Consider the following 42601-nt stretch of genomic DNA (forward strand, 5'->3'; position numbering starts at 1 on the left):
CAGTTTTTGGTACAGTGTCTATCTATAACACCTTTTATGTAAAATAGACAACCTCAAAAATTTGAGGTCGTCTATTTTTTCTTCTATTTTGTCTACTTTTCTAAAAAGATTATTACTGTCGTTTGGATTTTTATTTGCCCATTTTTTGAATTTTTGCATAAAAAGAGTATCATTCTCTGATAAAATGCGATGTTGATTATTTCAATTCATTGTAAAACTCATTTCTAATCTTCGCTTTCGCTTGAAACCCAAACTTAAAAGCAAAAAACAAAGCTGCTAACCCAATTACAGAAAAAACAACCGAATACAATGTAACATTAAACCCTATATAAGAATCATCTAAAGCCTTTCCTTTTTCATCAATACGATTGGTAATAATATGAACATGAGTTGCTTTCTTTTAAAAAGATGCCGACAGTAGTCTCTCAATGATTCAACTAACTAATTTATTTCCATAAAGTTGGCAACTCGATTTGCTCAAACGAAATGGTTGTAAAAATCAATGGTTTTCTATCCATGCAAATGATAAGAAAGTTAGAGTGAGAAGTTATTCATATTAGTGTGGTAACAACGATTAGTATATTATTAATTCTTGAAAACTTCTTACGATCTGGAGATTTAGTTAAAACTTATGACTGTACTCATAAGTATCGTTTCTTTTGAGTAAGTAGTTTTGCAAGCAAATTTTAATTTTTATTATGCTTACAGATCAACATAAAGAAATCATTTTAGCAACTGTCCCTTTATTAAGAGAAAGTGGTGTTGCTCTAACTAAACATTTTTATAATCGAATGTTTACTCACCATCCAGAATTAAAAAACCTGTTTAACATGGGAAATCAAAATTCAGGAAAACAGCAAACAGCTTTGGCTATGGCTGTATTGGCTTATGCTGAAAATATTGCGAATCCAGTTGTATTAATGCCAGTTGTAGATATGATTGGACACAAACATACAAGTTTAAATATTCAACCCGAACAATACGATATTGTAGGAACACATTTATTGGCTTCTATTAAAGAAGTTTTACAAGATGCTGCAACCAATGAAGTGCTTGAAGCATGGAGATTAGCGTATAACCAATTGGCTAATTTGATGATTGGTCATGAACAGAAAATGTATGAAAGTAAAAAAGAAGAAGCTGGTAACTGGCTAGGATGGCGCACATTTATTGTGAAAAGTAAGGTTGAAGAATCTGCCGAAATTACTTCGTTTTACTTAAAACCAAAAGATGGAAAAGCTCTTCCAAAACATTTAGCAGGACAATATTTAAGTATCAAAATATTTTTACCTGAAATGAATCTTGAACAAATACGTCAATATAGTATTTCTTGTGCTCCAAATGATGAATACTTTCGTATTTCTGTGAAACGTGAAAAAGGTACGAATATCGCAGTAAATGGAATGATTAGTAACTATTTACATGATTACATTTTTGAAGGTGACGAATTGGAATTGAGCGCTCCTACAGGAAACTTCGTGTTACAAGAAACGAAAAACAAGAAGATATTTATTAGTGGAGGAATCGGTCAAACTCCTTTATTGTCTATGTTAGAAACTTTTGATTTAAACGAAAAAGTACAACATGATGTCGTTTGGATACACGCATGTCGCAATAAAGAAGTGCATGCATTTGCAGATAAAATAAAACTTATTCAAAACAACCATCCTAATGTAAGTAAATATCAATTTTACGATTATATAGAAGAGTCTATTGCAGATTCAAGTGTTTTGAAAGGCCATATTGACTTTAAAAAGATTGAAGACTGGAAGTTTGATAAAGATTCTGAATATTATGTGTGTGGACCACGCCCTTTTATTAAAAAAATGATTGAAGAACTAGAAATAAATCAAGTCAATAAAGAACAAATTTTCTTTGAAGAATTTGGACCAAAATCGTTATAATCAATAATTAAAATATGGAGAAGCAATGCTTCTCCTTTTACATGTATGAATTTTAAAAATCATGTATCAAAAAAAAACTATCGATGGGTTAAATGGAGTAGAATAGTTCTTTGTTCTATTTTAGTCGGAGTTTCTGTAGGTTTGCTTACCTTAATGTTTAAAAATTTAGTAGAACAATATGAGCATTTACTTTTAGATAAAGCAAAAAAAAATAATTTATTCTTTGTTATTTTTCCATTTATAGGATTAACATTGATTTATTTTTTGCGCCAGTTTGTTTTTAATAAAAAGAAAAATAAAGGTATTACTGAAGTATTGGAAGCTCTACGCTCTCAAAAAAAGATTCCTTCTTATAAAGTTTTTTCACATTTTTTTAATGGATTTCTTACCGTTATTTTTGGAGGAACAACAGGAATCGAAGTTTCCACTGTTGTTGCTACAGCTACTTTGGGTGATATGGCTTCCCGAAAAGATGTCATTTTCAAAAAATATCGTAAAGAATTTATGGGAGCTGCAATTGCGAGCGGGGTCACTATTTTATTTTGTAGTCCGTTGGCAGGAATCTTCTTTTCCTATGAAACGATAGGGAAACAAAAAAGCAACGTTTTTTGGTTTACACACATTCTTAGTGTTACATTTTCAACTATTATTCTATTTTTGATGAATGCTCATCCTTTGATAGATCTTAGTCAGCGTGTAAAAGAATGGCATTATGAAGCAATACCATTTTTCATTATTTTATGTGGTTCAACAAGTATTTATGGTGTATACATGACGCGAATAGTCACCTATTCAAAGCGTATTTTATTATTTGAAAACCAACCCATACTTCAATTACTAATAGGTTCTATATTGTTGGGAATCGTTTTATATTTTTTACCCGAATTATATGGGTCTGGTTATCATACTATTGCTGAGTTAACCAAAGAAACAAATTATGTTGTAGAATTTGCTCTACTTGCATTATTTCTTGTAATTATAAAGCCGTTTACAACTGGATTTACTTTAAAACTGGGAGGTGACGGCGGTGTTTTTGCTCCGAGTATTTTTGCAGGTGCATGCTTGGGTTTGCTTGTAGGTGTTTTAACTAAAGTATATTTTATGCCTGATGTAATTGTTTTGAACTTTATAATATTGGGTGTAGCATTTACAGTAGCTGCGACTTTACATGCTCCATTTACAGCCATATTTTTAACTTTAGGAATTTTTAATTCTTACGTTTTATGGTTCCCGATTGTTGTATTAACTTTTATTAGTTATCTTTTATCAAAAAAAATATATCCTTATACTGTTTATACATTAATATTAAAAAATGACAAATAATTTTGATAAATTAATAGAGGAAGTTCGTGCATGTAAAGTCTGCGAACCTTTTTTGCCATTAGGTGCAAATCCTATTGTACAAGCAAATCCTATGTCTAAAATTGCTATTATTGGGCAAGCTCCAGGTTTAAGAGTTCATGAGACAGGTGTACCTTGGAACGATGCAAGCGGAAATGAATTGCGTAAATGGTTAAATGTAACAGTAGATCAATTTTATAATCCCGAACTTTTTGCATTATTACCCATAGGATTTTGTTATCCGGGAAAAGGGAAATCTGGAGATTTACCTCCAAGAAAAGAATGTGCACCTCTATGGCATACTAGTTTATTAGATGAAATGAAAGAAATACAGCTGATTTTATTAATTGGTCAGTATTCCCAAAAATATTATTTGAAGAATAAAATGAACAAAAATATTACTGAAAACATTTTAAATTTTAACGATTATTTGCCTGATTATTTTCCTTTGCCTCATCCGTCACCACGAAATTTTATTTGGATGAATAAAAACCCATGGTTCAAAGAAAATGTGTTACCTGAATTAAAAAATAGAGTTAAAAATATTTTATAAATAAGTACTTTTGGGTATATTGATTATTTAATTTATGCTATGATTAATCAAGATTTATTAATCCAATTTGGAGGAGAAATTAGAAATCTAAAAAGAGGAGAAATTATTTTTGAAATTGGACATTTTCCTATTTATTATTATCAAATAATAGAAGGTAAAGTTAAAATGAATAATTTTTCTGAAGAAGGTAAAGAATTTATACAGAATTTTTTTATTAAAGGTCAAAGTTTTGGAGAACCTCCTTTATTTATTGATGAGCCATACCCTGCTAATGCGATAGCGGTGACGAATGGAAAAATAATACAAATTTCTAAAGTATCATTCTACAAACTATTGCATTCGCGTCCAGAAGTATCTTTAGAAGTTAACAAGAGTTTAGCACGTCGTTTGTACTATAAGTCAATTATGGCCCCCGAAATATCGTCGCAAAATCCAGAAAGAAGATTGGTAAAACTATTCGATTATTTGCGTAGTCATAACCAAAATAATGAACCAGAATATTTAATTGATTTATCTCGTCAACAGCTGGGGGATTTAACAGGATTGAGAGTGGAAACTGTCATACGAACAATTAAACTCTTAGAAAAAAAAGGAGAACTTGAAATAAGAGGTGGTAAAGTAATTTTAATTGCTAAAGACTAAAATTTTCAATGATATAAAAAGCTGCCCAAGCCATAAATATTATAATAAAAACCCAAACCCAAATTGATATTGTTCGTGGATTTTCGCTTCCTTTTATAATAAAACTTTGGTTTTTTCCTGTATCATAAGCATTAATCATTAATGGCAATACTCCATTCACTTTTTCATTATCAGAAAGCCCTTCTATATGAAGTATTGGCCCATTAGAAACGGTAAAACGAATAATTTTTAACCCTTCTTTTTGGTCAAACTTGCTTACTATTTTTAATAAATGTTCTCCATCCGTCAATTTAGTTGTATCTAACTTGAACGTAACTGGTGGAACCAATTCTGCAATAGGTTTTTCTTCTTTGTCAATGTACAAGTACACAGTTATATTTTTTTCTGACATAATCCCTTTTTTATTAAAATTTTAAAACAATATTTTTGATATGTTTTTTATCTTTTTCGCCAGGTTTAATAAGAAATTTAAACGAATAAAATAATGTATATAATGTAATTATAGTAATCAAGATCACAATGAACCAATCCCAATTTGATTCGGGACCAGTTCCATGTGTAAAATCTTGCGTAATTTTTGGTTGTTGAAGTTTACAGGCATCACATGCTTTTGCATAGCTATATAAACCTAACAATAATATTGTTTTATATTTTGTCTGTTTCATTTTATTTAATTTTGTCCATGATAGCTTTCACTTCTTCTACTGTTACTTTTTTTCCATTATTTCCCCAGCTTGCTTTCTCATAATTTATAATTGCAGTAACATCTTCTGGTGTAAAATGTGCATTTTCTCCTACAGCTGGCATAGAAGCATATTCTGGTCTTGGATCGTAACCTTTCATGATAATCGTAATATAAAGTTCTAAATTTTCTCCTAAAACAATTGGGCTTCCTTTTAATGGTGGAAATGCTCCAGGTAAACCTTCTCCATTTGTTTGATGACAAGTTGCACAGTTTGTTCCAAATAGTGCTTCTCCGTCAGGAAGATTTGAATCGGTTGAATTTCCTTCAGATTTTTTTTCTTTTTTATATAAAAATTTCACAGGCTCAACATCTTCTGTAAGTTTTACTTGTTGTAGACTGAAGAGATAAGCTACTAAATCTTTTGCTTCTCTTGAAGGAACAATTTTTCCTTTAATTCCTATTCTAAATTCATCTGGAACATTTACTTCTATCTCTCCTTCGTCCAAATAATCTTTTACATTAAATAACCATTTATAAGAAGGCATTACAGATTCTGGTACAACAGATCTTGGATTATATAAATGTGAATATTGCCATTCTAAACTTGGTTGCTTACGACCAATATTAGTTAAATCAGGTCCTGTTCTCTCTGTTCCCATTAGTGTTGCTGTATTCTGAAAAAAGCTAATACGTTTATTTCGTGCATAATCTGCAGCAATACTTGGTCTTTCTCCAAAAACCTGATCCATATCTACATTTCTGATCTGTTGTGTATGACAAGCTACACAACCTTCTCTTATATAAATTTGCTTACCACGAACTTCCTCTTCTGTAGAGACATTACTTCCTGGCAAAGGACGATTTATTTTCTGATTATTAAGTGCAGGTAGAATACAAATAATCAATGTTAGAAAAAGAAAAAATGCCAATGCGGAAAGAAAAAGCTTTTTATGATTATTAAAAAAATCCATTATAATGTTGTTTTTTCTATATTAATAATATCTAAAAGTTCAGCTGGTGATTGCGGTATTTTTATTTCCTTTTTTGGTTTTAACATTCTATAAAAGTTATAAGCGAAAATAAAATGAGATATCCACATCATTGTACCTCCTATAGCCCTCCATAACCAATAGGGCATCATTAAAATTATACCTTCAAGAAACGGTTTTTTATCCATCCATAAAATTCCTTTTTCTGTAGATCCTATCATCAACGAAACAGTATAAACAAGTAAACCTATTAATGCAAACCAAAAATGTAAACCAACAGTAATACTTGGTGGTTCATGAGAAGTAAGTCTCGGTACAAGTGTATAAGTAAATGACCATAACATAAATGTGATAATACCATACATAGTTAAATGAGAATGAGCAACAGTGAAGTCGGTAAAATGCCAAACAAGATTAGTTACCCGAAATGCTTCTACAGTTCCTTGCATTGAACCAGTGAAATAGAAAATAATTGAAACGACATAAAATGGTAGTACATAACTTAATTTTAATCTGTGCCAAGAACCTCGAATAGTCATCATAAAATTAATGCTTCCTGCAGCTACAGGTATTATCATACCTACGCTCGCTACAATTGCAATAGTTTGCATCCACCATGGAATAGCACTAAATATAAAGTGATGAGTTCCAATTAGAGTGTAAAATAAGATTTGAGTCCAAAAAGCAAGTATACTTAGACTATATGAGTACACTGGGCTATTAAGTTCTTGTGGAAGGAAAAAATACATTAATCCAAGATTAAAAAACATGAACCACATACCAACACCTTGATGCATAAAATAACCTTGTGTAATGGTTTCACCTAATCCATCTTGCCAAAACGGAAGATAAGCAACAAGTAATATGACAACAACAAACATCATTGCAGATACTATATACCAATTCGAGACATAAATTTCTTCTGTTTTTCTTGATGATATTGTTTGGATATGATTATAAATACTGATAATAATTCCTATTGCAAAAAGAAGCATAACTGGCCAAACATATTCTCTGTATTCTCCACCGCTATTATTTATCCCAACCATTAAACAAATACTTCCTAATAAAACAGCTGAATTCATTAAAATTAGTGAAGTATAAGCTATTTTTAAGCTAAAGATTTTTGTATTACCTACTCTTGGAATAACATAATACGAAAAACCGACCATAGCAACAGATGCCCAACCCCAGAAAACAATATTCGTATGTACGGGTCTTAATCGACCAAAGCTTAACCAACTAACATGATCAGCATCAGGTGCGACAAATTTTATTCCCAAATACTCTCCTACGGTTGTTCCTATAATAAGCCATAAAATACCACATCCTAAGAACCAAAGTATAAGTTTTTTTTCGTTGTTAGGAATAACTATATTTTTTCTTTCTTTTCGTTTGGTTTGTAAAAAACGAATATCATGTATTTCATTTGTTTGATCTACTAATCCACGTGGATCTTCAACAGAATTATTTAATGAAAGTTCGTTTCCTATTAGTTTAAACTCAAGTTCTATCTTTCGTTTTTCAAGAGCAGCCACTTCTCCTGGTTGAAGATTCTTTAAATCTTCATAGATTTTTTTTAATTCTTTTTTTCTTAACACATTTGATATAATGCTATTGATTTTAATTAAAATAAGAATCAAAGCAAAAAATACAGGAATAAAGAAAAACAAGATAGTCAATTGAAGACCAGGTTCATTTAATAAATTATCCATTATAGTTCTGTTTATATAATTTTGATTTTCTAATTTACATAGGATAGCGTAACAAGACTTATGCGTGTGGTCATAGGTGTGTTAAATAATTGTACTTGTGTCTTTTACATAAATTATTTATTTAATATTCATCTTATGAAAAGAAGGAAGCCTTATGGAAGAATTATTATTAAATAGAAAAATAGAAGAGTCTTATCGTAGAAAATATTAACCAATAAATTAAAATTTAATTTCTGAAAATTTAATTCTCAATACTTATATCTACTTTTTACAATACTTTAATTTGCATCAAGATTTCTCGAAGGTCATATGAATTCATTTGAAAAATAATAAGAATAAAAAGAGAAAGGAAGTTTTACATTTTAAATTTAAAATCGTAATATTGCGATGTAATAAAAAGAGAAATGGGAATTACTAAAACAGAGATGTTTACAGAAGAACAAAATAGATTAGCCGTGCTGTTTAAGGTTTTGGGACATCCGGCTCGTATTGCTATTTTACAACATATTATCAATCAAAAAGCGTGTATTTGTAACGATTTGGTAGATGAATTGGGCTTAGCACAAGCAACTATTTCTCAGCATTTAAAAGAATTAAAAAATATAGGAATTATACAAGGTTCTATAGAAGGAAAGTCTGTTTGTTATTGTATTGAAGAAAAAGTATGGAATGAGATACAAAACGAATTAGTCACTTTCTTTAATCAAGAGGTGAAAGTTAAACAATGCTGTTAAAGGCATTTTTTTTTAATCTATATACATCGTAATATTACGATGAATAAAAAAGAAAATAAATTTAAAATTCAATTCATATGACACTTGAACAAATTAAAGAAATATTGCCAAATTTAGACAATGTTGAATTTCAATTAGAAGATGGAACATTTGTACCAGAACATTTCCATGTAACAGAAGTAGGGCAAATTACTAAAAATTTTATTGATTGTGGAGGAACAATACGAAACGAGAAAGCTGTGAATTTCCAACTATGGAATGCCGACGATTATGAACATCGCTTAAAACCAAATAAATTGCTTCATATCATCGAGCTTTCTGAAAAACAGTTGGGAATCGAGAACAGTGAAATAGAGGTAGAGTATCAAGCTGAAACAATTGGGAAATATGATTTAGAATTCAATGGTAAAAACTTTGTCTTAAAAAACAAACAAACAGCTTGTTTAGCAGAGGATGCATGTGGTATTCCAAATCAAAAACCAAAAGTGAAATTATCAGAGATTCAATCGTCTTGTTGCACACCAAATTCAGGATGTTGTTAAAATTCTAACTAAACAATGTATTCAATACTAAAAGAAAACATAATCAAGTTTCAAAATTTTGATCGAATATCTACCGACAGAAAGGCTGTTTTGCAGCCTTTGGTAGATTATATTCAACAGAAAATAAATGATAATCAAGCTGTAAATCTCAACTTTATTTGTACACACAATTCACGTCGAAGTCATTTTTCACAAGTTTGGGCACAGGTTTCTGCTTCGTTTTACAACATACAAAATGTATATTGTTATTCAGGTGGAACAGAAGAAACGGCGCTATTCCCGAAAGTAGTGGAAACATTAAGGAATCAAGGTTTTACTATTTTCAAAATTGAAGAAAGTACAAATCCGATTTATTCCATTAAGTTTGATGAAAATACACTTCCAATTATAGGCTTTTCAAAGAAATATGATCATCCATTCAATCCTAGAACATTCGCAGCTATTATGACTTGTTCGCAAGCAGATGGAGATTGTCCGTTTATTGCAGGAGCTGAAAAAAGAATACCGATAACATTTGAAGATCCTAAAGTTTCAGACCATACAGCAGAGCAATCAAAAGTGTATGCAGAAAGAAGTTTGCAGATAGCAACAGAAATGTTTTACGTTTTTTCTCGAGTTATATCACCCGATAATCGCTTTTTACCTGCTTCTAAAAATTCTTTATTCCACTTATAAAATTGAGATTGACTTATACTATATTTTCTACAAAGTTGGGCTATGGAGTTTCTGCTCGTTAAGCTTCCATTACAATTAAAATTTGTTCTTTGACTTCTTTTGCAAACTCAACACCATTACCATCAGGTAATTTTACATCACATAAAATAACTTCAGGAGTAAGTGTTTTAATTTTTTTTATCCCTGATTTTAAATTTTCTGCTTGATGTATTTCAAAACCTTCTAATTCGAGCTAGGAGTGTTCTGATTTTTGTTTTATCGTCTATGATTAAAATTGAATGCATTCTTATTACTTGTGAACAATGAAGGTATTATTTTATGCATATAGCTTTTATAAACTCATTATTTTTTTCTTCTTCAAACTTTTTCAAGAATTCCAAAAATATATCGAATGTGGGATTGAGTAACTTTTGAATCCATTGAAAGGAATTTGATTATTTACTATGTTTTTTATAAATCAATCGTCCGTTCTATTTTTATTTGTTCCAAAAATGCTTCGTCGTGTGATACAACGATTAGCGTTCCTTGATATTCGTTTATAGCTTTTGTCAAAATTTCAATGTTCTGAATATCCAAATTATTGGTAGGTTCGTCCAAAATAATAATGTCAGGAGCTTTACTGTTTATTGTTAAACAACAAAGTAATAAACGCATTCTTTCACCACCACTCAACATTAAGCAAGGTTTCTCTCAGTCGTCTTTTGAAAATAAAAATCGGTTTAAACGAATCTTGATTTCATGTTCTTGTAATGCTGAGGTATTGAATTGTTGTGCTTGCTCATAAACTTTTAGTTTATTATTAAGTAACGAATAATCTTGGTCAATGTAAATGGATTTATTTTCTGCTCGATAAATTGTTCCTTTTTGCGGTTTTATCTTACCTAAAATAAGCTTTATCAACGTGGTTTTCCCTGAACCGTTTTTTCCTTTTAATGCAATGCGTTCGCGACTTGTAATCTCAAAATTTAAGTTGTTTTTCCAAATCAGTTTATCGTTATAACTAAAGTTAACGTTAGTTGCGGTAAATAAAACTTTTCCTTTATGTAAGTCTGAATGATCAAAACCAAATTTCATTTTATCTAAAGGAGATAAAGAGGAGCGAAGCGTTTGTAAATCTTGAGAAATTCCATTAATTTTTTCTGCATGAACACCTTTTAATTTTGATGTACTATTTTCGGCATTATTTCGCAAAGTGTTCATCATTATTCGAGCAACACCTGATTTTTCTTGTTTACTTTTTCCACGATTATCCAATTTTTGTTGTCGTTCTAAAGTATCTCGTTCTTTCTCTTTGGCTTTCCGCAATGCTTTTTCTTTGCTTTGAATATCTTGATTCAAGGCATTGTTTTCAATCTGTTTTTGAGCTTTATAAAAGTCGTAATTTCCACCATAAACTTTAATCCCGTTTTTACTTAACTCATAAACACTATTTAGAAGGTTTAGAAGTTTTCTGTCGTGGCTTACGATGATTAACGTGCTTTTTGTATCGAGAACTAGATCATATAAAAGTTGACGACTTACATTATCGAGATGATTGCTAGGTTCATCCAATAAAATTAATTCGGGCTGATGAATGGAAATTCCAGCTAAAAAAACTTTTGTTTTTTGTCCACCACTTAGAGTTTCCATTTTTTGATTCAAGTCCAAATCGTTGAGTTGCCAATAACTTAATGCTTCATTGCAACGGTCTTCGATTGTCCAATCATCATCGAGTGAATTGAAATTATCTTCACTTGTGTTTCCGTTTAAGATTTCGTTCAAAGCACTTAATTTATCTTCGATTTTCAGTACTTGAGCGATCGTCAACTGATTGAATTGTCCGAAAATTTGTGGAACATAATAAGGTTCAGTTTCAATGTTTATTAGACCATTTGATGGTTGATATTTTTTAGCGATAATTTTCAATAAAGTAGATTTTCCTACTCCGTTGTTACCAATTAAAGCAATTTTTTCTTGATTTTGTACTGTTAAATTAATGTCGCTAAACAGTATATTCTTGTTTGGATGTAGATATGAAATATTTTGTAAAGTAAGCATAATTCCTTTCTTTAGAAGTGAAACAATACAGCAACCGTTTTGAGGTTGTTGTTCTGATTTGTCTGAAAGAAATTATTTTTTACATTGTGTCTTACTTAAATTTTGATTTTGCGAATATACGAACTTTATTTAATGAATAAGAAATCAGAGGGAAGTTAAAGATTAGCTACATAGAAACATAAAATGCTAAAATATTTATTTTACTACTTTATACTCAACGCACCTGAAGGACATTGATGAACTTGTTTGATAAGTTCGTCACTACTTGCATTTTTTGGCTTTAGCCAAGGTTTTTCTTTCGGATTATATACATTTGGAAGTAGTTTTACGCAAATACCTACATGTTGACATAATTCAGGCTTCCAGATTATAGTGATTTCTCCGTTTGTATATTCGTGTTGACTCATTTTGATATTTTAGATGAATTGAAGTTACTTAAAAATTTTAAATATTCAACGTTAAAATAATCTTAGTTCCAATATTTTGGGTACTCTCAATTCGCATTTTAATGTCAGCTATTTTAGCTAACTGTGTCGCGATATTTAGTCCTAATCCAGAACCAGAAATATGGAATGTTGAATCATTTTTAATACGGAAAAATCGTTCTTGAACAAATTTTAAATCTTCTTGATTCATTCCAATTCCATTGTCTTCAAAAATCAATTCATAAGAATTGTTCTCGATGTTAGAAAGAATTGTTATTTGACCTTTTAAGTTAGAATATTTTATAGCATTTGATAAAACATTATCTATAATAATCTCAAAAAATTCTTGGTAATTATCAATTTCACAAGTTTGAAGTTGTTCTGTATCGACAGAAATTTGTTTTTCTTGTAATAAAACATCAAAACGTTCAATTGATTTTAAAACTTCGGTTTTTAGCTCAAATAAAGAAGTTTTCAACTCTAAACTATTATTTTCTACACGAGAAATCAACAAAAATTGCTCTACCAAACGATCCAAACGATTCACTTGTTTCAATGTGTAATCTATTTTTTCATTGTATTGCTCAGGCGTGCGTTCGTGTCGAATCAAAATTTCCAAGGTTCCTTTTATAATCGCCAAAGGTGTTCGAAGTTCATGTGAAGCATCAGCCGAGAACTGTTTAGCTTTTAAAATTTGAAACTCTAATCGATCTAAAAGTGAATTTATTGTCGCTGAAAGTTGAAATAATTCATCTTTATTTTTAGGTAATTGAATGCGTTCTGAAAGATTATTTTCGGTGATCGATTGCGCTGTATGAATAACATTGAAAACAGGTTTAATCGATTTAGCCGCAATAAAACGAGCTAAAAGAAACGTCAATAAAACCGAAATAGGAAAGATAATAAGTAAGGCGGTTTTTAAATAATCTAATGCTAATTGATTGTGTTTTGTAGAAACGCCTATTACTAAATAACCAACAACTTCGCCATGATGAATCAATTTTGCTTGAGAAATTAATAACTGAATTGAATTATATTCAGCATAAAATGGCTTGTTTTCTGGTTCTTCATTGTTCCAATCCAATTGATTTTGAACCATGTTTGGAGAACTTTCAACTAAGTTGAAATTTTTATCATAAATTGAGATAAAAACAGGATTCAGCGCAATGTCTGTATGTTCTACTTCTTCCCATTCGCGCGGTTGAACGAAGTTTTCTAATGTAGGTTCGTGTAAAACATAATCGACGTGACTGTTAATTTCTTCCTCCAACGTTTCGTACATTGTTTTGTTAATTCCCCTATTTACAACAAAGAAAATTAACCCAAAAATAATGAGTAAAACAGCAGAAAATAAAATGCTGTAAAAGGTTGCAATTCTATTTTTTACAGATAATTTTTTAAACATCGTTTGTTATATAACCCACGCCACGAATAGTATGTAAGCGCGGATCGTCCTTTTTTAGATTTAATTTTTTACGAATCGCGTTAATAAAAACATCAATTACACTTGTATCGTATTCAAAGTGAATGTCCCAAACGTTTTCAATGATTTCTTTGCGTGTACAAATTCGGTTTTTATTTTTGAAAAGGTAAGCTAAAAGTTGAAATTCTTTTAATGTTAATTCAACTAAATTATTGTCTAAAAAAGTCTGATGTGTTTCTGGATTGATTGAAATATTTCCGAAATTAAAAAGATTATTCGATTCATTTTGACGAAGATAAACGTTTATTCGTGCTACCAATTCATTAAAATCAAATGGTTTTTTGATGTAGTCATTTGCACCAGCATTCAAACCTTCAATCGTATCTTGAACTGTATCTTTCGCTGTAATGAAAATAATGGGTGTTTTTTGGTTCATATTTTCAGAATTTCGGATTGCTTTACAAACGTCTAATCCAGAAATATTTAACATCATCCAATCCAATAAAATAACATCAAATTTCTCGTTATTTATTTTCACTAAAGCATCTTCGCCTCTTAAACAGTGCGTTGGCGATAAATTTTCTTCTTCTAAACCTTGAAGCATAAAATTAGCAATTCCCAATTCATCTTCAACAATTAAAACTTTTGGTTTGTTCATTTTCTAATTCGGAATAATAACATTCAAAGCATTCGGAACAATCGAAACTTCAATAGAATTTTGGTTAAAAATAACAGCTTCACCATCAACTTGAGCAATTGTTTTTGGTTGTTTGGAATTGAATTTTACTGAATTGACTTGCAATACTTTTGCTTGCTTCATTTTTTCAATTCGTTTTCCTAAAACATTAGCCGAAAACTGAATTTGTTGTATAAAATTAAGCTTTTTTACTGCAAGAAAGTCTAATTTTCCATCATTTAATTTTGCATTGGGTGAAAATGTGATGCCGTAACCCGCTTCGTTAGAGTTAGAGCAGAACACAAAATAAAAATCATCATCTAATGTATGTTGATCATCTAATTCGATGCTAAATTTTTTCGGTTGAAAGTTAAAAATCGCTTTTGTACTGGCAGTTACATATCCCAAAAAGTTTCTGGTTTTGGTTTGAGCATAATTGTTAATCACATCTGCATCAATTCCCAATCCCATATTGCTAAAAAAGTAATTTTCGTTGATTTTTCCTGCATCAATTTTATTGATTTTTGCATTCAAAATCGTTTCAAAAGCTTTTTCGGTGGTTTTAGGGATATGCAAATTAGCCGCTAATCCATTTCCTGAACCAATCGGAATAATTCCCAAAGCAACATTGCTACCAACCAAGGCTTGTGCGACTTCGTTTATCGTTCCGTCGCCACCACAAGCTACTATTATATCAGGATTTTTTGTCAGAACTTGATTTGTAATTTCAGTTGCGTGACCAATATTTTCAGTTAAAAATGTTTCGAATTCAACATTTTTTTGACTAAAATAGTGTTGAATTTCAGTTTCAATCATTCGTCCTTTTCCCTTTCCAGCAATAGGATTGATGATAAAAATGATTTTATTTTTCATTTAATAAATGATTGCTAAATAAATAATCGGCTGTTTGATAATTAGATATGATAGAACGCTCGAAAATAGGATCAACCTTTGTATCAATTAAATTTTTGTCAATCCATTTGTATTGATTGATTTTCTTTTGATCAGATAAAATCGAAACATCTTCGCCTTTTTTCATTCCCAATTTAATATACGTACCAACAAAAGAACGCGATTTGTATTGCGGATCAAAAATATCTTTTCCATAAAATTGAGATGTATATTTCCAATTGAACAACGAAAATAACGTTGGGAAAATATCAATTTGAGAAACTTCTTTTGTGACATTTTCGTTTGCGTGCGATTTTAAATTATAGATAAATGCCGGAATGTGATGGTTTTTTACATCAATTGCATCTTTGCCCGCGCTACTTGCACAGTGATCGGCAATAAACACAAAAACGGTATTGCTGAACCAAGGTTTTGTTTTCGCTTTTGCAATTAAATCTCCAATTGCATAATCGGCATATTTTACAGCTCCAGGACGACCAGTTCCAGACGGAATATCAATTTTTCCATCTTCGTACGTATAAGGTTTGTGGTTAGAAGTTGACATGACAAAAGCAAAAAATGGTTGTTTTGTTTTGTATTTTTCATCGGCAACTTTGATCACTTTTCTGTAAATATCATCATCGGCAATTCCCCAAGCATTCTCAAAAGTAACTTCATCATCATTAATATTGTATCGATTGGTATTGATTTTATCACTCAAAACGCTACCACGACCGCGATCGTAAATGTCAAAACCATTTCCACCATAAAACGCATTCATATTATCAAAATATCCATCGCCACCATAAAAAAACATATTGTGGTATCCTTTTGCTTTGAAAACATTCGAAATAGTATATAAATTTTGATTATCAACACGCTTCACAATACTATTTCCAGGTGTAGGAGGAATTGATAATGTAACAGCTTCCATTCCACGAACAGTACGCGTTCCGTTGGCAAACATATTCGAAAAATAGATGCTGTTATTCGCTATATCGTTGAGGTTTGGAGTGATTGATTTTCCGTTGAATTGCTCTTGCAAAAATGAAGCGCTCATACTTTCCATTAACACAAAAATCACATTTGGTTTTTGTTCTGCTTGTGACGGATTACTCGCTAAAATTGTTCTTCGTATTGGATTTTTGAATTGTTGATCGAAAACAGTTTTCGAATCTTGCAATTCAGATTTCATCACTGCAAAAGCATCTTCAATCGGAATAGATTTATAATGTTCGTCGTATTTTAAATGATTATTTCGGAAAGCTGAAAAGAATGAAAAGATTCCAGCTTTTGAAATTTCATTGTTGTATCGGTTTTCAGAAGTTGAACTACTATCGTTGTTTAAAAGGAATAATGAGCCAACCGCAAGTAATAAATTGAACACAAAAACACCAACTTTTTGACTTGTTTTTGGTTTGTTATGAAATGTATTGTAAAAGAAATAACCTTTTTTTGTTGCGAAAATTGTCAAGCCGGTAATCAACACAATTCCGCCAATTAAAACAGGTAATGGATATGATTCTTGAATGTTTTTGACAACTTCGTATGTATAAATTAAATAATCGACTGCAATAAAATTGAATCGACTTTTGAATTCGTCCCAAAATGTAACTTCGGCAAAAAATGTAAAATAAATGATTACCAAATACAATGTATAAACGAAATACACGAAAATTCGATCAAATAATGAATTGACGAATTTGTTTGGTAAAATCATAAAATAAAATGATAAGAATAACGTGAAACAGCTTACAACACTAATGTCGTACACTAATCCATAAAAAATAGTGTGTAATAATGAACCAATATTCCAATCGAAATCACTTTTTACCCAAATCGCAAAAATTAGGCGTAGAATAAATGAAATTAGAATAAATAACGAACTGAAAAATAGTAAAATACTGTAACGTCCTTTTAAATTATTTGTAAACATTTTGTTTTTGAATTATTGTTCAAATGTCTTGATATTTAATAGATTATTAACATAGAAAAGTGAATCTTAAGCGAATCTTAAGTTTGCGATTCTTGAATGAAAAATAGAAGCTGAAAACGTTAATAATTCGTGAAAAAATGGTTTTGATTAGAAATAGTTGTAAATTTGTAATTGGTTTATAAAGTAGGTATAATGGAAGAGATATTAATCAATGAAAAAGAAGAAAAGTTTTTAACATATTGGGAGAAAAGATTCTCTACAATTTTTAAAGACAATACAAGTTGGACAACTTTGTTTATGACAGTTAACAAAGCTACTTTTCCAGATTCATTAAATATAGAAACGTTTTGCAAAAAGTTTATGCAAGATTTCAATATGAAATTATCATATAAATATGATGAATCAGACAACGAATACGATTTGACAATTACAAGATAATTACGGAAAACGAAAAATCCTTATCAATTTTGATAAGGATTTTTTTTGTTGTAAAATGGGACATTTGATTGATAATCATGCTTAAATTTTAAGAAAAATATTTAACCAAAAAATTAAATAAAATATTGTTGATTTAGATTTGATTTTACTAATTAAAATGTTTAATTTTGCAGTTCACTTTTAAAGGTGATTTAGTTTTTAAAGTTTACAACATTTGTATAGCTCATAATAAGGTTGAGCGTCTCTACGGCAGACCATAAAAAATTGCCACTACAAATGAATTTTTTTTCTACAAAATGAGTCTTGAACCACTCTTGTTAGAAAATAGTTTGTTTGTTGATGTAGATGATACAAATGGTTTAAACACATTAAACCAAATAGTACAGCAAACAATACAATGAACCACAGACTTTTCATTCAGAAGAAATCGAATTTTGACGTTATCAGTCAGAAGACTACAATAGAACTCAAAAACCTTGTACCTACAATTGTGTGCAAGGTTTTTGTTATTTATGATCTATTTAATATAGAAGAAAGCCAATTACAAGAGGTTCAAAATAAGGTGTTTGTCGATCCTGTGACAGACATTGTTTTCAAATACGTAGAAGACGCAGTTAACGAAAGTATTCCTTATTCTAAAAACTATTTTGCAACCGAATTTTTACCTGGTCAATATAATCAACGCGATGATTCTTCGGAACAATGTTTAGTGTTGATGAATGTTGAAAATGTAACAGTAAAGTCTGGTTTATTATATGTTTTCAATGATGATTTGTCTGCGGAAGATTTAAAGAAAGTAAAAGATTACTTAATCAATCCAATTGAGTCGCGTGAGAAAGATCTTTCTAAAATGGAAATTCCAGCTAATCCAGAAGCTACAGAAGTTCCAATTATTGAAGGTTTTATTTCTGCTGACGAAAATAAACTACAAGACATTTACAACCAATTTGGATTATCGTTAGAAATGGATGATTTAGTTTTTATTCAAGACTATTTCAAATCAATCAATCGTAATCCAACCGAAACGGAGTTAAAAGTTTTAGATACATATTGGTCTGATCACTGTCGTCATACAACTTTTGAGACGGAGATTACAGATGTTCAATTTAATTCTAAATTTAACGAAACACTTCAAAAAACATTCAATTATTACCAACAAGTTCGTCAAGAATTAGGAATTACAAAACCAATTCGTTTGATGGATTTAGCAACTGTGATGGGAAAATATCTTTCTCGTACAGGAATTGTGAAAAATATTGATGTTTCAGAAGAAATCAATGCATGTTCTATTGTCGTTCCAATCGATGTAGATGGAGTTGAGGAAGAATGGTTATTACAATTCAAAAACGAAACACATAATCACCCAACAGAAGTGGAACCATTTGGTGGAGCTTCGACATGTGTTGGTGGAGCAATTCGCGACCCTTTGAGTGGACGATCTTACGTTTTCCAAGCGATGCGTATTACAGGAGCTGCAAATCCTTTAGAAAAAATTGAAGACACGTTACCAGGTAAATTACCACAACGTAAAATCTCGAAAGAAGCTGCAAACGGATACAGTTCTTATGGAAATCAAATTGGTTTAGCGACAACTTTTGTGAAAGAAATTTATGACGAAGGATACAAAGCAAAACGTATGGAAGTTGGTTTTGTGGCTGGAGCTGTAAAAAAAGAATATGTTCGTCGTGAAGAACCAGTTGCAGGTGACCGAATTATTTTATTAGGAGGAGCAACAGGTCGTGATGGAGTAGGAGGAGCTTCTGGTTCATCTAAAACACACGATGGTCTTAAATTAGACGATTTATCAGCAGAAGTTCAAAAAGGAAATGCAATTGTTGAACGTAAAATTCAACGTTTATTCCGTAATCCAGATGTTTTAGCATTAATCAAAAAATGTAATGACTTTGGAGCAGGAGGTGTTTCTGTTGCAATTGGTGAAATTGCACGCGGAATTAATGTTAATTTAGATTTAGTTCCATTGAAATATGCTGGATTAAACGGAACAGAATTAGCGATTTCTGAATCTCAGGAACGTATGGCTGTTGCGGTTGAGGCTAAAGATGTGGAAACATTTATCTCATTAGCAAAAGAAGAAAATCTTGATGCGACTTGTGTTGCTGAGGTAACGGGAGATGATACAATGACTTTGGTTTGGAAAGGAACAAAAATTGTTGAATTAGACCGTAAATTTTTAGATACAAATGGCGTTCGTAAACAAGCTAAAATCGAAGTTACGGACGAAGAATATACAAATCCTTTTGAGAATAAAGCCTTCAATAAAGAAGCGTTTATTGCAATGATGCAAGAGTTAAATCATGCGTCGCAAAAAGGTATGGTAGAAATGTTTGACAATAACGTTGGACGTTCTACTATTTTGAATGCTTTTGGTGGACAAACAATGGATACACCAGAAGATGTTTCGGTACAAAAATTCCCAACAGACGGATTTACAAATGCAGTTTCTATTGCTTCATTTGGTTACAATCCTACAATTTCTCGTTGGTCAAATTATCACGGAGCTTATTTTGCGGTAATTGATTCGATGACAAAAATTGTTGCTGCTGGTGGAAATTACGCTGATATTCGTTTAACTTTTCAAGAATATTTTGAAAAATTACGTGATGAAGCTACGCGTTGGGGAAAACCATTTGCGGCTTTATTAGGAACGATTGAAGCACAAAAACAGTTCGGAATTCCTGCAATTGGAGGTAAAGATTCGATGTCTGGTTCTTACCAAGATATTGATGTTCCGCCAACGTTGATTTCTTTTGCAGTTGCGCCTTCTTTGGCTGAAAAAATTGTACAAGGAACTTTAGTTGAAAAGAATTCTAAACTTTCAGTTTTTATTCCAACATTAACAGAAGATTATTTAATCGACGAAGCAAATACAAAAGCTATTTTTGATTTTATCGGAACAATTAATGCTGATGTAAAATCAATGATGACGGTTAAATTTGGTGGAATTGCAGAAACTGTAGCGAATATGGCTTTTGGTAATGAAATCGGATTTGAAATCAAAACTGATTTAGATGTAGCAAAATATTATCCAGCTTCGATTGTAATTGAACATTCAGATGATTTAAATATTCCTGTTGAAATCGCTCAAAATTATCATGTTTTAGGTCAGACAAATGATTCAACTTCGTTCAACTTTAATGGAGAAGAAATTAATTTGATTGAATTAAAACAACAATGGAAAGAAACATTCAATTCATTGTTTCCATATAAATCAACTACTGAAACTGTTGTTGAGGAAAAAGATTTAAAAGCAGAACAAATTTGTTTTGCCTTCGCCGATCATAAAGTAGAAAACCCAAAAGTTTTCATTCCAATTTTCCCAGGAACAAATTCAGAATATGATTCAGCAAAAGCGTTCCGTAGAGAAGGAGCAATCGTTTCGACTTTGCCTTTCCGTAATTTAACACAACAAGATGTTGAAGAATCAGTTGATGCTTTTGTAAATGAAATCAATCAAGCCAATATTTTCTTTGTACCAGGAGGTTTTTCAGCTGCTGATGAGCCAGATGGATCAGGTAAATTTATTGCAACGGTTTTACGCAATGAGAAAATCAAAAATGCAATTCACAATTTATTAGAGCGCGATGGTTTGGTTTTAGGAATCTGTAATGGTTTTCAAGCATTGATTAAATCAGGATTATTGCCTTATGGACGTATTCAAGATTTAGAAGAAGATACACCAACATTAACGTTCAATGAAATTGGTCGTCACATTACACAATTAGCGAAAGTGAGAGTGAATAAATCGCACTCACCTTGGTTAAAAGGAATGGAAGGTCAAGAATTCTGGATTCCATTTTCGCATGGAGAAGGTCGTTTCGTAGCAAATGAGGTTGAATTAGAAAAGTTAATTGATAAAGGACAAATCGCAACTCAGTTTGTAGATTTGGATGGAAAATTAGCTGGAAAAATGCCTTATAATCCAAATGGATCTACGTTTGCGGTAGAAGGAATTGTATCGCCTTGTGGAAAAGTTTACGGACGAATGGGACATCCAGAGCGTTACGAAGAAGGATTATTCAAGAACATTCCAGGAAATGGATATATGAATATCTTCAAAAATGCGGTGGAGTATTTTAGAGGGTAGTTTATAGATATGAGATATTAGATGTTAGATTTGAGAAAATTTAACTTCTAAAAATTAAATAAAAACTTGTCATTCCGAGCTTATCGAGGAATCTAAAAAAGATTCTTCATTACGCTAAAGCTTCATTCAGAATGACAATTGGAAATAAAATAACGAATTTCGAATCTCGCATTTCGAATTTCTAAAAAAGAAACAAACAACAAACTAATACCAATTTCGATCCTGAACCAATCGAAATTAATCTCGAAAGTTAACCTTGAACAAGTTAATTTTCAAAACAAACAACAAACACGAAGTGGACTTTTTCATTTCAAACAAAACAAAAAAAACGATGTAATGAAGTTAGAAACTAGAAACTAGAAGTTAGATGAATTTTAACTTCGAATTTCGAAAATCGAGCTTCGAAAAAAACAAACAACGATGAGCTTAACAAAAAAAGACTTCATTTACGAAGGGAAAGCAAAACAAGTTTACTCAACAGAGGAAGCAGACAAAGTAATTGTGTATTACAAAGATGACGCGACTGCATTTAATGCACAAAAGCGTGGAACTGTTGAGGATAAAGGAGAAATGAACAACAAAATTTCGACTTTAATTTTCAACTATTTGATTGAAAAAGGAGTGAAAACTCACTTCATCGAGCAGTTGAATGATCGTGAGCAATTGGTAAAAAAAGTATCAATTATTCCAATTGAAATGGTTGTGCGCAATTATGTTGCTGGGTCTATGGCTCAACGTTTAGGATTAGAAGAAGGAGCGAAATCTCCAGTTACAATCTTTGATATCTGTTACAAAAAAGATGAATTAGGAGATCCATTAATCAACGATCATCATGCAGTTTTATTAGGTGCTGCAACGTACGATGAGTTAGATGAAATGTACACACAAACAGAAGTAATTAACGAAGCGTTGAAAGAATTGTTCTTAAAAGCTGGTTTAATTTTAGCTGATTTCAAAATTGAGTTTGGTAAAGATGTTGATGGTAATATCATTTTAGCTGACGAAATTTCTCCAGATACATGTCGTTTATGGGATGTTGAAACAGGTAAAAAATTAGATAAAGACCGTTTCCGTCGTGATTTAGGTGATGTTTCTGAAGCTTATCACGAAGTATATAATCGTTTGACAGAAGTTTTAAAATAAACATTTTTTTCATTCTATAATGATTGATAAAAAATTACATAAAAGCCAATTAAAAGCTGAATATTTAACGAATTTCTACGAAAGAAATTTATTGAAAAAATATGCAGCCGATACTGTGGATAGTGTAAACGAAGAATGTGGTGTTTTTGGGGTTTATTCGCCAAAGAACATCAACACGTATTCTATTGCGCAGTTTGGTTTATTTGCGCTTCAACACCGTGGACAGGAAGCGTGTGGTGTTTCTTTCTTGAAAGATGGAAACATCAAAACGGTGAAAAAAACAGGTTTGGTATTAGACGTTTTCAAAACAATGGAAGCCGAAATTGAAGAATACCAAGGAAATGCTGCGATCGGACATACACGCTACACAACTGCTGGAGGTGGAAGTCGTCGTAACATTCAGCCACTTTACACGTACAATATTTACGGAAAACCTCATTTCTCTATTGCTCACAACGGAAATTTGATTGAAGTTGAAGAATTGAGAGCTGAATTAGAAGCAGAAGGATTACCATTTTTAGCAACTTCGGATACGGAGGTTTTATTACGTTCTATTCAAAAATATTCGCATTTAGATATTGTAGAAGCTATTCAGAAAGGAACAGAAAAGGTAAAAGGAGCTTATTCGGTTTTGTTATTAGCGAATAATCAAATGGCAGCTTTTCGCGATCCAAATGGTATTCGTCCTTTATGTTTAGGTAAATTAGATGATGCGTATGTTTTCTGTTCAGAAACATGTGCATTAGACGCTGTCGGAGCAGAGTTTATTCGTGATGTAGAGCCAGGAGAATTGATTGTTGTAAATGAACAAGGTTTGAAATCTTATTCATTAAATCAACCAACGCAGCGTAATATTTGTGCTTTTGAGTACATTTATTTTGCACGTCCTGACTCGAATATCGAAGGAAATGAAATCTACGATTTACGTGTAGAATCTGGTCGAAAATTATACGAACAATCTCCTGTTGATGCCGATATTGTGATTGGTGTTCCAGATTCTGGAATTCCGTCTGCAATTGGTTATTCAGAAGCTTCGGGTATTCCTTACGAACCAATTTTGATTAAGAATCGTTATATGTCGCGTTCGTTTATCGTGCCATCGCAAGAAATGCGTGAGCGTGTGGTAAACTTAAAATTGAATCCTATCAAAAATAAAATCAAAGGAAAACGTTTGGTTGTTTTAGATGATTCGATTGTACGTGGAACAACTTCGAAATTATTAATCAAAATCTTAAAAGAAGCAGGAGCAAAAGAAATTCATTTTCGTTCTGCTTCGCCTCCAATTATTGCACCTTGTTATTTAGGAATTGATATGCCTTCTAAAGCAGATTTAATTTCAGGAAATAAGTCAATTAAAGAGGTTGAAGATTATTTGAATGTCGATTCGTTAGATTTCTTAACGGTTGATAATCTGATTGATTTATTAGGAAGTAAAGAACATTGTTTTGGATGTTTTACAGAAAAATATCCTGTAAATTATTCTAATGAAGAGTGTAAAGAGGTAAAACCTTTGCATATAGATTAATAAGTTATACGAATTTCGAATCTCGTATTTCGAAAAACTAAATCATAATTAAAAATGAGCAATACATATAAACAAGCCGGAGTAGATAAGGAAGAAGGTTATCAAACGGTATCGAAAATTAAAGATGCAGTTGCAGCAACACACAATGCAAACGTGTTGAATGGAATTGGAAGTTTTGGTGCATTTTACCAATTAGGAGGTTACAAAAATCCTGTTTTGGTATCAGGAACCGATGGTGTAGGAACTAAACTACGTGTGGCTTTAGATTCTAAAGTTTACGATACAGTTGGGATTGATTGTTTCGCAATGTGTGCAAATGATATTTTGTGTCATGGTGCAAAACCATTATTTTTCTTAGATTATTTAGCTTGTGGAAAATTAGATTCTGATATCGCAGCAGAAATTGTAGGTGGAATTGCACAAGCGTGTAAAGAAACTGGAACAGCATTAATTGGTGGAGAAACAGCAGAAATGCCAGGAATGTACCAAGTTGGTGATTATGATGTTGCAGGATTTTGTGTTGGAGTAGTAGAACGAGATGAAATTATCGATGGTTCTAAAATAAAAGCTGGACAAGTAATTATTGCGTTACCATCAAGTGGTTTCCATTCGAATGGATTCTCTTTGGTTCGTAAAGTTTTCCCAGATTTTAACGAAGAATTTGAAGGTAAACCTTTGTTCGAAACATTATTAGTTCCAACAAAATTATATCAAAATGATATTTTCAAAATCAAAGATGCTGGAATCGAAATGTCTGGAATTGCTCATATTACAGGAGGTGGATTAATCGAGAATGTTCCTCGTATTATAAATGACGGATTAACTGCTGTAATAGAAAAAGCAAAAATAAATGTACCAACAGTGATGCAAGAATTAGCTAAACGCGGAGGAATTGCAGAAAACGAAATGTTTGGAACATTTAATATGGGTGTTGGAATGGTTGTCATCGTTGACCAAACTGATGCTGAAAAAGTATTGAATATTATTGATGGAAGTGCGTTGATTGGAGAAATTCAAGAAGGTGCTGACAAAATTATATTGAAATAGTAGATTAAATAGTTTAAAAAAGCCGGATAAGATTTCTTATCCGGTTTTTTTATTTTTTGGGGTTATTTGTTTTTGATTAAGATTGATCCTTGTTATAAAATTTTGTAGTTATTTTTCTTAAATAAAAAAGCTTAATTAAAATACAATAGCTTTTAAAGTTAATTCATTTTCTTTTTTTTAATTTATTAAGCATTTCCTCACCTCATTCAATCTTCGTATCTTTGCATTTCATTCAAAAAACTTCAAATTCACTCATAAGTTATGCAACAATCTAAGGCTTTGGCAATTCTAAAATCTGGTCGAAATGTATTTTTAACAGGTTCTGCGGGTGCCGGAAAAACTTATGTGTTAAATCAATACATTCAATATCTTAAACAACATGGCGTTCCTGTTGCTATAACGGCTTCTACGGGAATTGCTGCGACTCACATGAATGGTCAAACGATACATTCTTGGGCTGGAATTGGAATAAAAGATTATGTTTCGGATCGATATTTAGCTTCGCTTCGTGACAAGAAATATTTCCGAGATAAAATGGACAAAGTAAAAGTCTTAATTATTGATGAAATCTCGATGCTGCACCGAAATCAGTTGGATGCGGTTGATTATGTATTGAAATTTTTCAAACAAAATGATGAACCTTTTGGAGGTGTTCAAGTAATTTTTTCGGGAGATTTTTTCCAGTTGCCACCGATTGGTGAAGAGTGGGAAGAATCGAAAGATAAATTCTGTTTTATGTCCGATGCTTGGGTTCAAGCAAAAGTGCATATTTGTTATTTGACAGAGCAATATCGTCAAACAAATAATGCATTGAATGATATTTTGAATGAAATTCGTTCGGGGAATATTTCGCAAAAAACAGTTGATTTATTAGAAACTCGAATCGAATATTTTCCAGATGAAATAGATTCACAAACTCGTTTGTATACACATAATATGGATGTGGACCGAATTAATAAAGGTCAATTGATTAATATTGATTCTTCTTCCAAAACATTTGAAGCAAAAGTTGCGGGAAATCCAGCTTTGGTTGAGGTTCTTAAAAAATCTGTTTTAGCAGAAGAAGTTTTAGAATTGAAGATAGGAGCGAAAGTGATGTTTGTTCGTAACAATTTCGAAGTTGGTTTTGTAAACGGAACGCTTGGAAATGTTTCAGGGTATACTGAAAAAGATGAGCCAATTATCAAAACATTAGATGGAGAATTTTACATTGCAAAACCAGAAACGTGGGCAATAGAGGACGAAAGCGGAAAAGCATTGGCTTCATTCACACAAGTTCCGCTGCGTTTGGCTTGGGCGATTACAATTCATAAATCACAAGGAATGACGTTAGATTCTGCGTTTATTGATTTATCAAAAGCGTTCGAAAAAGGACAAGGGTACGTTGCACTTTCACGTTTACGAGATTTAAATTCGTTGATGTTACACGGATTGAATCAAACAGCTTTAGAAATTGATTCACTTGCAATGAAGGCTGATAGACGTTTTCAGGTTTTATCGAATGAAATGGATGAGTTTCTAGATGAAAAAGAATTGCAAAACTCTTGGGCTGCTTTTATCCGATATTCTGGTGGAACTTTGGATAAAAAACAAATTGCAAAAAATATCGAAAAGAATAAAACCAAAGAAAAAGGACAAAAGAAATCGACTTACGAAATTACATTAGAATATGTGAAAGAAGGTTTGTCTTTAGATCAAATCGCAGAGAAAAGAGGTTTAACTACTTCAGCAATTGTCGATCATATTGGTAAAATCAAAGAAAGTGAGCCTGATTTGGATTATTCAAAATTTAAACCTTCTGATAAAATTATTGATAAAGTTCGATTAGCGTATAGTGAAATCGAATTTGAAGAGAATAAAGTTTTAAAACCAATTTATGATTATTTCAATGGTGAAATTGGTTATGAAGACATCAAAAAAGCATTACTTTTTATAGATTAAATAAAAATTGTCAGTTCAAAAATCTAAATAACTGACAAAATTGGTCAAATTATTCGAAAGGAATAGTTGTTGTTAAAAGATAAGTATTAAAAATGAACGCTTTTTAAAAGCATCCATAATTTACAATTTATGTCAATAGAAAACAATAATGTAGTTTCAGTAAACTACTCATTACATACCATCGAAGCGAATGGTGAAAAAGTATTTGTAGAACAATCAAATACAGAAGAGCCATTAACTTTTTTATTTGGAGCTGGAATGATGATTCCAAAATTTGAAGAAGAATTAAAAGAATTAACAATTGGTGATAAAAAATCATTCGTAATTACTCCAGCAGAAGGATACGGTGAAAGAGTAGAAGAAGCTGTTGCTCAATTACCTTTAGATATGTTCAAAGAATCTGGATTGCCACCAGTTGGAGCAATTTTACCTTTGACTGATGATGCAGGAAATCAATTCCGTGCTTCAGTTGTAGAAGTGACAGAAGAGGCTGTAATTGCAGATTTGAATCCTCCAATGGCAGGAAAAACATTAGAATTTGAAGTTGAAATTCTTAATGTTCGTCCAGCAACTGAGGAAGAATTATCTCACGGACACGCACATGGAGTTGACGGAACTCAAGGGCACTAAAAAATATTTTCAAAAGGCTATTTCAATTTGAGATAGCCTTTCTTGTTTTTAATTGTGAATAAATCTTTAATAAATAGATTAAATCCACGTTATATTTTTCGACTTGCATCAACTAAAATCTTATCTTTGTAAAACAAACAAGATTACTTACAAACAAACATGAAAATAGCTGTATTTGTTTCCGGTGGCGGAACAAATCTTCAAAATATTATTGATGCAGTTGAAGACGGAACGTTACCAAATGTCGAGATTTCGATGGTAATGGCAGACCGAGATTGTTATGCAATAGAACGATCGTTGGATAAAGATATCCGAACGTATGTCTTAGACCGAAAAACTTTTTCGGAAGATGCTGAACATAATTTAGAAGGAGAAGAAATCGACCTTATTGTTTTGGCAGGTTTTTTAACCATATTATCTCCAGAATTTACCTCGAAATGGGGCTCGAAAATGATTAATATTCATCCTGCATTATTACCAAAATTTGGTGGAAAAGGAATGTATGGCGCGAAAGTTCACAAAGCAGTTTTAGAAGCTGGTGAAAAAACATCAGGAGCAACTGTACATTTTGTAACGGCTGGTGTAGACGAAGGACAAATTATTTGTCAAGGAATTTTTGAAATTGAAGAAGGTGATGAAGTAGCAGATTTACAGCGTAAAGTTGCTGAGGTAGAAAGTGAAATCTACATTAAGGCAATCAAGCAAATCAGCGAAGCATAAAATATAGAATGCCTCAATGTTGTGTACATTGAGGTTTTTCATTTCCAATAAAATAGTAAACAAACAATAAACTTTAAAAACTAAACACAATGCAAAAACAAGCGCTAATAAGTGTTTCGGACAAGTCGAACTTGTTAGAATTTGCAAAATTCTTGGTTGAACAAGATTACAAAATCTTATCAACTGGAGGAACATTCAAACATTTACAAGACAACGGAATCGAAGTTACAGAAGTAAAAGATGTAACTGGTTTTCCTGAGATTTTAGATGGTCGCGTAAAATCTTTACATCCTGCAATTCATGGTGGTATTATGGCGCGTCGTTCGGACGAAAATCATATGGCAACAATTGCGGAACATGGAATTAACCCAATTGATATCGTTATTGTAAATCTTTATCCTTTCTTCGAAAAGATGAATACAGGTCTTTCTGAAGCGGAAATGATTGAATTTATTGATATCGGTGGTCCATCAATGTTACGTTCTTCTGCAAAGAATTTTTATGATGTAACAGTTGTAACGGATGTGAATGATTATGAAGTAGTGATGAATGAAATTCGTGAGAATGGTTCAACTTCTATCGAAACGCGTAAATTATGTGCTGGTAAAGTATTCAACTTAACTTCTGCTTATGATGCGGCGATTTCTACTTACATTTTAGGAGAAGATTTTCCTCAATTTTTAGAGTCTTCTTACGAGAAAGTGATGGATTTACGTTATGGAGAAAATCCACATCAAAAAGCAGCTTATTATGTTGATAAAACGAAAAATGGCGCAATGAAAGATTTCGAATATTTACAAGGAAAAGAACTTTCTTTCAACAATATTCGTGATATGGATTTGGCTTATAAAGTGGTTTCAGAATTTGAGGAAACAACTTGTTGTGCAGTGAAACATTCAACGCCTTGTGGAGTGGCAATTGGAGAGAATGTTTTAGAAGCTTATGAAAAAGCGTATGAATGTGATCCAATGTCAATTTTCGGTGGAATCATCGCTTTCAATAGAGAAGTTGATGGAAAAACTGCGGTTGAATTAAATAAAATTTTCTTAGAAATTGTAATTGCACCTTCATTTACAGAAGAAGCGTTAGAAATTTTTAAACAAAAGAAAAATTTACGTATCATCAAAGTGAAGAATCCTGTGTCGGATAAAGTAACTTACGTAAAAGTTGATGGAGGATTAATTGTTCAGTCTACAGATAATCAGTTTTCAACAGATCTTAAAGTTGTAACAGAAGCTCAACCAACAGATCGTCAAATGACTGATTTAGTTTTTGCTCAAAAAATTGTAAAATGGGTAAAATCTAACGCGATTGTTGTAGCGACAAATGGTCAAGCTTACGGAATCGGTGGAGGTCAAACGAATCGTATTTGGGCGGCTCAACAAGCGATTGCACGTGCAAAAGAAAAAGTGGAAGATGATTTAGTTTTAGCTTCAGATGCATTTTTCCCTTTCCGTGATGTAGCTGATTTTGCAGCAGAAAATGGAATTAAAGCAATTATTCAACCAGGAGGATCAATCAAAGATCAAGAGTCTATCGATGCTTGTAATGAACGCGAAATTCCGATGGTTTTCACAGGAATGAGACATTTTATGCACTAATTGATAATTAGTTAATGTGCTAATTTGAAAATTCGTCAATTCGAGTGTTTTCGTAGAAAATGTATCGAGAATAGGATTTTCAATTATTATTAAAAACTAAAAGTGAATAATGAAAAATGTTTTGAAAGATAAGAGTTATAATTTTGCTTTAGAAATTATTAAACTTTCAAGAAATATTATTCAAAATAAAAGTGAATATATTTTAGGAAGACAATTAATGAGATCTGGAACAGCAATTGGTGCTCTTATTCGAGAAGCTGAATTTGCTCAATCAAAGAAAGATTTTATCAATAAAATGAGTATTTCGCTAAAAGAGGCAAACGAATCGTTATATTGGTTAGATTTATTAAATGATTCAAATTTGATTGAAAATAATATATATACAAATCTGAAAAAACTTAATTTAGAATTAATCGCAATATTAGTCAGCTCTATTAAAACGGCTAAAGCAAGTTTAAATTCTAAATAGATTTTTCGTTTATCATTATTCATTTTTCATTAAAAAATTAAAACAATGGAACAAAATAATAGCGCAAACCGCGAATCGCAAACCGCAACTCGCATCTTAGTAATCGGTTCAGGTGGTCGTGAACATGCAATAGGATGGAAGTTTGCTGAAGATTTCAAGCAAAAAGGACAAGATTTAGAATTGTTTTTTATTCCAGGAAATGCAGGAACAGCTCAAATCGGAACAAACGTTTCAGTTTCTTCGATTGAAGAAATGAAAAATTTCGCGAAAGAAAATCAAATCGATTTAACTTTTGTTGGACCAGAAGCTGAATTAGCAGAAGGTATCGTTGATATTTTTCAGAAAGAGAATTTAAATGTTTTTGGACCTCATAAAGCAGCTGCGCAATTAGAAGCTTCTAAAGCTTTTGCGAAGGATTTTATGGATAAATATGGTGTGAAAACAGCAAAATATAAAAATTTTCAAGGACCAATGTTGGCGATTGATTATTTGAAAACACAAGATTATCCAATTGTAGTGAAAGCCTCTGGTTTAGCGGCTGGAAAAGGAGTTATTATCTGCCAAGATTTTGAAGAAGCAAAACAAGCTGTTTTGGATATCATGGAAGATAAAACCTTTGGTGATGCAGGAAACGAAGTGGTTATTGAAGAATATTTAGAAGGTTTTGAAGCCTCTATTTTGTCTTTCTTTAACGGGAAAAAAATCGTTCCATTTGTTTCGGCAAAAGATCACAAGAAAATTGGTGAAGGAGAAACTGGTCTTAATACTGGTGGAATGGGCGTTATCGCTCCAAATCCATTGTTTACGGAAGAGCATTTCAAAATGTTCGAAGAAGAAATTATGGAGCCAACAAAATGTGGTTTAATTAAGGAAAGATCAGAGTTTGCTGGTGTTATTTTCTTTGGATTGATGATTACAACAAAAGGTGTTTATTTGTTGGAATATAACCTAAGAATGGGCGATCCAGAAACGCAAACAACTTTACCTTTGTTAGAAAATGATTTGGCTGAGGTTGTAAATAAAGCAATTAAAGGAGAAGATTTTGACTTGACTTTCAAAAATCAACATGCGTGTTGTGTGGTGATGGTTTCGGGAGGATATCCAGGAAATTACGACAAAGGTTTTGAGATTCGTGGTTTAGAAAATGTAACTTGTCCTAATTTTATTGCTGGTGCAAAATTATCAGGTGAACAAATTGTTACTTCTGGTGGACGCGTAATCAACATAGTTGGATTAGGAAATACATTAGAAGAAGCACGTGAAACTGCTTACGAAAACATCAAAAAAGTACATTTTGATTACGAATATTATCGAAATGATATTGGAGTAATTCAATAAAAAATACAGTTTATATTATTAAAAAATGCGTTTCAAATGAAACGCATTTTTTTTAATTTATTCTGAAAATTCGACGTGATAAACATCGCTTTTATTTCGATTTATTTTTCGATATTCAAATCCTCCAGCTTGCGGAATAATTTCGACTAAATCAAATGATTGACAACTTTTTGGCAAACCATTAAAAATTAAAGTGAAATGAAGAGACGAACCTTCTTCGATATACGTCCAATTTGGATACATTGTAATTCCGTCCGCAAAAACCAATTGACAACGTTTTCCTGATTGATTATCAATAATAAAAGTAGAAGGCCAAATACGTGCAGCATTTGCATATTCATCTGCCGCCATACAACAATGTATAATAACCTGACTTTCTTCTTCGATATTGGTTAAAAGCTCAGAATCAATAAAAATCTTTTCTTCAAGAATAGTTGCACTCATTATTTTGCAATTTTCTTAATGTACAATTCTTCTACTTTTGCACGTGCCCAATCTGTTTTTCGAAGAAATTTCAACGATGATTTCAAACTTGGATTATCATTAAAACATCTGATGTTAATTTGATTTCCCAAACCTTCCCAACCGCCGTAATAAATTACTAATTCTTCGATAATATCGTCTAAACGTTTTCCGTGTAATGGATTATTTTTTTGACTTTCCATTTTGCAAATTTACGAAAATGTTTTTGGTGAATTTAGAATAGTTCAAGCTTTCTAAAATTCATATTTTTCTTCCAATTGTTCTGCTAAATGTAAAATATCATTCACTCGCGCTAATTGCTCAATCCAATTGGTCGGAATTGTTTCTGCATCATAATAAATCCCTGCAATTCCACCAGCAATACAAGCAATTGTATCGGTATCATGTCCTAAATTCACCGCTTTCAAAACACAATCTTTATACGAACTTGTATGTAGCAAACACCAAATAGAAGCTTCTAAACTATCCATGACATAACCAGTTGATTTAATTTCATCTTCTTTTAAATCAATTAGTTTTCCACTTAAAATTCGTTCGAAATATGTAAATTCATTTTTATAAATTTCATTTTCTTCTAAGAATAATTTTAACCAAAAATTTGTGTTCAGATAAGCTTCTTCTAGATTTTCGGCATCTAAAACGTTCAACGCAAATTCAATATAATAAATACACGCCAAAACAGAACGATTGTGCGCATGCGTGATAGAAGAAACTTCTTTGACGATTTCACAGCGTTCATCAATCGATAAATCTTTCGTGAAAATTGCTAAAGGAAGAATACGCATTAACGATCCATTTCCATTATCAGATTCGGATGTAGAACCAGTCTCAATTGGATTTTTTACAACTCGTAAACGATTTATTGCTTTTCGTGTAGAAATTCCAACATCAAAGACTTCTCCGTCAGCCGTCCAATAACCTTCGTGCATCCACATCTGAAATTTTTCTGCAATATCATTCACATTATAACCATTACACAACGATTCAGCCAAGCAAAACATCATCGAACTATCGTCAGAAAAAGTGCCAGGAGGCATATTGTATGTTCCATAACCCATCATATCTGTGACAGGATTTTGTTGTAAATATTGCCTACTTTTAAACTCAACTGGAACTCCTAATGCGTCACCAACCGCCGATCCAATTAATATATTTTTCGAAAAATTTTTTCTATTCATAACTTTCTTTTATAAATGAAAAATAATTGATTTTTTTGAATATATCCAAATTATTTTTGAAAATTTATGAATTAATCATAATAAATTTATCTTTTTCGGATAAAATATTAAAAGGTTTAAAATAGATAAAAAAGAATAAGTCGTATTGTCAGTTTTGAAAAAATTGGAACTGATTTTGATTAAATTACCACACAAACTTATTATTACTATGGCTTTTATAGATTATTATACAACATTAGGTCTGCAAAAGACCGCATCACAAGATGAGATAAAAAAAGCTTATCGGAAATTGGCACGTAAGTATCATCCCGATCTTAATCCAAATAACGATGAAGCTGCACAGAAATTTAAAGAATTAAATGAAGCAAACGAAGTGTTGAGCGATCCAGAAAAACGTAAAAAATACGATAAATATGGAGAAAATTGGCAACATGGTGAAGAATATGAAAAAGCTCGTCAGCAACAACAACAGCAACAATATCAATATAGTAATAGCGATTTTGATGGAGCTGAAGGTTTTGGTGATTTTGATGGCTATTCAGATTTTTTCAGTTCGATGTTTGGACGCGAAGGAAGGAGTAGATCAACAGGTTATAAAGGGCAAGATGTTAATGCCAGTTTGACACTAAATTTGACAGATACATTGACTTCGCATAAACAAACTTTTGCTGTGAATGGTAAAAATATACGAATTACAATTCCAGCTGGAGTAGAAGATGGGCAAACGATTAAGATAAAAGGTCACGGAGGAAAAGGTTATAACAATGGTCCAAATGGAGATTTGTATATCACGTTTCATATCGAAAATAATACGTCTTTTGAAGTTAATGGAGCAGATTTATCTACAATTGTTGAAATCGACTTATACGATGCAATTTTGGGTGGAGAAGCGATGATTGATACACTTTCTGGAAAAGTGAAAGTTCCAATAAAAGAAGGAACAGAGAATAATAAAAAGGTTAAATTGAAAGGAAAAGGTTTACCAATTTATAAGAAAGATGATCAATTTGGAGATTTGTATGTGACATTTTCAGTAAAAACTCCAACTAATTTATCAGCAGAAGAAAAAGAATTATTCGAGAAATTACGTTCACTTAAAAAAGCTTAAAACCATGAAAAATATAACGATATCTGTTATTCAGTTTAGTAAATATCATCAGATTGAACCTCAATTTGTGATTGATTTGTACAAAAATGATTTGGTTGTTTTGCACGAGCGTAACCAAGAATATTTTATCGAAGAAAATGATTTGAAATTAATCGAACGATTTATTGAATTTCATTATAATTTGGGCGTTAATATAGAAGGTTTAGAAGTGATTCATCATCTTTTGAAACAAATCGAAACGCTACAAAAACAATTAAAATAAACGAATTCAAAAACAACCTTTGCAGAAAACTGCAAAGGTTGTCTTATTTTTGCATAAATATTTTTGTATGGATACTCCCGAAAAGAAGAGTAAATTAAAAAAATTACATTCGCGCAATCGTCATTTAGCGCCTTATAATTTCGAAAAATTGTGTGCGATTTATTCGCCACTTTCCAAATATATCAAACCCAATAAAGAGAACGAACCAACGATTAATTTCTCGGATAGAGAAGCTGTAAAAGCGTTGAACAAAGCGTTGTTGAAAACATATTATGACATCGATTATTGGGAATTGCCAAAAGATAATTTGTGTCCGCCAATTCCTGGTCGCGCCGATTATATTCATTACGTTGCCGATATTTTGGGCGAAAGTTTCGATGGAGTAATTCCGCGAGGAAAAGATGTAAAAGTCTTGGACGTTGGTGTTGGTGCGAATTGTATTTATCCGATTATTGGAAATTACGAATACGATTGGAATTTTGTTGGTGCAGAGTTGGATTATGCTTCTTTCAAAAATGCGGAAGAAATTGTCAAGAAAAATGCTCGATTACGTAACAAAGTTGAGATTAGAATGCAATTTAATCCAAACAATATTTTCAAAAATATCATCAAACAAGGCGAAAAATTTGATATTACAATTTGTAATCCTCCATTTTTTAGATCAAATCAAGAAGTGATGGAGCAAACAATGCGTAAACTGAAAAACTTGGGTCAAAAATCTGATCAAAAACCAATTCAAAACTTTGGTGGAAATAATTCTGAGCTTTGGTGTAGAGGAGGAGAGCGCCTGTTTATCACAAAAATGATAAAAGAAAGTGCAGACTATAAACATCAAGTAAAATGGTTTACAACATTGGTTTCTAAGAAAGAAAATGTTCGAATTTTAGAAGGAATTTTAAAACGCGAAAAAGTAAGAGATTACCGAATTGTAAATATGCAACAAGGGAATAAAATTTCGCGTTTATTAGTTTGGAGATTTTAATTGATTTATTTTTAATTTATTAAAGATTTTATTTAAAATTATTCCAAATTTTTCTGAAGGGTTTATTCGGTTTAAGATTTGTTTTACCTTGTATAAACAAAATTATTACAAATGAAAACAAATAGAATAATGGCTTCTTTGGGAGTTTTAGCGTTGATGTTTAGTATCTTTTCGTTTACAACTTCTCGCCAAATTGACACAGGAAAAGCAATTTCAAGTTCAGAATGGAAAAACCTAAAAGTGTTACCACAAAACATTTCAGAAGATAGTTTGAAAGGTTTGATGCGCGGATATAATGCTGCTTTAGGTGTGAAATGTAATTTTTGCCACGCCGAAAATCCAGATACGAAAAAGATGGATTTTGCAAGTGATGCAAAAAAAGAAAAGGAATTTGCACGTCATATGATTGTGATGACACGTGATATAAACGCAAAAAATTTCAACTGGGAAAACTCAAAAAATCCAGAAATGATCAATGTTGTAACATGTGTAATGTGCCACAGAGGTAACGAAAGTCCTACAAAATCATTGATTGAGCCTGTAAACGTTGAGTTGAAAAACGTGAAAGATGTTGCAAAAGAAAAATTAGCTCCAGCATCTGGTTCAGCGAAAGTTGAGAAAAAATAAAGAATAGAAATATAAGCTCCATTTTTGGAGCTTTTTTTATTTTCAAAATTCAATAAATCGTATAACTTTGCTTTCATAATTTAAAGAAATAAAATGTTTAAATTTATTCGTAAGGTTGTACTTTATCTTTTTGTAGCTCATCTTGTATACATTGTTGTGTTAAAGTGGATTAATCCGCCGTTCACGATTACGCAAGTTCAGCAAGGTTTTGAACAAGGAAAATTTAAGCGCGATTATATTTCCTATGAAGAAATGGGACGAAATATAAAATTGGCTGTAATTGGTTCCGAAGATCAAAAGTTTCCTGTACACAATGGATTTGATATGGATGGAATACAAGAAGCGATCGAAAAAAATAAAGAAGGGAAAAAACTTCGTGGAGGTTCTACGATTTCTCAACAAGTAGCGAAAAATGTGTTTTTGTGGCAAGGTCGTTCTTGGTTGAGAAAAGGATTGGAAGTTTATTTTACGTTTATGATCGAAAAAATTTGGGGCAAACAACGTATTTTAGAAATGTATTTGAACACTTCAGAAATGGGAATTGGTGTTTTTGGAGTTGAAGCAGCTTCAGAATATTATTTTAATAAACCAGCTAAAGATTTAACCAAAAATGAAGCGGCTCGAATTGCAGCAGCTTTGCCATTGCCACGAAAATATAATGTGAATCCGCCTTCGTCTTTTATCAGTAGACGCGCTAGTCATATAGAGCGACAAATGCGAAATATACAAGGAAGCACTGATTTGGAAAAGGTTTTAGGAGAATAAAATAGAAAAGAGAAGTTAATAAGCTTCTCTTTTTTGTTTTATTACTCTCTCCAATTAATTTTAACCGCAGAAATTTTCTCTAATTCCAAACGAATTTCAGGAAGTAAATTGAAATCATTTTTCATGTAAAAAGCCAACGGAGAACAATAAGGCTCTCCATTCGCTTTTGTATCTTTTTCATGGTCGATTACCCAACCATTTAGTTCTGTCGAAAATGTTTTTAATCGATTAAGAATTTTACGTCCCAAACCAATTTGATGCAACTCGCTATCCACAATTATTGCAAACCATTTTTCATAATCTCTTTCAAAAATAACCGCCCAAGCTCGCATTTGATTGTTTTCATCTACAGCAAAAAAATGTTTCGCTTCAATCAAACTATTCAAATAATTTTCGGTGTCCTGTAAACTCTCAAAAGCCAAATTAATAGGATATTCGTTGTTCCAAATTTTAAAAATATAGTCTTTATGAATTTGGTTTAATGTTGTAAATGAATAGATTTCGAATGAGTTAAGTTGAGACATAAAATGATTTCTTATTCCGCTAAATATACTAATTTATTTAGTCAAAATTTCTTTTAAAATCAAAGGTTTATCAGTTGTAATATAATCAGCTTTCATATCAATCATTTCTTGCATCACTTTTGGGTCGTTAACTGTCCAAACATTAACCAATAAGCCCAAATCTTTTGCTTCTTTCACCCAAGTAGGATTTTTCTGAAAAACGCTATAATGATAATCAATTCCATTCCAATTTCTCGCTTTTACTTCTTGAGGAGACAAATCTCCAGCTAAATAAGAAACGTGAAATTTTGGAGCTAATTTCTTGAATTCATCACAAATGTTTTTACTAAATGAAATGATTTCAACTTGTTTTTCTACTTTATGTTTTTTGATGATTTCAATTGCTTTTTTTACTGCACGATCTTCATTTTCTTTTGATGAGTGAGGTTTTAATTCGAAAATTAATTTAACTTTCTTATTCTTTTTTCCTTGTTCAAAATATTCTTCTAAAGTTGGCATATTTTCGTTGTTAGCTAATTTCAACGTTTTTAAAAGAGAAGAATTTGTAGTTTCTATTGTATGACCTTGGTAATGATCATCATGATTTACCATCAAAACATTATCAGCACTAATTAATACGTCAAATTCAGAACCATAAGCACTAATTTCTTGTGCAGATTTTAATGATTTAATTGAATTTTTTGCGTTGTTTTCGGTGTCCCAATAACCACGATGAGCAATAATTTTTTGAGCATTTGCCATGTTTGTAAGCATAAAAGTTGTTAAGGCAGTAAATATAAATTTTTTCATGATGAATTGTTTTTTCGAAGTAAAATTATTTTGTTTAAAGGATTTTGACGTTACCTAAAGATTAAGAAGTTGAATTTATAAAAGAATCTGTCGAAAAGCAGTAAATTTTGACTGGAATAAAATTGCGATTGCGCCGAATTTCACTTAATTTTGCACAAAGACAAACACAATGACGCAAGGAATTATTATTTTAGATTTTGGCTCGCAATACAATCAATTAATCGCGCGCCGAATTCGAGAATTTGGAGTTTACACAGAAATTATTCCCTACAACACTTCGATCGAAGAAATCAAAAAACACAATCCAAAAGGAATTATTTTATCAGGAGGACCTTCTTCAGTTTTTGGAGATGAAGCCGCTTTGGTAGATAAAGAATTATTCGAAATGGGCGTTCCTGTTTTAGGAATTTGCTACGGAATGCAATTGATTTCGCACTTATTAGGCGGAGAAGTTAAGAAAGGTGAAAAAGGTGAATATGGAAAATCTGAATTAACAGTTTTAGCTCAAAACAGTTTATTTGCAGGTGTTCCAGAACAATCTACAGTTTGGATGAGCCATTTCGACGAAGTAATGACAGCGCCAACTGGATTTACAATTTCAGGAAAATCAAACATAGATATTGCGGCAATCGCAAATGAAGATAAAAAGATTTTTGCAGTACAATTTCACCCAGAAGTAACGCATTCAGAATATGGTTCAACAATGTTAGAAAACTTTGTTTTCAATATTTGTCAGGCTGAAAAGAATTGGGTTTTAAAAGATTTTATCGAAACAGAAATTGCTCGTATAAAAGAAGTAGTTGGTGATAAAAAAGTAATTTTAGGACTTTCAGGAGGTGTTGATTCTTCTGTTGCAGCGGTTTTAATTCATCGTGCAATTGGCGATCAATTAACGTGTATTTTTGTTGATACTGGTTTATTGAGAAAAGATGAAGGGAAAAAAGTAATGGAAAATTACGGAAAGCACTTCAACATGAACATCAAAATGGTAGATGCTTCAGAACGTTTCTTAACAAACTTGAAAGGTATCGATGAACCAGAAGCAAAACGTAAATCAATTGGTAAAGATTTCGTGGCTGTTTTTGATGAAGAATCAAATAAATTTGAAGATGCAGCATTCTTAGCACAAGGAACTATTTATCCTGATGTAATCGAATCGCAATCTGTAAAAGGACCTTCTGCAACAATCAAATCGCATCACAATGTTGGTGGATTACCAGAAGATATGAAACTTCAATTATTAGAACCATTACGCGAATTATTCAAAGATGAAGTACGTAAAGTTGGAGTAGAATTAGGTATTCCTCGTGAATTAGTTTACCGCCATCCTTTCCCAGGACCAGGTTTAGGAATCCGTGTTTTAGGTGAAGTAGACGAAGAAAAAGTTAGAATTTTACAAGAAGCAGATCAAATTTTTATTGACGAGCTTTATGCACATAATTTATACGACGAAGTTTCTCAGGCTTTCGTGGTTTTATTACCTGTAAAATCTGTTGGTGTAATGGGAGACGAGCGTACGTACGAATATACGGCGGTTGTTCGTTCTGCAAATACGATTGATTTTATGACAGCAACTTGGTCAAAATTACCTTACGAATTCTTAGAATTAGTTTCGAATAGAATTATCAATGAGGTAAAAGGAATTAACCGTGTAGCCTACGATATCAGCTCAAAACCACCAGCAACAATCGAGTGGGAATAAGCTAAAAAATATATCAAAGCCAGCCAATGTGCTGGCTTTTTTTCTATGTAAACTTTAAAAAACTAAATATTAAATGGAACTTTTAAAAGAAAGAATTCTGAAGGATGGAAAAAGTTTCGATGGTGGAATTCTAAAAGTTGATAGTTTTATCAACCACCAAATGGATCCTGTTCTGATGAAAGCAATTGCGTTGGAATTTGTCCAGCGATTTTCGGATTTAAACATTAATAAAATCATTACAATCGAAGCGAGTGGCATTGCACCAGCGATTATGGTTGGATTAGAATTGAATTTGCCTGTTGTTTTTGTGAAGAAAGCAAAGCCTAAAACAATGACAGATTTTTATGCGTCGCAAGTGTATTCATTCACGAAAGACCGAACGTACGATGTTTGCGTAAGTAGTCAATTTTTGAATGAAAATGATCATGTTATTTTTATTGATGATTTTTTAGCGAATGGAAATGCAGCGTTGGGTGTTGAAAATTTGATTAAACAATCTGGCGCAAACCTTTTGGGAATGGGCTTTATAATTGAGAAATCATTTCAAGAAGGACGCGATCGCTTATTGAATGAAAATATCAGAGTTGAATCTTTAGTAAGATTAAAATCTTTGGGAGACAACTCAATTATTTTTGAAGAATAAAAAATATCAACCAAAAGCCAATTTATATTGGCTTTCTTTTTACTTTTAAAAAACAAAAAACTTACCTTGATAATATGAAAATAAAATTACTTGCCTTAACGCTCTCTTTACTATTCTTTACAAATTGTAATTCGTACAAATCGGCGAATTCAGCATTGGTTTCTGGTAATTTTCAGCAAGCTTTTGAACAATCTACGCAAGCTTATTTCAAAAATCCATCGGAGAAAAATGGAATCAAATATGTTCCATTAATTTTTGAAGCTTATAACAAAGGACAGCAAGAAGATGAAAATAGATTGAAACAAATCGAAACGTTGACAAATCCTTCTAAATATCAGGAAGCGTATCAAATTATTAATCGTTTGCAAGAAAGACAAAAAACGATTGCTGGAATTGATGGAAGATCGATTAGCGGGAAAACGTATAATTTCAAAACAAAAGATTATTCAACAGCTTATAAAACAATTCAAGAAAAGTATGCGCAATTTTTGTACGATGAAGGAAAATCTTTTCTAAATCAAGGAGGAAAACTGAATGCACAAACGGCTTATCAAAAGTTTCAAGTTTTAGAAAGTGTTTATTCAAATTATAAAGATACTCGTAGTTTGATGAATACGGCTCGTACAAACGGAATGTATAAAGTTTTGGTGCAATTGGTGAACAACACAGAAGTTGTTATTCCTAAACTATTAGAGAAAGATTTGTTAGATTTTAATTCGTATGGATTGGATTCTAATTGGACTGAATTTTACACGGGAAAATTAAATAGTTCTTATGATTATGTAATTCAATTAAGTTTTGAGACGATAAATGTTTCACCTGAACGAGAAAAAATTGAGGTGCATAATTTTGAGAAAAAAATTGTTGATGGTAAAGAAGAATTGGTGCAAAATGGAGTAGTGGTAAAAGATAAAGACGGAAAACCCGTGATGGTAGATCGTTATATTACAGTAAAAAGTCGTTTTGAAGAAGTACAACGCATCAAGGAAGCTGCAATTACGGCAAAATATTATTTGATCGATAATCAAAAAGAGCAAGCCATCGATTCTAAAAACTTAGCAAGTCAGTTTATTTTTAGAGATTCTTACGGAACTTACTAAGGTGATCGACGTTCTTTGGATCGAGATTATATAAATATGATTGGTAGAAGACCAGCTCCATTTCCATCAAATGAACAAATGATTTTTGATTGTGGGCAAGATTTGAAACGTAAATTCAAGAACGAAATCATCCGTATGAAGCTTTGATAAAAAAAATGTAAAAAATTTAATCATTTTTTAAAATTCATTTTCAATAGCTTATCACATAAAACGTCTGTTTTAGCTAAAAACTTGTAAAATTAGTTTTGGTGAATTAAAAAACCTTTCTATATTTGCACAGCAATTAAGACATAGACCCATGGTGTAACGGTAG

The 42601-nt window shown here is 31.7% G+C and carries 40 protein-coding genes, 3 pseudogenes and 1 riboswitch; of the genes and pseudogenes, 26 read left to right on the forward strand and 17 right to left on the reverse strand.

Translation table 11 applies throughout. From position 1 onward, the window contains the following. Nucleotides 1-689 precede the first annotated feature (689 nt). From hmpA to B4J88_RS08295, 4 genes are read left to right on the forward strand one after another with little or no spacing between them, the layout of a single operon-like run. Nucleotides 690-1904, forward strand: coding sequence for an NO-inducible flavohemoprotein (gene hmpA, locus B4J88_RS08280; protein ID WP_349679318.1), 1215 nt, complete (start codon nt 690-692; stop codon nt 1902-1904). A gap of 45 nt (nt 1905-1949) precedes the next feature. Then, nucleotides 1950-3227 carry a chloride channel protein gene (locus B4J88_RS08285; RefSeq protein WP_291067222.1) on the forward strand — a complete coding sequence of 426 codons (1278 nt, stop codon included), beginning with the start codon at nt 1950-1952 and terminating at the stop codon, nt 3225-3227. Continuing rightward, nucleotides 3217-3798 (forward strand): uracil-DNA glycosylase family protein, encoded by a 582-nt coding sequence (locus B4J88_RS08290; RefSeq protein ID WP_125349005.1) that lies wholly within the window; start codon nt 3217-3219, stop codon nt 3796-3798. Before B4J88_RS08285 ends, B4J88_RS08290 begins: the two co-directional genes overlap by 11 nt. Nucleotides 3799-3837: 39 nt before the next feature. Further along, nucleotides 3838-4440, forward strand: coding sequence for a Crp/Fnr family transcriptional regulator (locus B4J88_RS08295; protein WP_125349006.1), 603 nt, complete (start codon nt 3838-3840; stop codon nt 4438-4440). On the opposite strand, the gene B4J88_RS08300 is transcribed toward B4J88_RS08295, so the two are convergent. Genes B4J88_RS08300 through B4J88_RS08315 form a run of 4 tightly spaced genes read right to left on the reverse strand, consistent with a single transcriptional unit; the run spans nt 4430 to nt 7829 of the window. Then, the gene (locus tag B4J88_RS08300; protein WP_291067224.1) at nt 4430-4831 is read right to left on the reverse strand and encodes a cytochrome C; all 402 of its coding nucleotides are present in this window, start codon (nt 4829-4831) and stop codon (nt 4430-4432) included. The two genes, B4J88_RS08295 and B4J88_RS08300, sit on opposite strands and share 11 nt — an antisense overlap. 13 nt (nt 4832-4844) lie before the next feature. Beyond that, nucleotides 4845-5105 carry a hypothetical protein gene (locus B4J88_RS08305; protein ID WP_291067226.1) on the reverse strand — a complete coding sequence of 87 codons (261 nt, stop codon included), beginning with the start codon at nt 5103-5105 and terminating at the stop codon, nt 4845-4847. 1 nt (nt 5106) lies between these two features. Beyond that, nucleotides 5107-6096 carry a cytochrome c gene (locus tag B4J88_RS08310; RefSeq protein ID WP_125349009.1) on the reverse strand — a complete coding sequence of 330 codons (990 nt, stop codon included), beginning with the start codon at nt 6094-6096 and terminating at the stop codon, nt 5107-5109. After that, on the reverse strand, nt 6096-7829 hold the full coding sequence (locus B4J88_RS08315; protein WP_291050531.1) for a cbb3-type cytochrome c oxidase subunit I: 1734 nt from the start codon (nt 7827-7829) through the stop codon (nt 6096-6098). The genes B4J88_RS08310 and B4J88_RS08315 overlap by 1 nt, the downstream gene beginning before the upstream one ends. A gap of 404 nt (nt 7830-8233) precedes the next feature. Between B4J88_RS08315 and B4J88_RS08320 the strand changes: the two genes are divergently transcribed. The 3 genes and pseudogenes from B4J88_RS08320 to B4J88_RS08330 form a co-directional block, all read left to right on the forward strand. Beyond that, complete coding sequence (locus B4J88_RS08320) at nt 8234-8563, forward strand: ArsR/SmtB family transcription factor (protein WP_125349011.1); 330 nt, start codon at nt 8234-8236, stop codon at nt 8561-8563. A gap of 77 nt (nt 8564-8640) precedes the next feature. Continuing rightward, a complete protein-coding gene (locus tag B4J88_RS08325) occupies nt 8641-9105 on the forward strand; it encodes a DUF6428 family protein (RefSeq protein WP_125349012.1) in 465 nt (154 codons plus the stop codon). A 15-nt stretch (nt 9106-9120) separates the two neighbouring features. Beyond that, nucleotides 9121-9723, forward strand: a pseudogene (locus B4J88_RS08330) (protein-tyrosine-phosphatase); the annotation flags it as partial. Here B4J88_RS08330 and B4J88_RS15160 read toward each other — a convergent pair. The 8 genes and pseudogenes from B4J88_RS15160 to B4J88_RS08365 all read right to left on the reverse strand — a co-directional run. Beyond that, nucleotides 9708-9842, reverse strand: a pseudogene (locus B4J88_RS15160) (IS3 family transposase); the annotation flags it as partial. The pseudogenes B4J88_RS08330 and B4J88_RS15160 overlap by 16 nt on opposite strands. Beyond that, nucleotides 9839-9991, reverse strand: coding sequence for a response regulator (locus B4J88_RS15215; protein WP_125349105.1), 153 nt, complete (start codon nt 9989-9991; stop codon nt 9839-9841). The gene B4J88_RS15215 and the pseudogene B4J88_RS15160, both read right to left, overlap by 4 nt. A gap of 239 nt (nt 9992-10230) precedes the next feature. Further along, nucleotides 10231-11817, reverse strand: a pseudogene (gene abc-f / locus B4J88_RS08340) (ribosomal protection-like ABC-F family protein). 203 nt (nt 11818-12020) lie between these two features. Beyond that, the gene (locus tag B4J88_RS08345) at nt 12021-12224 is read right to left on the reverse strand and encodes a (4Fe-4S)-binding protein (protein ID WP_291049002.1); all 204 of its coding nucleotides are present in this window, start codon (nt 12222-12224) and stop codon (nt 12021-12023) included. 37 nt (nt 12225-12261) lie between these two features. Then, on the reverse strand, nt 12262-13647 hold the full coding sequence (locus B4J88_RS08350) for a sensor histidine kinase (RefSeq protein ID WP_291067228.1): 1386 nt from the start codon (nt 13645-13647) through the stop codon (nt 12262-12264). Then, nucleotides 13640-14323, reverse strand: a complete 684-nt coding sequence (locus B4J88_RS08355; protein ID WP_291067230.1) for a response regulator transcription factor — start codon at nt 14321-14323, stop codon at nt 13640-13642. Before B4J88_RS08355 ends, B4J88_RS08350 begins: the two co-directional genes overlap by 8 nt. Nucleotides 14324-14326: 3 nt before the next feature. After that, nucleotides 14327-15214 carry a diacylglycerol/lipid kinase family protein gene (locus tag B4J88_RS08360; protein WP_291067232.1) on the reverse strand — a complete coding sequence of 296 codons (888 nt, stop codon included), beginning with the start codon at nt 15212-15214 and terminating at the stop codon, nt 14327-14329. After that, nucleotides 15204-17168, reverse strand: coding sequence for an LTA synthase family protein (locus B4J88_RS08365; RefSeq protein WP_291067234.1), 1965 nt, complete (start codon nt 17166-17168; stop codon nt 15204-15206). The genes B4J88_RS08360 and B4J88_RS08365 overlap by 11 nt, the downstream gene beginning before the upstream one ends. A gap of 192 nt (nt 17169-17360) precedes the next feature. Between B4J88_RS08365 and B4J88_RS08370 the strand changes: the two genes are divergently transcribed. The 11 genes from B4J88_RS08370 (at nt 17361) to purD (ending at nt 32125) form a co-directional block, all read left to right on the forward strand. Beyond that, the gene (locus B4J88_RS08370; protein ID WP_038332385.1) at nt 17361-17606 is read left to right on the forward strand and encodes a hypothetical protein; all 246 of its coding nucleotides are present in this window, start codon (nt 17361-17363) and stop codon (nt 17604-17606) included. A gap of 194 nt (nt 17607-17800) precedes the next feature. Beyond that, a riboswitch (purine riboswitch) is annotated at nt 17801-17899 on the forward strand. A 104-nt stretch (nt 17900-18003) separates the two neighbouring features. After that, complete coding sequence (locus B4J88_RS08375; protein WP_291067236.1) at nt 18004-21711, forward strand: phosphoribosylformylglycinamidine synthase; 3708 nt, start codon at nt 18004-18006, stop codon at nt 21709-21711. A gap of 420 nt (nt 21712-22131) precedes the next feature. Beyond that, nucleotides 22132-22854: a phosphoribosylaminoimidazolesuccinocarboxamide synthase gene (gene purC, locus B4J88_RS08380; RefSeq protein WP_038332381.1), complete on the forward strand. Its 723-nt coding sequence runs from the start codon at nt 22132-22134 to the stop codon at nt 22852-22854. 19 nt (nt 22855-22873) lie between these two features. Continuing rightward, nucleotides 22874-24379, forward strand: a complete 1506-nt coding sequence (gene purF / locus B4J88_RS08385) for an amidophosphoribosyltransferase (RefSeq protein ID WP_291067238.1) — start codon at nt 22874-22876, stop codon at nt 24377-24379. 54 nt (nt 24380-24433) lie between these two features. Continuing rightward, on the forward strand, nt 24434-25426 hold the full coding sequence (purM, locus tag B4J88_RS08390; RefSeq protein ID WP_291067239.1) for a phosphoribosylformylglycinamidine cyclo-ligase: 993 nt from the start codon (nt 24434-24436) through the stop codon (nt 25424-25426). A gap of 261 nt (nt 25427-25687) precedes the next feature. Beyond that, nucleotides 25688-27367 (forward strand): AAA family ATPase, encoded by a 1680-nt coding sequence (locus B4J88_RS08395; RefSeq protein ID WP_219034720.1) that lies wholly within the window; start codon nt 25688-25690, stop codon nt 27365-27367. 129 nt (nt 27368-27496) lie between these two features. Beyond that, entirely contained in the window at nt 27497-27997 is a 501-nt protein-coding gene (locus B4J88_RS08400) for an FKBP-type peptidyl-prolyl cis-trans isomerase (RefSeq protein ID WP_038332370.1), read from the forward strand. Between the two features lie 159 nt (nt 27998-28156). Further along, nucleotides 28157-28717, forward strand: a complete 561-nt coding sequence (gene purN / locus B4J88_RS08405; protein ID WP_038332368.1) for a phosphoribosylglycinamide formyltransferase — start codon at nt 28157-28159, stop codon at nt 28715-28717. Nucleotides 28718-28806: 89 nt separating this feature from the next. Next, on the forward strand, nt 28807-30318 hold the full coding sequence (gene purH, locus B4J88_RS08410; RefSeq protein WP_280036526.1) for a bifunctional phosphoribosylaminoimidazolecarboxamide formyltransferase/IMP cyclohydrolase: 1512 nt from the start codon (nt 28807-28809) through the stop codon (nt 30316-30318). A 109-nt stretch (nt 30319-30427) separates the two neighbouring features. Beyond that, nucleotides 30428-30787, forward strand: a complete 360-nt coding sequence (locus tag B4J88_RS08415) for a four helix bundle protein (protein ID WP_280051525.1) — start codon at nt 30428-30430, stop codon at nt 30785-30787. 45 nt (nt 30788-30832) lie between these two features. Continuing rightward, a complete protein-coding gene (purD, locus tag B4J88_RS08420; protein ID WP_125349024.1) occupies nt 30833-32125 on the forward strand; it encodes a phosphoribosylamine--glycine ligase in 1293 nt (430 codons plus the stop codon). Nucleotides 32126-32182: 57 nt separating this feature from the next. On the opposite strand, the gene B4J88_RS08425 is transcribed toward purD, so the two are convergent. From B4J88_RS08425 to B4J88_RS08435, 3 genes are read right to left on the reverse strand one after another with little or no spacing between them, the layout of a single operon-like run. Further along, nucleotides 32183-32569, reverse strand: coding sequence for a hypothetical protein (locus B4J88_RS08425; RefSeq protein WP_114999543.1), 387 nt, complete (start codon nt 32567-32569; stop codon nt 32183-32185). Then, complete coding sequence (locus B4J88_RS08430; RefSeq protein WP_038332359.1) at nt 32569-32790, reverse strand: VF530 family DNA-binding protein; 222 nt, start codon at nt 32788-32790, stop codon at nt 32569-32571. The genes B4J88_RS08425 and B4J88_RS08430 overlap by 1 nt, the downstream gene beginning before the upstream one ends. Before the next feature lie 51 nt (nt 32791-32841). Continuing rightward, complete coding sequence (locus tag B4J88_RS08435; protein WP_291067243.1) at nt 32842-33786, reverse strand: ADP-ribosylglycohydrolase family protein; 945 nt, start codon at nt 33784-33786, stop codon at nt 32842-32844. Nucleotides 33787-33994: 208 nt separating this feature from the next. Between B4J88_RS08435 and B4J88_RS08440 the strand changes: the two genes are divergently transcribed. The 5 genes from B4J88_RS08440 (at nt 33995) to mtgA (ending at nt 37530) form a co-directional block, all read left to right on the forward strand. After that, complete coding sequence (locus B4J88_RS08440) at nt 33995-34894, forward strand: DnaJ C-terminal domain-containing protein (protein ID WP_114999547.1); 900 nt, start codon at nt 33995-33997, stop codon at nt 34892-34894. 4 nt (nt 34895-34898) lie between these two features. Then, nucleotides 34899-35156 (forward strand): chaperone modulator CbpM, encoded by a 258-nt coding sequence (locus B4J88_RS08445; protein ID WP_038332351.1) that lies wholly within the window; start codon nt 34899-34901, stop codon nt 35154-35156. A gap of 67 nt (nt 35157-35223) precedes the next feature. Continuing rightward, entirely contained in the window at nt 35224-36138 is a 915-nt protein-coding gene (gene rlmF, locus B4J88_RS08450) for a 23S rRNA (adenine(1618)-N(6))-methyltransferase RlmF (RefSeq protein ID WP_114999549.1), read from the forward strand. A gap of 111 nt (nt 36139-36249) precedes the next feature. Beyond that, nucleotides 36250-36765, forward strand: a complete 516-nt coding sequence (locus B4J88_RS08455) for a c-type cytochrome (RefSeq protein ID WP_286474397.1) — start codon at nt 36250-36252, stop codon at nt 36763-36765. Nucleotides 36766-36858: 93 nt separating this feature from the next. Next, the gene (gene mtgA, locus B4J88_RS08460; RefSeq protein ID WP_291067245.1) at nt 36859-37530 is read left to right on the forward strand and encodes a monofunctional biosynthetic peptidoglycan transglycosylase; all 672 of its coding nucleotides are present in this window, start codon (nt 36859-36861) and stop codon (nt 37528-37530) included. Nucleotides 37531-37571: 41 nt separating this feature from the next. Here the strand turns inward: mtgA and B4J88_RS08465 are convergent, their stop codons facing one another. Together B4J88_RS08465 and B4J88_RS08470 are read right to left on the reverse strand one after the other, a co-directional pair. Then, on the reverse strand, nt 37572-38054 hold the full coding sequence (locus B4J88_RS08465) for an N-acetyltransferase (protein WP_291061899.1): 483 nt from the start codon (nt 38052-38054) through the stop codon (nt 37572-37574). A 33-nt stretch (nt 38055-38087) separates the two neighbouring features. Then, a complete protein-coding gene (locus tag B4J88_RS08470; protein WP_291067246.1) occupies nt 38088-38843 on the reverse strand; it encodes a glycerophosphodiester phosphodiesterase in 756 nt (251 codons plus the stop codon). Nucleotides 38844-39012: 169 nt separating this feature from the next. Between B4J88_RS08470 and guaA the strand changes: the two genes are divergently transcribed. The 3 genes from guaA (at nt 39013) to B4J88_RS08485 (ending at nt 42288) form a co-directional block, all read left to right on the forward strand. Then, entirely contained in the window at nt 39013-40545 is a 1533-nt protein-coding gene (gene guaA, locus B4J88_RS08475) for a glutamine-hydrolyzing GMP synthase (protein WP_180906189.1), read from the forward strand. Between the two features lie 73 nt (nt 40546-40618). Next, complete coding sequence (xpt, locus tag B4J88_RS08480; protein WP_291067249.1) at nt 40619-41188, forward strand: xanthine phosphoribosyltransferase; 570 nt, start codon at nt 40619-40621, stop codon at nt 41186-41188. A gap of 74 nt (nt 41189-41262) precedes the next feature. Next, the gene (locus B4J88_RS08485; RefSeq protein WP_291067251.1) at nt 41263-42288 is read left to right on the forward strand and encodes a hypothetical protein; all 1026 of its coding nucleotides are present in this window, start codon (nt 41263-41265) and stop codon (nt 42286-42288) included. The last annotated feature ends 313 nt before the right edge of the window (nt 42289-42601 follow it).

The sequence above is a fragment of the Empedobacter sp. UBA5036 genome (assembly GCF_002415215.1).
In the GTDB taxonomy this organism is placed as follows: Bacteria; Bacteroidota; Bacteroidia; order Flavobacteriales; family Weeksellaceae; genus Empedobacter; species Empedobacter falsenii_B.

Excerpts from the sequence above, each read along its gene's own strand:
- B4J88_RS08285 (WP_291067222.1), top strand. The coding sequence starts at position 1,950 with ATGAATTTTAAAAATCATGTATCAAAAAAAAACTATCGATGGGTTAAA.
- B4J88_RS08290 (WP_125349005.1), top strand. The coding sequence starts at position 3,217 with ATGACAAATAATTTTGATAAATTAATAGAGGAAGTTCGTGCATGTAAA.
- B4J88_RS08295 (WP_125349006.1), top strand. The coding sequence starts at position 3,838 with ATGATTAATCAAGATTTATTAATCCAATTTGGAGGAGAAATTAGAAAT.
- B4J88_RS08300 (WP_291067224.1), bottom strand. The coding sequence starts at position 4,831 with ATGTCAGAAAAAAATATAACTGTGTACTTGTACATTGACAAAGAAGAA.
- B4J88_RS08305 (WP_291067226.1), bottom strand. The coding sequence starts at position 5,105 with ATGAAACAGACAAAATATAAAACAATATTATTGTTAGGTTTATATAGC.
- B4J88_RS08310 (WP_125349009.1), bottom strand. The coding sequence starts at position 6,096 with ATGGATTTTTTTAATAATCATAAAAAGCTTTTTCTTTCCGCATTGGCA.
- B4J88_RS08315 (WP_291050531.1), bottom strand. The coding sequence starts at position 7,829 with ATGGATAATTTATTAAATGAACCTGGTCTTCAATTGACTATCTTGTTT.
- B4J88_RS08320 (WP_125349011.1), top strand. The coding sequence starts at position 8,234 with ATGGGAATTACTAAAACAGAGATGTTTACAGAAGAACAAAATAGATTA.
- B4J88_RS08325 (WP_125349012.1), top strand. The coding sequence starts at position 8,641 with ATGACACTTGAACAAATTAAAGAAATATTGCCAAATTTAGACAATGTT.
- B4J88_RS08345 (WP_291049002.1), bottom strand. The coding sequence starts at position 12,224 with ATGAGTCAACACGAATATACAAACGGAGAAATCACTATAATCTGGAAG.
- B4J88_RS08350 (WP_291067228.1), bottom strand. The coding sequence starts at position 13,647 with ATGTTTAAAAAATTATCTGTAAAAAATAGAATTGCAACCTTTTACAGC.
- B4J88_RS08355 (WP_291067230.1), bottom strand. The coding sequence starts at position 14,323 with ATGAACAAACCAAAAGTTTTAATTGTTGAAGATGAATTGGGAATTGCT.
- B4J88_RS08360 (WP_291067232.1), bottom strand. The coding sequence starts at position 15,214 with ATGAAAAATAAAATCATTTTTATCATCAATCCTATTGCTGGAAAGGGA.
- B4J88_RS08365 (WP_291067234.1), bottom strand. The coding sequence starts at position 17,168 with ATGTTTACAAATAATTTAAAAGGACGTTACAGTATTTTACTATTTTTC.
- B4J88_RS08370 (WP_038332385.1), top strand. The coding sequence starts at position 17,361 with ATGGAAGAGATATTAATCAATGAAAAAGAAGAAAAGTTTTTAACATAT.
- B4J88_RS08375 (WP_291067236.1), top strand. The coding sequence starts at position 18,004 with ATGAACCACAGACTTTTCATTCAGAAGAAATCGAATTTTGACGTTATC.
- purC (WP_038332381.1), top strand. The coding sequence starts at position 22,132 with ATGAGCTTAACAAAAAAAGACTTCATTTACGAAGGGAAAGCAAAACAA.
- purF (WP_291067238.1), top strand. The coding sequence starts at position 22,874 with ATGATTGATAAAAAATTACATAAAAGCCAATTAAAAGCTGAATATTTA.
- purM (WP_291067239.1), top strand. The coding sequence starts at position 24,434 with ATGAGCAATACATATAAACAAGCCGGAGTAGATAAGGAAGAAGGTTAT.
- B4J88_RS08395 (WP_219034720.1), top strand. The coding sequence starts at position 25,688 with ATGCAACAATCTAAGGCTTTGGCAATTCTAAAATCTGGTCGAAATGTA.
- B4J88_RS08400 (WP_038332370.1), top strand. The coding sequence starts at position 27,497 with ATGTCAATAGAAAACAATAATGTAGTTTCAGTAAACTACTCATTACAT.
- purN (WP_038332368.1), top strand. The coding sequence starts at position 28,157 with ATGAAAATAGCTGTATTTGTTTCCGGTGGCGGAACAAATCTTCAAAAT.
- purH (WP_280036526.1), top strand. The coding sequence starts at position 28,807 with ATGCAAAAACAAGCGCTAATAAGTGTTTCGGACAAGTCGAACTTGTTA.
- B4J88_RS08415 (WP_280051525.1), top strand. The coding sequence starts at position 30,428 with ATGAAAAATGTTTTGAAAGATAAGAGTTATAATTTTGCTTTAGAAATT.
- purD (WP_125349024.1), top strand. The coding sequence starts at position 30,833 with ATGGAACAAAATAATAGCGCAAACCGCGAATCGCAAACCGCAACTCGC.
- B4J88_RS08425 (WP_114999543.1), bottom strand. The coding sequence starts at position 32,569 with ATGAGTGCAACTATTCTTGAAGAAAAGATTTTTATTGATTCTGAGCTT.
- B4J88_RS08430 (WP_038332359.1), bottom strand. The coding sequence starts at position 32,790 with ATGGAAAGTCAAAAAAATAATCCATTACACGGAAAACGTTTAGACGAT.
- B4J88_RS08435 (WP_291067243.1), bottom strand. The coding sequence starts at position 33,786 with ATGAATAGAAAAAATTTTTCGAAAAATATATTAATTGGATCGGCGGTT.
- B4J88_RS08440 (WP_114999547.1), top strand. The coding sequence starts at position 33,995 with ATGGCTTTTATAGATTATTATACAACATTAGGTCTGCAAAAGACCGCA.
- B4J88_RS08445 (WP_038332351.1), top strand. The coding sequence starts at position 34,899 with ATGAAAAATATAACGATATCTGTTATTCAGTTTAGTAAATATCATCAG.
- rlmF (WP_114999549.1), top strand. The coding sequence starts at position 35,224 with ATGGATACTCCCGAAAAGAAGAGTAAATTAAAAAAATTACATTCGCGC.
- B4J88_RS08455 (WP_286474397.1), top strand. The coding sequence starts at position 36,250 with ATGAAAACAAATAGAATAATGGCTTCTTTGGGAGTTTTAGCGTTGATG.
- mtgA (WP_291067245.1), top strand. The coding sequence starts at position 36,859 with ATGTTTAAATTTATTCGTAAGGTTGTACTTTATCTTTTTGTAGCTCAT.
- B4J88_RS08465 (WP_291061899.1), bottom strand. The coding sequence starts at position 38,054 with ATGTCTCAACTTAACTCATTCGAAATCTATTCATTTACAACATTAAAC.
- B4J88_RS08470 (WP_291067246.1), bottom strand. The coding sequence starts at position 38,843 with ATGAAAAAATTTATATTTACTGCCTTAACAACTTTTATGCTTACAAAC.
- guaA (WP_180906189.1), top strand. The coding sequence starts at position 39,013 with ATGACGCAAGGAATTATTATTTTAGATTTTGGCTCGCAATACAATCAA.
- xpt (WP_291067249.1), top strand. The coding sequence starts at position 40,619 with ATGGAACTTTTAAAAGAAAGAATTCTGAAGGATGGAAAAAGTTTCGAT.
- B4J88_RS08485 (WP_291067251.1), top strand. The coding sequence starts at position 41,263 with ATGAAAATAAAATTACTTGCCTTAACGCTCTCTTTACTATTCTTTACA.